Annotated in this window: 50 protein-coding genes and 2 tRNA genes (2 of these 52 only partly in view); 19 read left to right on the top strand and 33 right to left on the bottom strand. The window is 71.4% G+C overall.

The window, feature by feature from the left end; translation table 11 throughout:
* The 3 genes in view from hpaD to VC184_RS02930 are tightly spaced (at most 27 nt apart) and all read left to right on the top strand, a layout consistent with a single transcriptional unit that may run on beyond the window.
* On the top strand, positions 1 to 265 hold the 3' portion of the coding sequence (hpaD, locus tag VC184_RS02940) for a 3,4-dihydroxyphenylacetate 2,3-dioxygenase (RefSeq protein ID WP_114589187.1). 896 nt of this gene lie to the left of the window's left edge; the window shows 265 of its 1161 coding nt (coding positions 897-1161); its start codon lies beyond the left edge, outside the window; its stop codon occupies positions 263 to 265.
* Between the two features lie 27 nt (positions 266 to 292).
* A complete protein-coding gene (locus VC184_RS02935) occupies positions 293 to 1078 on the top strand; it encodes a 2-keto-4-pentenoate hydratase (protein ID WP_282502071.1) in 786 nt (261 codons plus the stop codon).
* A complete protein-coding gene (locus VC184_RS02930) occupies positions 1063 to 1866 on the top strand; it encodes an HpcH/HpaI aldolase family protein (RefSeq protein WP_282502070.1) in 804 nt (267 codons plus the stop codon). Before VC184_RS02935 ends, VC184_RS02930 begins: the two co-directional genes overlap by 16 nt.
* Positions 1867 to 1873: 7 nt before the next feature.
* Here the strand turns inward: VC184_RS02930 and VC184_RS02925 are convergent, their stop codons facing one another.
* Genes VC184_RS02925 through VC184_RS02915 form a run of 3 tightly spaced genes read right to left on the bottom strand, consistent with a single transcriptional unit; the run spans position 1874 to position 6088 of the window.
* Complete coding sequence (locus tag VC184_RS02925; protein WP_112616976.1) at positions 1874 to 2701, bottom strand: PRD domain-containing protein; 828 nt, start codon at positions 2699 to 2701, stop codon at positions 1874 to 1876.
* A 44-nt stretch (positions 2702 to 2745) separates the two neighbouring features.
* Positions 2746 to 4197, bottom strand: a complete 1452-nt coding sequence (locus VC184_RS02920; RefSeq protein WP_282502069.1) for a family 1 glycosylhydrolase — start codon at positions 4195 to 4197, stop codon at positions 2746 to 2748.
* Positions 4184 to 6088: a beta-glucoside-specific PTS transporter subunit IIABC gene (locus VC184_RS02915; protein ID WP_323987251.1), complete on the bottom strand. Its 1905-nt coding sequence runs from the start codon at positions 6086 to 6088 to the stop codon at positions 4184 to 4186. The genes VC184_RS02920 and VC184_RS02915 overlap by 14 nt, the downstream gene beginning before the upstream one ends.
* Positions 6089 to 6308: 220 nt before the next feature.
* On the opposite strand from VC184_RS02915, the gene VC184_RS02910 reads away from it, so the two are divergent.
* The 4 genes from VC184_RS02910 to VC184_RS02895 all read left to right on the top strand — a co-directional run bounded on the left by VC184_RS02910 (position 6309) and on the right by VC184_RS02895 (position 10056).
* Positions 6309 to 7001, top strand: coding sequence for an SDR family oxidoreductase (locus tag VC184_RS02910; protein WP_323987250.1), 693 nt, complete (start codon positions 6309 to 6311; stop codon positions 6999 to 7001).
* Positions 7002 to 7080: 79 nt separating this feature from the next.
* Positions 7081 to 8469, top strand: coding sequence for a glycosyltransferase (locus VC184_RS02905; RefSeq protein ID WP_323987249.1), 1389 nt, complete (start codon positions 7081 to 7083; stop codon positions 8467 to 8469).
* 85 nt (positions 8470 to 8554) lie between these two features.
* Complete coding sequence (locus tag VC184_RS02900) at positions 8555 to 8857, top strand: DUF7882 family protein (protein WP_274178380.1); 303 nt, start codon at positions 8555 to 8557, stop codon at positions 8855 to 8857.
* Positions 8854 to 10056: a glycosyltransferase family 4 protein gene (locus tag VC184_RS02895; RefSeq protein WP_274178379.1), complete on the top strand. Its 1203-nt coding sequence runs from the start codon at positions 8854 to 8856 to the stop codon at positions 10054 to 10056. The genes VC184_RS02900 and VC184_RS02895 overlap by 4 nt, the downstream gene beginning before the upstream one ends.
* On the opposite strand, the gene VC184_RS02890 is transcribed toward VC184_RS02895, so the two are convergent.
* The 4 genes from VC184_RS02890 to VC184_RS02875 are packed head-to-tail and all read right to left on the bottom strand — an operon-like array spanning position 10016 to position 14059.
* Positions 10016 to 10813, bottom strand: coding sequence for a glycosyltransferase family 2 protein (locus VC184_RS02890; RefSeq protein ID WP_274178378.1), 798 nt, complete (start codon positions 10811 to 10813; stop codon positions 10016 to 10018). The two genes, VC184_RS02895 and VC184_RS02890, sit on opposite strands and share 41 nt — an antisense overlap.
* Positions 10810 to 11820, bottom strand: a complete 1011-nt coding sequence (locus VC184_RS02885; protein ID WP_323987248.1) for a glycosyltransferase — start codon at positions 11818 to 11820, stop codon at positions 10810 to 10812. Before VC184_RS02885 ends, VC184_RS02890 begins: the two co-directional genes overlap by 4 nt.
* Entirely contained in the window at positions 11817 to 12935 is a 1119-nt protein-coding gene (locus VC184_RS02880) for a glycosyltransferase (protein ID WP_323987247.1), read from the bottom strand. The genes VC184_RS02885 and VC184_RS02880 overlap by 4 nt, the downstream gene beginning before the upstream one ends.
* A complete protein-coding gene (locus VC184_RS02875) occupies positions 12932 to 14059 on the bottom strand; it encodes a glycosyltransferase family protein (protein WP_274178375.1) in 1128 nt (375 codons plus the stop codon). The genes VC184_RS02880 and VC184_RS02875 overlap by 4 nt, the downstream gene beginning before the upstream one ends.
* A gap of 115 nt (positions 14060 to 14174) precedes the next feature.
* On the opposite strand from VC184_RS02875, the gene VC184_RS02870 reads away from it, so the two are divergent.
* Together VC184_RS02870 and VC184_RS02865 are read left to right on the top strand one after the other, a co-directional pair.
* Positions 14175 to 15233 (top strand): glycosyltransferase family protein, encoded by a 1059-nt coding sequence (locus tag VC184_RS02870; RefSeq protein ID WP_323987245.1) that lies wholly within the window; start codon positions 14175 to 14177, stop codon positions 15231 to 15233.
* Positions 15230 to 16507 (top strand): glycosyltransferase, encoded by a 1278-nt coding sequence (locus tag VC184_RS02865; RefSeq protein WP_323987243.1) that lies wholly within the window; start codon positions 15230 to 15232, stop codon positions 16505 to 16507. The genes VC184_RS02870 and VC184_RS02865 overlap by 4 nt, the downstream gene beginning before the upstream one ends.
* Before the next feature lie 7 nt (positions 16508 to 16514).
* Here the strand turns inward: VC184_RS02865 and VC184_RS02860 are convergent, their stop codons facing one another.
* The 3 genes from VC184_RS02860 to VC184_RS02850 form a co-directional block, all read right to left on the bottom strand.
* Positions 16515 to 17147: a flavodoxin family protein gene (locus VC184_RS02860; RefSeq protein ID WP_282502058.1), complete on the bottom strand. Its 633-nt coding sequence runs from the start codon at positions 17145 to 17147 to the stop codon at positions 16515 to 16517.
* 72 nt (positions 17148 to 17219) lie between these two features.
* Positions 17220 to 18194 (bottom strand): squalene cyclase, encoded by a 975-nt coding sequence (locus VC184_RS02855; protein WP_323987242.1) that lies wholly within the window; start codon positions 18192 to 18194, stop codon positions 17220 to 17222.
* Positions 18195 to 18213: 19 nt separating this feature from the next.
* Positions 18214 to 20268 (bottom strand): beta-galactosidase, encoded by a 2055-nt coding sequence (locus VC184_RS02850; protein ID WP_323987241.1) that lies wholly within the window; start codon positions 20266 to 20268, stop codon positions 18214 to 18216.
* Positions 20269 to 20330: 62 nt separating this feature from the next.
* Here VC184_RS02850 and VC184_RS02845 point away from each other — a divergent pair, with 62 nt between their 5' ends.
* Positions 20331 to 20927, top strand: a complete 597-nt coding sequence (locus VC184_RS02845) for a TetR/AcrR family transcriptional regulator (protein ID WP_323987240.1) — start codon at positions 20331 to 20333, stop codon at positions 20925 to 20927.
* Between the two features lie 108 nt (positions 20928 to 21035).
* Here VC184_RS02845 and VC184_RS02840 read toward each other — a convergent pair whose 3' ends face one another.
* The 5 genes from VC184_RS02840 to VC184_RS02820 all read right to left on the bottom strand — a co-directional run bounded on the left by VC184_RS02840 (position 21036) and on the right by VC184_RS02820 (position 26130).
* Positions 21036 to 21842 carry a sugar nucleotide-binding protein gene (locus VC184_RS02840; RefSeq protein ID WP_323987239.1) on the bottom strand — a complete coding sequence of 269 codons (807 nt, stop codon included), beginning with the start codon at positions 21840 to 21842 and terminating at the stop codon, positions 21036 to 21038.
* 119 nt (positions 21843 to 21961) lie between these two features.
* Positions 21962 to 22053 (bottom strand) — tRNA-Ser (locus VC184_RS02835).
* Between the two features lie 92 nt (positions 22054 to 22145).
* Positions 22146 to 23456: an LCP family protein gene (locus tag VC184_RS02830; protein WP_274178366.1), complete on the bottom strand. Its 1311-nt coding sequence runs from the start codon at positions 23454 to 23456 to the stop codon at positions 22146 to 22148.
* Between the two features lie 270 nt (positions 23457 to 23726).
* Entirely contained in the window at positions 23727 to 25367 is a 1641-nt protein-coding gene (locus VC184_RS02825; RefSeq protein ID WP_323987237.1) for a RecQ family ATP-dependent DNA helicase, read from the bottom strand.
* Positions 25368 to 25371: 4 nt separating this feature from the next.
* Complete coding sequence (locus tag VC184_RS02820; RefSeq protein WP_323987236.1) at positions 25372 to 26130, bottom strand: hypothetical protein; 759 nt, start codon at positions 26128 to 26130, stop codon at positions 25372 to 25374.
* A 110-nt stretch (positions 26131 to 26240) separates the two neighbouring features.
* On the opposite strand from VC184_RS02820, the gene VC184_RS02815 reads away from it, so the two are divergent.
* Together VC184_RS02815 and VC184_RS02810 are read left to right on the top strand one after the other, a co-directional pair.
* Positions 26241 to 28724: an acyltransferase family protein gene (locus VC184_RS02815; RefSeq protein ID WP_323987235.1), complete on the top strand. Its 2484-nt coding sequence runs from the start codon at positions 26241 to 26243 to the stop codon at positions 28722 to 28724.
* A 306-nt stretch (positions 28725 to 29030) separates the two neighbouring features.
* On the top strand, positions 29031 to 29888 hold the full coding sequence (locus tag VC184_RS02810) for a hypothetical protein (RefSeq protein WP_323987234.1): 858 nt from the start codon (positions 29031 to 29033) through the stop codon (positions 29886 to 29888).
* Positions 29889 to 29935: 47 nt separating this feature from the next.
* Here VC184_RS02810 and VC184_RS02805 read toward each other — a convergent pair whose 3' ends face one another.
* From VC184_RS02805 to serS, 4 genes are all read right to left on the bottom strand, one after another.
* The gene (locus VC184_RS02805; protein WP_274178361.1) at positions 29936 to 30739 is read right to left on the bottom strand and encodes a hypothetical protein; all 804 of its coding nucleotides are present in this window, start codon (positions 30737 to 30739) and stop codon (positions 29936 to 29938) included.
* Between the two features lie 709 nt (positions 30740 to 31448).
* Positions 31449 to 31536, bottom strand: a tRNA-Ser gene (locus VC184_RS02800).
* A gap of 48 nt (positions 31537 to 31584) precedes the next feature.
* Positions 31585 to 32526, bottom strand: coding sequence for an HAD family hydrolase (locus VC184_RS02795; protein WP_269267211.1), 942 nt, complete (start codon positions 32524 to 32526; stop codon positions 31585 to 31587).
* The gene (gene serS, locus VC184_RS02790) at positions 32523 to 33788 is read right to left on the bottom strand and encodes a serine--tRNA ligase (protein ID WP_103841271.1); all 1266 of its coding nucleotides are present in this window, start codon (positions 33786 to 33788) and stop codon (positions 32523 to 32525) included. Before serS ends, VC184_RS02795 begins: the two co-directional genes overlap by 4 nt.
* Before the next feature lie 115 nt (positions 33789 to 33903).
* On the opposite strand from serS, the gene VC184_RS02785 reads away from it, so the two are divergent.
* The 3 genes from VC184_RS02785 to VC184_RS02775 all read left to right on the top strand — a co-directional run bounded on the left by VC184_RS02785 (position 33904) and on the right by VC184_RS02775 (position 37617).
* Positions 33904 to 35094 (top strand): diacylglycerol/lipid kinase family protein, encoded by a 1191-nt coding sequence (locus VC184_RS02785; protein ID WP_323987231.1) that lies wholly within the window; start codon positions 33904 to 33906, stop codon positions 35092 to 35094.
* Positions 35095 to 35157: 63 nt separating this feature from the next.
* Complete coding sequence (locus VC184_RS02780; protein WP_323987230.1) at positions 35158 to 36522, top strand: cryptochrome/photolyase family protein; 1365 nt, start codon at positions 35158 to 35160, stop codon at positions 36520 to 36522.
* 48 nt (positions 36523 to 36570) lie between these two features.
* Positions 36571 to 37617 (top strand): LLM class flavin-dependent oxidoreductase, encoded by a 1047-nt coding sequence (locus VC184_RS02775; RefSeq protein WP_323987228.1) that lies wholly within the window; start codon positions 36571 to 36573, stop codon positions 37615 to 37617.
* Positions 37618 to 37671: 54 nt separating this feature from the next.
* Here the strand turns inward: VC184_RS02775 and pheA are convergent, their stop codons facing one another.
* The gene (gene pheA, locus VC184_RS02770) at positions 37672 to 38634 is read right to left on the bottom strand and encodes a prephenate dehydratase (protein WP_112616472.1); all 963 of its coding nucleotides are present in this window, start codon (positions 38632 to 38634) and stop codon (positions 37672 to 37674) included.
* Positions 38631 to 39527 (bottom strand): EamA family transporter, encoded by an 897-nt coding sequence (locus tag VC184_RS02765; protein ID WP_323987227.1) that lies wholly within the window; start codon positions 39525 to 39527, stop codon positions 38631 to 38633. The genes pheA and VC184_RS02765 overlap by 4 nt, the downstream gene beginning before the upstream one ends.
* A 73-nt stretch (positions 39528 to 39600) precedes the next feature.
* Between VC184_RS02765 and VC184_RS02760 the strand changes: the two genes are divergently transcribed.
* The gene (locus tag VC184_RS02760) at positions 39601 to 40527 is read left to right on the top strand and encodes a LysR family transcriptional regulator (RefSeq protein ID WP_323987226.1); all 927 of its coding nucleotides are present in this window, start codon (positions 39601 to 39603) and stop codon (positions 40525 to 40527) included.
* Between the two features lie 52 nt (positions 40528 to 40579).
* Positions 40580 to 42220, top strand: coding sequence for a phosphoglucomutase (alpha-D-glucose-1,6-bisphosphate-dependent) (gene pgm / locus VC184_RS02755; RefSeq protein ID WP_112616468.1), 1641 nt, complete (start codon positions 40580 to 40582; stop codon positions 42218 to 42220).
* Between the two features lie 118 nt (positions 42221 to 42338).
* On the opposite strand, the gene VC184_RS02750 is transcribed toward pgm, so the two are convergent.
* Positions 42339 to 42833: a MarR family winged helix-turn-helix transcriptional regulator gene (locus VC184_RS02750; RefSeq protein WP_282502045.1), complete on the bottom strand. Its 495-nt coding sequence runs from the start codon at positions 42831 to 42833 to the stop codon at positions 42339 to 42341.
* Between the two features lie 94 nt (positions 42834 to 42927).
* On the opposite strand from VC184_RS02750, the gene VC184_RS02745 reads away from it, so the two are divergent.
* Positions 42928 to 43857 carry an NADP-dependent oxidoreductase gene (locus VC184_RS02745; RefSeq protein WP_282502044.1) on the top strand — a complete coding sequence of 310 codons (930 nt, stop codon included), beginning with the start codon at positions 42928 to 42930 and terminating at the stop codon, positions 43855 to 43857.
* A gap of 151 nt (positions 43858 to 44008) precedes the next feature.
* Here the strand turns inward: VC184_RS02745 and VC184_RS02740 are convergent, their stop codons facing one another.
* From VC184_RS02740 to VC184_RS02690, 11 genes are all read right to left on the bottom strand, one after another.
* Positions 44009 to 44629 (bottom strand): bifunctional 4-hydroxy-2-oxoglutarate aldolase/2-dehydro-3-deoxy-phosphogluconate aldolase, encoded by a 621-nt coding sequence (locus tag VC184_RS02740; protein WP_323987224.1) that lies wholly within the window; start codon positions 44627 to 44629, stop codon positions 44009 to 44011.
* Positions 44626 to 45570 (bottom strand): sugar kinase, encoded by a 945-nt coding sequence (locus tag VC184_RS02735; RefSeq protein WP_274178353.1) that lies wholly within the window; start codon positions 45568 to 45570, stop codon positions 44626 to 44628. The genes VC184_RS02740 and VC184_RS02735 overlap by 4 nt, the downstream gene beginning before the upstream one ends.
* Positions 45571 to 45578: 8 nt before the next feature.
* On the bottom strand, positions 45579 to 46418 hold the full coding sequence (gene kduI, locus VC184_RS02730) for a 5-dehydro-4-deoxy-D-glucuronate isomerase (protein ID WP_274178352.1): 840 nt from the start codon (positions 46416 to 46418) through the stop codon (positions 45579 to 45581).
* A 65-nt stretch (positions 46419 to 46483) separates the two neighbouring features.
* On the bottom strand, positions 46484 to 47248 hold the full coding sequence (gene kduD / locus VC184_RS02725) for a 2-dehydro-3-deoxy-D-gluconate 5-dehydrogenase KduD (protein WP_269267195.1): 765 nt from the start codon (positions 47246 to 47248) through the stop codon (positions 46484 to 46486).
* A complete protein-coding gene (locus VC184_RS02720) occupies positions 47245 to 48117 on the bottom strand; it encodes a fumarylacetoacetate hydrolase family protein (protein WP_323987222.1) in 873 nt (290 codons plus the stop codon). Before VC184_RS02720 ends, kduD begins: the two co-directional genes overlap by 4 nt.
* A complete protein-coding gene (locus VC184_RS02715; RefSeq protein WP_323987220.1) occupies positions 48114 to 49340 on the bottom strand; it encodes a glycoside hydrolase family 88 protein in 1227 nt (408 codons plus the stop codon). The genes VC184_RS02720 and VC184_RS02715 overlap by 4 nt, the downstream gene beginning before the upstream one ends.
* Positions 49341 to 49361: 21 nt before the next feature.
* Positions 49362 to 50033 (bottom strand): DUF624 domain-containing protein, encoded by a 672-nt coding sequence (locus VC184_RS02710; protein ID WP_269267190.1) that lies wholly within the window; start codon positions 50031 to 50033, stop codon positions 49362 to 49364.
* Positions 50034 to 50037: 4 nt separating this feature from the next.
* On the bottom strand, positions 50038 to 50958 hold the full coding sequence (locus VC184_RS02705) for a carbohydrate ABC transporter permease (protein ID WP_269267189.1): 921 nt from the start codon (positions 50956 to 50958) through the stop codon (positions 50038 to 50040).
* Positions 50958 to 51893, bottom strand: coding sequence for a carbohydrate ABC transporter permease (locus tag VC184_RS02700; RefSeq protein ID WP_269267188.1), 936 nt, complete (start codon positions 51891 to 51893; stop codon positions 50958 to 50960). The genes VC184_RS02705 and VC184_RS02700 overlap by 1 nt, the downstream gene beginning before the upstream one ends.
* A gap of 92 nt (positions 51894 to 51985) precedes the next feature.
* Positions 51986 to 53269 carry an ABC transporter substrate-binding protein gene (locus tag VC184_RS02695; RefSeq protein WP_274178349.1) on the bottom strand — a complete coding sequence of 428 codons (1284 nt, stop codon included), beginning with the start codon at positions 53267 to 53269 and terminating at the stop codon, positions 51986 to 51988.
* Entirely contained in the window at positions 53266 to 55284 is a 2019-nt protein-coding gene (locus tag VC184_RS02690; RefSeq protein ID WP_274178348.1) for a DUF2264 domain-containing protein, read from the bottom strand. Before VC184_RS02690 ends, VC184_RS02695 begins: the two co-directional genes overlap by 4 nt.
* A gap of 166 nt (positions 55285 to 55450) precedes the next feature.
* Here VC184_RS02690 and VC184_RS02685 point away from each other — a divergent pair, with 166 nt between their 5' ends.
* Positions 55451 to 57089: the 5' portion of a heparinase II/III domain-containing protein gene (locus tag VC184_RS02685; RefSeq protein ID WP_323987217.1), read on the top strand. 245 nt of this gene lie beyond the right edge of the window; the window shows 1639 of its 1884 coding nt (coding positions 1-1639); it begins with the start codon at positions 55451 to 55453; its stop codon lies off the right edge, out of view.

The raw sequence follows: 57089 nt of genomic DNA, 5'->3' as shown, positions 1-57089 counted from the left end.
CGACCCCGACAATCCCGTCATCACGTGGGACGTGCACGACAACCAGCGCCGCGACTGGTGGGGCAACCCCGTCGTGCCCTCCTGGTACACCGAGGCCTCCCTCGTCCTCGACCTCGACGGGAAGCCCCAGCCGCTCCGCGCCCGCACCGACGACTCGGAGATGGCCGTCACGATCGGCGCCGACGGGTTCTCGTACACCCGACCGGGCGACGACGGGTTGCCCGAGTACAAACAGGGCGAGTACAAGCTCGGCAACCAGCTCTGACCTCCAACCAACTCTGAGAGGACGCTCATGCTCTCCCCCGACGACATCGCCGCCATCGCGGACGACCTGGCCGAGGCCGATCGCACCCACGGCGTCATCCCGCGCATCACGGCACGGTATCCCGGCGCCACCGTCGAGGACTCGTACGCCATCCAGGGCGTGTGGCGCGACCGGATGATCGCCTCGGGCCGCCGGCTCGTGGGACGCAAGATCGGTCTGACCTCCCGAGCGATGCAACAGGCGACCGGAATCACCGAGCCCGACTACGGCGTCATGTTCGACGACACGGTCTACGGCTCGGGCGCCGAGATCGCCACCGAGCGGTTCTCGAACGTGCGCGTCGAGGTCGAGCTCGCCTTCGCGCTCGCCCGTCCCCTCGCCGGGCCGGACTGCACGCTCGACGACGCGCTCGACGCGATCGACTATGCCGTCCCGGCCCTCGAGATCCTCAACTCGCACATCGAGCTCGAGGGGCGCACGATCGTCGACACGATCGCCGACAACGCCGCTTACGGTGCGATGGTGCTCGGCACCGAGCGGCGACGTCCCGACGAGATCGACCTGCGGTGGGTGCCGGCGCTGCTCTCGCGCAACGGCGAGATCGAGGAGACCGGGGTGGCGGCGGGTGTCCTCGGCCATCCCGCGACGGGGGTCGCCTGGCTCGCCAACAAGGTGTCGCAGCACGGCGCGCGCCTGGAGGCGGGTGAGCTGATCCTCGCCGGGTCGTTCACGCGGCCGATGTGGGTGTCGCGCGGCGACGAGGTCCGCTGCGACTATGGCCCGATGGGAGTGATCGCATGCCGTTTCGTCTGACACCGACCTTCCGCGACGCCCTCGCTCGCGCGGACCGCCCGCTCGCGGGGATGTGGGTGTGCTCCGGGTCGCCGCTGGTCGCCGAGATCTGCGCCGGCGCCGGACTCGACTGGCTGCTCATCGACATGGAGCACTCTCCCAACGGAATCGAGTCCGTGCTCGCCCAGTTGCAGGCCGCCGCCGCGACACCGGTCACGACGATGGTGCGGGTTCCGACCGCTGACCCCGTCGTGATCAAGCAGGTGCTCGACCTCGGTGCGCAGAACCTGCTCGTGCCGATGGTGTCGTCGGTCGCCGAGGCCGAGGCGGTCGTGCGCGCGGTGCACTATCCGCCCCGCGGCATCCGGGGCGTCGGTTCCGCCCTCGCCCGTTCGGCCCGCTGGAACCGCGTCGACGACTACCTGGCCGAGGCCGAGCAGCACGTGTCGCTCGTCGTGCAGATCGAGACCGCCGCGGGGGTCGACGCCGCCGCGGGCATCGCTGCGGTCGACGGGATCGACGGCGTGTTCGTCGGCCCGAGCGATCTCGCCGCCTCGATGGGGCTGCTCGGACAGCAGTCCCACCCCGACGTGGTCGCCGCCGTCCGTCGCGTCTTCGCCGACGCCCGGTCCGCCGGCACACCGGCGGGCGCGAACGCCTTCGACCCCGCGCTCGCGCGCGGCTACGCCGAGGCCGGGGCGGACTTCCTGCTCGTCGGCGCCGACGTCGCGCTGCTGGCCCGCGGCTCGGAAGCGCTCGCGGCGGCCTGGGTGCCCGAGGCCGACCGCACCACCCGCGCCGGATACTGACGCGGGATCACCCCGGCACGGCGCGTGCGATGTGGAGAGCGAGGTAGGCGACCTCCTCGTCGGTGATCTCGATGTCGTGCTGCGTCCGCACGAGCGCACGCACGCGTTCGGCCGTCGCCGTCGCCCGAGGATGCCGCCGGCTCATGCTCTCGAAGAGGAAGCCGTCGTCGCTGTCGAGCATGCGCCCCGAGAACACCCGCTCGGCGAAGAACTGCAGGTGCACGAGGAAACGCGACGAATGCAGGTCGTCGCCGAAGGCGATCCCCGTGGTGTTCGACACGATCGTGGTCGCCGCCGAGATGAGCCGTACGACATGCATCGTGTCGGCACCGGCCCGCCCGTTGGCGGCGTTCGCGAGGTGGAACGCGATGTTGGCGGCCTCTTCGTCCGGCACATCCACGCGCATGCGCGCCCGCAGCAGCTCGACACCGCGGGATCCGACGGCGTACTCGTCGGGGTAGACGGTGCGTAGTTCCCATGCGAGCCGGTTCACGACGACGAGACCGCGACGGTGACGCTCGACGGCGAAGTGAAGGTGGTCGGTGAGCGTGAGGTAGATGTGCGGATCGAGATCGAGCCCCGAGGCCACGGCGTCACGGACGATCTCCCGGGTGAGCTCGACGAACTCACCCGGGATCTGCGCGAGCAGCTCGACGAGGTTCCGCTGATCGGCGTCGTCGAGCGCGACGAACACCCGATCGGTCGCGCCCTCGTCGACGACGTCGCCGGGTTTGGCACCGAATCCGATGCCCTTGCCCAGCAGCACCCGCTCGACGCCGCGCTCGTCATCGACGAGCACGACGCTCGAGTTGAGCACCTTCTTGATGATCTGCATGCCCGTCCTCATCGACCCGGCCTCACGCTCGTGGAGCAGGAGGGTCACCCGAGATCTGCGCCGTTCGTGGCGATCACCCGCTGGTACCACCAGAACGAATCCTTGCGCCGACGCTCACCGCTGCCCTGACCGAGATCGTCGAGGTCGACGTGAATGAAACCGTATCGCTTCGAGATCTGCGACGACGACGCACTGATGATGTCGATCGGCGCCCAGCTGGTGTAGCCCATCAGCTCGACGCCCTCGTCGACGGCCCGGATCATCTCGCGGAAGTGCGCCCGGAAATAGTCGATGCGGTAGGGGTCGTGGACGCGCCCGTCGGCGGTCAGCTCATCGCGCATGCCCAGCCCGTTCTCGACGATGAACAGCGGCTTGCCGTAGCGGTCGTACAGATCGATGAGCGAGATCCGCAGCCCGACCGGGTCGATCTGCCAGCCCCACTCGCTGGACTCGAGGTAGGGGTTCTTGACCCCGAGCACCGTGTTCCCCGGGGTCCGCTCGGCATCCGGGTCGACGGACTCGGCGAGGGTCATGTAATACGACAGCGAGATGAAATCGACGGGGTGCTCGCGCAGCAGCTCGGCATCCCCCTCGGCGAACGGGATCTCGACGCCCTGTCGCGCGAGCGCGTTCAGGGCGAGGCGGGGGTAGGCGCCGCCGGCCTGGACATCCGTGCAGAGGTAGAGCAGCCGGTCCTTCGCCTGGGTCGCGGCGATGTCGTCGGGGTGGCACGTCAGCGGGTAGGTCTTCAGCATGGTCAGCATGCAGCCCATCTGCGACTCGGGCCACATCTCGTGCAGCATCCGCGTCACCGAGGCCGAGGCCACGAACTGGTGATGGAGGGCGGTGTAGCAGGCCTGCAGGATGCTGCCTTCGACGGTCTCCTCGATGATGCCGCCCGAAGTGAGCGGATGCCGCACGATGCCGTCGATTTCGTTGAACGACAGCCACAGCTTGACCAGGTGCCCGAAGCGCTCGAAGCACGTGCGGGCGAAGCGCTCGAACAGGGCGATCGTGCCGCGATCGACCCAGCAGTTGTTCTTCAGGGCGAGGGCAAGCGGCGGGTCGTAGTGCGAGAGCGTGACGAGCGGTTCGATGCCCAGCCGCCGCATCTCGGTGAACAGCCCCTCGTAGAAGGCGATGCCGTCCTCGTTGGGTTCGGTCTCCTCGCCCGTCGGGTACAGCCGCGTCCACGCGATCGACACGCGCAGCACCGTGAACCCCATCTCGGCGAACAGGGCGAGATCCTCGGGATACCGGTGGTAGAAGTCGATGCCGCGGCGCTTGGGGTAATACGTCTCGTCATCATCGGCCATGGCGGCGGTGATGCTCTCGACCGTGTGCGCGTGATGGATCGCGTATTCGCGGGGGTCGACGTTCGGACGATACTTCGCGATGTCCGAGACGGCCGGACCGCGGCCGCCCTCGCGCCACGCGCCCTCGGCTTGATTGGCGGCGAGCGCGCCGCCCCACAGGAACGAATCAGACAGTGCCACGAGCGGCCTCCTTGGTACGAGCGGTGAAGATGCCGGTGCCCGCCTCGACGGGCCCGGTGAGGGCTTCGACGACCTCGAACGCGTCGCCGTTGAGGACGACGACCGGGGTGATCGTGTCGAAGCCGGCGAGGTGGATCGCCTCGAGGTCGGCCTCGAGGATCAGCTGCCCGCGTTCGACGCGATCGCCCTGCGCGACGTGGGCGACGAAGGGAGCTCCGTCGAGCTTGACCGTGTCGAGCCCGACGTGGACGAGGATCTCGACGCCGTCGTCGCCGGTGATGCCGAAGGCGTGCTTCGAGGGCAGCAGGCTCGAGACCACTCCCGACAGCGGCGCGTACACGGCGCCCGCACTGGGGCGGATCGCGACGCCGTCGCCGAGGATGCCGCCGCCGAAGACCGGGTCGTCGACGCGGTCGAGCGGGACGACCTCGCCCGCGACGGGGGCGACGAGGCGGCCGTCGCCGACCGGGTTGGGCGCGATCCCGCCCGCCGGGCCGGTCTGAGCCTCGAGGGCGCGGATCGTGCCCGAGTCGGAGTCCTTCCAGATGACGAGCGCGACGACGAAGGCGGTCGCGAAGGCGACGAGCGCCCCGATGACGGCATGGATGAGGTTCCACGGGTTGAGCACGTCGATGAACATCGAGATGCTCGCAGCCCCCGGGCTGACGAGCGCGAAGGCGCCCACGGCGGCGATGCCCAGGTAGACGCCGCCGGTCAGCGAGCCGGCGATCACCGCGAACAGCGCACGGCGGTTCTGCAGCGTCACGCCGTAGAGCGCGGGCTCGGTGATGCCGAAGAACGCGGAGACGCCCGACGAGATGGCCGTGCCGCGCAGAGTCCTGTTGCGGGTGCGGATAGCGACGGCCAGGCTCGAGCCCGATTCGGCGATGTTGTGGGCGAGCGAGGCCACGAGGTAGAAGGGGTCACGCCCCTGCTGTGCGACGGCGGCGATCGTGGGCGGGATGAACGCCTTGTGCATGCCCACCGAGATGATGAAGGGGAGCACGGCTGCCAGCAGCGCGATAGCGACCCAGCCGAGCGTGCCGTACAGCCAGAGCATGCCGCCGGTGAGCAGCGATCCGAGGCCGTAACCGAGGGGCCCGAGGGCGAAGATCATGATCGGCGAGACCACGATGAAGCACAGCAGCGGCACGAAGAAGGTGCGGATGGGCCCGGGCGTGATCTTCGTCGCCAGCTTCTCGACGGGCCACAGCAGCAGCACCGCGAGGATCGGCGGGAAGACCTGGGCGTTGTAGGAGATCGCGGGGATGGCGAGGCCGAAGAGCGCGACACCGCCCTCCTGCGTCAGCAGACCGGAGAACGTCGGGAACACCAAGAGCCCGACGATGCCGAGAGCCAGCGGGATGTTGACGCCCAGCTTCTTCGCGGCAGTGTAAGTCACCAGCAGCGGCAGGAAGAAGAACACCGCGTCGGGGATCGCCGAGAGCACCTGGTAGCTGGGGTCGGTCGTCTGCATCCACCCGAGCGCCGAGGCGAGGATCAGGAACGACTTGAAGATGCCCGCGCCGGCGATGGCCGGGATGATCGGGGTGAACACCGCGACGACGAAGTCCATGATCGCCGAGCCCGCGCGCTTCCATGTCAGCTTCGGACGGGTCTCCCCCGCCGCACGTGCCGCCGCACGCCCGCCGCGCAGCTTCTCGATCTCGGTGAAGTAGTCGCCCACCTTCGACCCGACGATGATCTGGGTCTGCGGACCGCGCACGACGCCGATGACGCCGGGCACCGCCTTCAGAGCCGCCTCATCGGCGCGGGCGTCGTCGACGAGATTGAATCGGAGCCGCGTCGAGCAGTGCTGCAGGGCGGCGATGTTCTCGGGTCCGCCGACGTGCTCGAGGATCGCGCCCGCGGCGTCCTTCGTGGTGGTCATCTTCGTTTTCCTCCTGTGGAATCCCGGACCGTACCGCCGGAGCGGCTCCGCTCCGGCCCCGGTCGGAGGCAATAAAAAAAGGACCCGACCGCCGTGCGATGCACGTACGTTCGGATCCTGCCTGCATGACCAGTCACATGTCCGAGATGATCGTCGCACGTTCCACGGCGGCACGCAAACGAGCACGGCGGGGCCGTCGCGCGGATGCGACGATGGGTGCATGACGCAGACGCATCTCATCACGGGCGCGGGCTCGGGCATCGGACTCGCGATCGCGCGCCGGCTCGCCGACCGTGGCGACCGGCTCGTGCTCCTCGGCCGGAACGAGGCCCGCGCGGCCGAGCTCACGGAGCTCCTCCCGGACGCCGTCGGCGTCGCCGCGGACCTGCGCGAGCCCGCGGCCCTCGCCGGCGCGCTCGCGGACCGGCTGCCGGAGGCGATCGACACCGTCATCCACGGCGCGGGCGTCGTCGAGCTGGGTCCTGTTGCCGAGCTGCCCGTCGCCGCATGGACCGATCAGCTCACCGTCAACCTCATCGCCGCCGCCGAGCTCACCCGCCTCGCTCTGCCCGCGGTACGGGCCGCGCGCGGTCAGATCCTGTTCGTCAACTCCGGCGCCGGCCTCACGGCGCACCCGGCGTGGAGCGCCTACGCCGCGTCGAAGCACGGACTCAAGGCCCTCGCCGACGCGCTGCGCGGCGAGGAGGCCGCCCACGGCGTCCGCGTGACGACGGTCTACCCGGGGCGGACCGCCACGCCGATGCAGGCGGAGGTGCACCGCCAGGAGGGCCGCGACTACGACCCCGCCGCCTTCATCGATCCCGAGTCGGTCGCGACGACCGTGCTCGCCGCCCTCGACCTGCCACGAGACGCCCTGGTCCCGGACGTGTCCGTGCGTCCCGGCCCCCGGTGACGTCGACGTGGCCGGCTCCGACCTTCCTCCCGGGCGTCACCTCGCACTGACCTGGGGCATCGCCGTTCCCTACGGGGGCATGACCACCGCCCTGCTCGATCGCAGCCGCCTCTTCGCCGAGGCCGGAACTCCGGTCGACGTGCTCACCCTCGACGACCGCGCGTTCCCCCTGCCGCCGGTCACCGACCCCGACGCCACGACGCCCGTGACGATTCGCAACCTCTACGACTGGCCACGGACCGGCGGCGTGCATCCCGGCACGGGGCTCCCCGACGCACCGCCCGCGCTCGATCCCGCGGACGACGGCGTCATCATCGATGAGGCGAACGACGTCATCCTCCGCCGCCTGCGGCTCGGCGCCGACGGCAAACCGGTGGACATCGACCACCTCCGCCCCGATGGCACGATCGCGCTGTCGGAACGACGGGTCGGCGCCCGGGGCCGCCTCCTCCTGGCCCGCGACGCCGACGGCCGACCGGTCCGCGCCTGGCGCCGACGCTACGACTTCTACGCCGACTGGCTCGACCACCTCGTGGGCGACGGCGAGGCGTTCCTCATCGTCGACAGCAAAACCGTTGCGCCCTTCGCGGCGGGATACCGGCGACGCCGGGTCACGACCGTGCACGTCATCCATGGCTCGCACCGGGGGCCGAAACCGGGCTCGGTGCGAGCATCGCGCCAGGCGGTGTTCTCGCGACTGACCGATTTCGACGCCGTCGCATTCGCCACCGACGCCCAGGCCGCCGACGTGAGGGCGATCGTGGGGCCGCGCCCGTTCCTGGCGAGCGTCGCCCACCCGGTCTCGCTCATCGACGCCGCGACCCTGCCGACGGAGGCCGCGCGAACCGGCGCCGTCGTCATCGCCCGGCTCGAAGCGATCAAGCGGGTGGAGGATGCCGTCGCGGCGGTGCGCCTCGTGCACAGCGACGACGGACCGCGCGTCCCCCTCGACATCTACGGCACGGGTTCTCGCGCCGCCGAGCTCGCCGTCCTCGCCGAGGACGACGACGCGATCCGCTTCCACGGGCACACCGACGAGCCGGCAGCGGCCATGGCCACCGCCAGCGTCCTTCTGCTCACGAGCAGATCGGAGGCGTTCGGTCTGGTCCTCCTCGAGGCGATGGCCGCGGGCTGCCTCCCCATCGCCTACGACATCGCCTACGGACCGGCCGAGCTGATCCGCCACGGCGAGAACGGATGGCTCGTCGCGGACGGCGACGTCGGCGCCCTCGCGGACGCCGTGCGAGCCGCGGTCGAGCTCGACCCCGTCCGGCGGGCCGCGATGCGGGAGAACGCCCGAGCGACCGCATCCGAGTACAGCGACGCGCGCATCCGCCGCCGCTGGGCGAGCATCTTGCGCGCGGCTCGCCGCCGGGGGCGCACCCGCGGCGGACTGCGCCGGTTGTCGGCGGCGGCGCGTCGCGTCGTCGGCGACGTGCGACGACGACTGCACCGCTCCACCCGCTAGCCCGCCGTCCGCCAGCTCGTCAAGGGGCACTCGCAACAGCGGGCCCCTGGTGCACCCTGTCGTGGCACGAGGGGAGAGCGCCGCGATGGGAGAACTGCGATACGGGTCGGGCCTCATCCCCGTCGCCATGCCCGACGACATCCTCGCCCACCTCCAGCTCGTGGTCGCCGCCAAGCTCGGCGCAGGCGAAGGGTTCACGGTGAGCTGGAGACACAGCGACGGACAGGGGCGCAGCACGCTGTGGCTCGAGCGGTCGATCCCCCTCCGGTTCGACTTCGCGTCGCCTCATCCCGTCGCCACCGATCCGCGGCGGGTGCGGGCGATGCTCACCGAGGCCGCCGCGGTCACCGGGCTCTCCCTCGGCACGCTTCCGCTCGAGGCCTCATGACCGACCTGCTCACCTCGCGGGCCGAGACGCGCTGGCTCGTCGCGAGTCCCGAATACGCCGGCGTCACCGCCTACACCGGCGGAATCGGCCGTCACTACGCCGCGCTGCTCCCGGCCCTGGCCCGCCAGGGGGTCGCCGTCGACCTCGCGCTCGAGACGAGGGACGATCTCGTGTCCGACGACCCGGGCGACGGGGTCAGGCTGGTCGACGGCGGCGTGCGTCGCGCCTACCGCGCTCATCACCATGACGTCGTCTTCGCTCCCGAGTGGGGTGGCCTGGCCGCGCCGCTCCCCCGCACGGCACCCCTGCTGACGAATCTGGCGACCGGCGTCCGCCTCGCCGACCAGGTGTCCGGGCTCACGCCGGGAGACCTGCCGATCGGGCAGCGGCTCGCCCGCCTGCGGCAAGCGTCGGCGGAACGGCATCAGCTGTACCGGTCCGCCGGTCTCATCGCCATCTCGCGGGCGATGCTCGAGCGCACCAGCGACCTGTACCCGGGCCTGCCGCCGGCTCGCGTCGTCCGCAACTGCATCGACGTCGACGCGGTCGCGGCCGCAGCGACGCGCGCGGCCGCACCCGACGGCTGGCCCGACGATGACGCGCCGGTCGTGCTCTTCCTCGGCCGTTCCGAGCGACGGAAGGGCGTCGAGGACGCTTTCGCGGCGTTCCGGCTCGTGCATGACGACGTGCCGGGCGCGCGCCTCGTCCTCGCCGGCGCGGGTGGGGATGCCCGGTACGAGCCGACGCGCGCCGCACTCCTCGAGATGCTGCCGCCGACGGCGCGCGACCGCGTGATCTGGCTCGGGCACGTGCCGGGCGAGGAGCTCTACGGAGCGATCTCACGAGCGGATGTCGTCATCTGCCCCTCTCGCTGGGAAGGCTTCGGCAACGTCGCCCTCGAGGTCAAGGCGATCGGCACGCCGCTCGTGGTGACTTCCGGCAGCGGATACGACGACTTCTGCACCGACGGCCAGGACTGCCAGAGCGTGCCGGCCGCCGACCCGGGACGTCTTGCCGCCGCGATCACCGTCGCCGTGCGGCATCCCGCCTGGGCACGGACACTCGCCGAGCATGCGCGCGCGCAGGTCGCCGATTTCGCCCCCGACCCCGTGGCCCGCGACCTGCTCGCTGCCGCGGCCGAGTTGCTCGCCGGCGCGGTCAGACCGAGGCTCGACGCCAGCCGTCGTCCTCGCGGGTGATCGCTCCGGCTCGCTCGAAGGCCTCCAGCCAGCCCGTCATGGGCCACTCGCCCCACTTCTCAGCGAAGAGGGCGCCGTTGCGCAGGATGTCGTCGAGGTGCTGCCAGGGCGGCGACGAGGTCTCGTGATGCTGGTGATAGGCGTCGGCGCCGCCGACCCAGATCATCGGGACGCCGGCGCGACGCAGGGAGAACGCGAAGTCGGTGTCCTCTCCCCCGTAGCCCTCGTACCGCTCGTCGAACCCGCCGACGGACCGCCACACGGCGATCGTGGTCGCGAACGAGAGCGACCAGAACAGCGGGTACTCCGCGGGCTCGGCACGTTGCAGGGTGCCGGCGGGCGGAGCCGGGCGCGCCGCGTGGGGCGCAGTGGCCGCGCGGAGGGACGCCGCGTCGAGCGCGGCCCTCGCGGGCAGATACGTCACCGGCCCGCACAGGACCGCATCGGGGTGCTGGGTCGCCGCGTCACGGTAGCGATCGACGAGCTCGGGCCCGGGGACGCAATCGGCGTCGAGAAAGACGAGCAGGCGCGCCCCGAGCGCCTCGGCTGCACGGGCGCCGGCGTTTCGCGCCGCCGCGAGCCGCAGACCGGCCGCCCCCGGGGGAACGCGCACCACGGACTCGGCGTCGAGGAGGGGCGCATCGTCGTCGCCGATCCAGACGACGACCCGCGGCACACCCGCCGTCGCGCGCAGCTGATTGCGCAGGTGCTCGAGGCGCGGTGCCGAGCAGAGCGTCACGATCGCCATGTCGCTCATGCACCGGCTCCCGCCGCCGCTTCGGCACGGATGATCTCCGCCGCGCGCTGCGCCGCTCCGTCGGCGCGCCACGCGGTCCATCCCTCGCCGCAGGCCGAGGCCTGGTCGAGCAGATCCGGCCAGCGCGCCGGCTCGGGCCACCGGGGCACGGCGACGGCGAGGCCCGACCGCCCGAGCGCCAGGGCGGTCGCCCGCTGCTCGGAGAACGGACGTTCCTGCGGGATGACGATCGCAGGTGCGCCCGCGGCGGCGAGATCGGCGACCGCGTTCTGACCGCACCACGACACGACGACGGCTGCCGTCGTCAACGCATCCCAGGGGTCGGCGGCCCACGCTCCGGAACCGGCGCCGAGCACACGCCACGGACGCCCCGACGCGCGCTCCGCGGCCGCGATGTCGTCGGCCGAGACGTCGGCGCCACCGCCGCCGCCGAGCAGGACGACCTCGTCGCCGCGCGGCTGCGCTGGCCGACGACGACCGGCGAACCGCGAGATCCCGCCGACGAACGCGACGCGGTCACCGAGCGAGGTCAGGTGCTCGGGAGCATAGATCTCCTCCGGCCAGGGCGCGATGACCCGCCGCGCCGCGGCATAAGCCAGCCGGTGCGGCTCGTCCGTGCGGTCACCGGGCTGCGTGATGATCACCACGGGCACGCCGAGGAGCCGGACGAACAACGTCACCTCGGCCGAGACGTCGACGACGAACGCGTCGATGTCGCCCGCCCCGACCGCTGCGGCGATGACCGCGAACCGCGAACGGTGGCCGACGTGGTGCAACGGAGCCCAGTGGAGCAGGCCGCCCGCCGTCGGGTCATCGGCGGGGACGGCCGGTGCGGGCACGTCATCGCGAGCGAGCTCGACCCACGAGACGTTCGCGGGCAGCTCGGAGGGAGCCAGCATCGAGCTGAAACAGACGACGTCGACATCGAGGTGGGGCGCGATGGCGAGCATACGGGTCAGGTGGCCGCGACCATGATGGTGCACGTACCAGCCGATGCGCCCCGTCATGCCGGCAGCTCGGCTGGCGCCGCGCGCGTGCTCAGCGACGCGAAGATCTCCTCGAGCGCACTCGTTCGCGCGTCGAGCGAGAACCGCTCCACCGCCCGCCCCCGGACCGCGCGACGGAAGCGCGGATCACGGGCCTGCGGCCAGATCTCCGCCACGGCATCCGCCATCGCGGCGACGTCTCCGGCGCCCACGAGGCGCATCCCGACGGAGGCCGCCGCGATCTCGGGCACGCCGCCCACCGCGAAGCCGACGACGGGCGTCCCGCACATGAGGGCTTCCGGACCGACGAGCCCGAACGGCTCGGCCCACGCGGGAGTCGCGAGCGCGACGGCCGACCGACCGACGAGCGCGGCGAGTTCGTGAGGGGTGAGCTCACCGGCCAGCGTGACGTCGTCGCCGAGCAGCGGGCCGAGCACGTCGTCGGCGTACGCGCGGTCGCCGACACGACCGGCGATCGTGAGCCGTCGCCCGAGCGATCGGGCGACGGCCACGGCCAGGTGCGGGGCCTTCTCGGGAACGATGCGGCCGAACCAGACGAGGTCGTCGCCGCCCGGCCCTGCGGTCCAGACGCGGGGGTCGACGCCGTTGGCAAGCAGGGTCGAGGCGACACCCGCGTGCTGCCACTCCCGACGCGTGTGCTCGCTGACCGAGAGGAACGTGCTGCCCCGGCCCGCCGCGGCACGGTGGGCCCGCACGAAGTCATCGTCGACGGGCGTGTGCAGGGTCGTCACCATCGGCACGTCCAGCTGCGGTGCGAGCTGCAGCGGGAGGGCGTGCAGGCAGTGGTTCGAGATCACGTCGAAGTCCGCGGCCCGCGCGCCGATCGTCTCGAGGGCACGCCGGAGCATCGGCACGCTGAGGGTTTCGTAGGCGGGCGGATACGTCTTGTCGGTGCGCACCGCGTCGGCGTCCCAGCCCAGCTCGGGCATCTCCCAGATGCTGCCGGGCTCGACGTGGTCCGACCCGGTCACCGCGACGACGGTCACCTCGTGGCCTCGGGCGCGCAGAGCCTCGACCTCCGACCACACGGCGGCCTCGAGCCCGCCGGCGTGAGGCCTCCGGATCGGAAACCGGAGCGGCGCGATGACCGCGATGCGCAGCGGACGCCCCGTCACGAGGCACGCTCGCTGCGAAGACGGCGGTACAGCGCGGCATGCGCTTGCGCCGTCCCGGCATCCTGCTCGCGGCGACTGTCGCGACGCGCCTCGATGAGATCAGCCCGCGCGACCGAACCGGGACGGGCCGCCTCGTCGCACGACAGCAGCGTGCGCAATGAAGCGGTGAGCGTCTCCACATCGCCCGGGTGGAAGCTCGCGATCGAGTCGTCGTCATGCTGATCGGCGAAGTGGCCGACATCGGGGACGGCGACGGGGACGCCGAGGTCCCAGCAGAGCTCGAGCCAGCCGGAATGACTGCCGAAGCGGTAGGGCAGCACGCAGACGTCGAGTCCGCCGAGCGCCGTGTTCAGCGCGGCGTCGGGAAGTCGGCCCTGCTCGACGAGGACCGCGTAAGGGTGGCCGGCCACGGCCGCCCGCACCTCGTCGCGGGCGTCGTGATCGCGGACCGACCGGTGCATGCGGATCTCGGCGACAGCGTGATGGCCCTCATCGCGGAGGCGCTCGACCGCGGCGATCAGCGTTCGCGCGCTGGTCGGCCCATCGGTGCCGGGGCGGAGGTCCTTCAGGTGCATTCCGATCCGCAGCTCTTCGCTCACCGCGACGACCGACGGGGTCTCGCCCTCGCGCAGGATGGCGGGATGCGGCAGCACGACCGCCTCGCGTCCCCAGCGCTCGCGCACCTCGGCTGCGGCGCCTGCGGTGAGCGTCACGAGAGCGTCGACGCGCGGAATGAGCTCGTCGAGCTGGGCGGCGTACGGACCCTGGTCCGCGAGCTGGGGGTGAGTCAGATCGTGGACGGTGAAGACGACCGCCCAACCGGCGGCATGGGCCGCGTCGATGCACGCCGTCAGATGGCCCGCGGGGAAAGACTCGGTGCCGAAGTGCACGTGCAGGATGTCGGCACGATCGGCGTGCTGAAGAATCCAGTCGGGGTCGAGGGCGACGGGGGGCCACCACACGCCTTCGGCCGCGCCAGCCACCGGCGGGTCGGGCAGAAGCTCGATGCCCGCGGCGTGCGTGACACGCTGCACGTAGGGATGCCCGGCGGGCACCGCGACGACGCGCACGTCGGGCGCACCGGACATCTCGTCCAGGGGCGCACTGGCGGTGACGATGGTCACGGTCCTCCTTGCTGAAACCGCCGAAACGGGGGCGATCCGAGTCGGACGCTAGCCGAGCGGGACGCCCGGCGCCTCGCACTTGCGCGAACCACAGGCGACCGGTAACGATGACCGGATGCCCGTCGACACCCCTCCCCTGTGCCTCGTCTGGGGTCCTGCCGGACACGGAGTGACCGACTACGGCTCCGACGTCGCCGCCGCCGCGCACCGTCTCGACCCGGCCGTGCGCGCCGCCGCCGTGACCGACCTCAGCGCCGTGCTGACAGCGGTCGCTCCCGACGAGCCCGTGCATCTGCACGCGACCGACCGCCTGCTCGGAGCGAGCCTGGAGGATGCCGCCGACGCGGTCGAAACGCTCTCGCGCGCCTGCCGGCTGACCCTGACACTGCACGATCTGCCGCAGCCGTCAGACGGCACGAAGTACGACCGCCGGGTCGCCGCCTATCGCCGTTTCTTCGCCGCCGCCGACGCCGTGGCCGTCAACAGCGAGCACGAGCGGCTGCTCGTGTCGGAGCACCTCGGCGACGACCTGCGGCCCGAGGTGATCCCGCTCGGAACCCGGCTCGCTCGCGCTCCTGAGCCGGGTCCCGCCGACGCCCCGGACCGACCCGGCGCCTCCGCCGACCTCATCGTGCTCATCGCGGGGTTCGTGTACCCCGGAAAGGGGCACGAGCCGGCCCTGCGCGCCGCCACCACGGCAGTGAACGCGCTGCGTGCGTCGGGCCGACCGGTCGGCGAAGCGGTCGTCCGCGCTCTGGGTGCCGCCTCGCCGGGCCACGAGGGCGACGTCGCGACGCTCGAACGCTTGGCCGCCGACCTCGGCGGCCGCTTCGAGATCACCGGATTCCTCGACGACGCCGAGTTCGCCCGGCGGCTGCGCGAGCCCGGCATCCCGGTCGCCGCGCACGAGCACGTGTCGGCTTCGCGATCGATGCTCGACTGGATCGAAGCCGGACGTCGTCCGCTCGTCGTCCGGTCGCGCTACAGCGACGAGATGGACGGCCTGCGCCCCGGGACGACGGTTCTCTTCGACCCGGCGGAGCTGACCGGCCGCCTCGCGGAGGCGTGGGAGAACCCGGCCTCGACTCGTCTGGCCCCCGGGCATCCCCTGCGTCCCGACCTGGCCGACGTCGCTGGGTCGTACCTGAACTGGTGGCGCGGGATGTCGCGATGAGCTCGGGCCCACTGCCCGGCGAAGCCCTACCCGGCAACCGGTGGGACCTTCTCGACGGCCGATGGCCCGAACAGCCGCCGACCGTCTCGGTGATCGTCGCCCACTACCGCCAGCCCGAACAGCTCGCTCGGACGCTCGCCGCGCTGCGGTCGCAGGATCACCCGGCCGACCGGCTGCAGATCATCGTCGCGGACGATGGCTCGCCCGAGCCGCCCTCCGTTCCGGACGGGGTCGAGCTCGTCCGCCACGAGGACCGGGGCTTCCGGCTCGCGGCCGTCCGCAACCTCGGTGCCGCGGCGGCTCGCGGAGATGTCCTCGTGTTCCTCGATGCCGATACGGCCCCCGAGCCCGCCTTCATCCGCGAGCTGACCCGGCTGCCCGCACTCGCGCCGGACTGCGTCACGGTCGGGCGGCGCCGGCACGCAGACCTGCGCGGCGTCGACGCCGCCCGGCTCGCCGAAGAGGCGGCGCACACGGCCCTGCCCGAGCCGGAATGGCTCGCGGCGGAGTATCGCCGAACCGCGAACCTGCTCCGCGCTGACGACCGCAGCTATCGCCACGTCATCGGGGCTGTCATCGCGTGCTCGCGGGTGCTGTTCGACGCGACGGGAGGCTTCGACGAGTCGTTCACGTCGTATGGCGGGGAGGACTGGGAATGGACCTATCGCGCGTGGCTGCGCGGCGCGCTGCTCGCCCACGTGCCCGCAGCCGTGGCGTGGCACGACGGACCGGATGCCGCCGGACGCGATGAAGGCGCGGTGGCGCGCCGCAACGCGGAGACCATCCGGCTCAGCGACCTCATTCCCGTCGCCGGTTCCGCCGGCCGGGGCCTGCGGCCCACCCACCCCGACATCGCGATCACCGCGCCGCCGCGCGCGAGCGACGGGCAGCGGTTCCTCGCCATCGACAGCGTGCTCGCGGCTCTGGGGCCGGCTGCGGGGCGCGCCGCCGTGCTTCCGGAGGAATCCGAGCCGGATCCCGCGTTCGATCGCGTCCGGATCATCATCGAGCTGCTCCGCCCGGTCCGCATCGACGCCGACGACGACGTCCTCACCGCCGCACTGGCTCGCGTCGACGGCGAAGGCCTCGGCGAGCTGACCCTGTGCTCCCCCGACAGCGAGCCCCTCCTGCGGGTCATCTCGGTGCGCGCCCGCGCGCGGAGCGACCGCTGGCGCCGTGGGGATCTCTTCCCGACCGCGTCGGTGACGACGCGTGCGAGCCGCGTCGTCACCGACGAGCCCGATCTCGCCGCCTACCTGGGCGGCTGGGGCTGACCCGGGCTCACTCCGCCGGGTAGCGGGCGGCGCGCAGCACGCGCGCGAGATGCGCCGCATTGCGTGCGAGAGTGGCGGTCGTCGAGGCGACCGGGTCGGGGGTCTTCTCCAGATCCTTGAAGTCGACGGTCTGCATCGCCTCGCCGTTCCAATACGTGCCGCCCTGTGCGGGGATCGTGAACCCGACGTCGTTCAGCCCCTGGAAGAGGTCGGCGGTGGCCTTGTGCGCGCCGTCCTCGTTGCCGACCACGGCCACCACGGCGACGCGGTCGAAGAGGATCGGCCGACCGGCGTCGTCCGTCTCGGAGAGTTCGGCGTCGAGGCGCTCGAGCACGCGCTGCGCGAGGCTCGAGGCGTGTCCCATCCAGATGGGCGTCCCGACGACGAGGATGTCGGCGGCGAGGATCTGCTCTCGAACGGAGGGCCACTCGTCTCCGTCCCCCATGTCGGTCTCGACGCCCGGCGCGATGTTCAGGTCGGCGATGCGCACCTGCGTGCCCGAGGCGCCGTGCTCGGCGAGGGCGTCGAGCACCTGCTGCAGCATGAGCTGCGTGCTCGACTCCGCAGGCGCGGGCTTCAGCGTGCAGTTGAGGGCGACGACCCGGAGCGGGGCATCGGAAGCGGGCATGTCTGTCGTCATGGCGAGTCCTTTCGTCTGCCGCCATCGTCGGCGACGCCCCGCGGTGGGCGACAGGCTGTTGACAGCGCGGCGTCAGGCCGGAACAGCGGCGTCCCACCACCGCAGCACGCGCAGGGCGATCATGGTCAGCCAGGGCGACGGCTCGCCCGCGGCGACATCGATGTCGAACCAGACGCGTCCCGCCAGCGGCTCGCCCTGATGCCATGTCCCGTCGGCGGCGCGAGCGTTCCGGACCATGTCGATCGCCTCCGCCAGCCGCGGGTCGGGTGCGGCGGTTTCGAGAAGCGCGACCGCGCGGAAATGATCGAGGGCGGCGAGCGCGCTGTAGCGGTGGCGGTTGGGGTAGACGAACTCCGTCACGAAGTCGCCGACGGGCTCGCCGGTCGAGGCGCGGAAGGCCAGCCGCCGCGACAGCAGGTACTCCTCCCCGCGGTGCCGGCTCTCGCGGAGGGCCCGGTCGCCCGTGATCTGCTCCCAGGCGAGCATGCCGCGCAGTGCGTTGAGAGTCGAGTGGAATGACCCGCGCACCGATCGCCCCTCCTCCGCCTCGCAGTTCCACCCGCCGTCGGCCAGCTGATGCTCGCGGAACCACTGCGCCAAGCCGCTCATGTCGACGCCGAGCCAGGCGCCCGTCGCGAGCGTGAAGGAATTGATGCAGACGTCGATCTCGCCGTCCCAGTACGGCAGGTCGTCGTACTCCCACCGGCTGTTGCGTCGCAGCCGTTCCGCGGTGTCGCCGAGGACGGCGGCATCCAGACCCCACTCCCGCAGATCCTTCAGGGTCCAGGTGGTCGCCGTCCAGGGCTGTCCCGGCGCGCGGGCCTCCGCGCTGTCGAAGAACCCCGCCGGGAAGTACGCGCCACCCTCCCACTGACCGTCGTCGCCCTGCTCCCGCAGGAGGCGTGCGCCGTTGCCCTCTGTCGCGACGCGAGCCCGCGTGGCCTGCCACACGGACGGCGGAGCGTCGGCGAGATCACGCTCCACCTGCCAGCGCAGCGACGGGTCGGTGTCCAGAAGCCACGCCAGCGTGCCGTCCGTGTCGGTCATGCGGTCATTGTCGCGCGGCTCAGCCCTCCTGCGCGAGCACCGCGACACCGCGCGGGGCGATCGCGACGGCATCCGCGGAACCTCGCTCGGCGGCACCCGCGAGCAGGTCGCCCGCCGCGGCCACCACCACCTCGGCGTCGGTGCGGTTCGCGAGGAACACGAAGCGCCCACCCTCGTGGCGGCGGATGATCACGTCGACGTCGCCGTCGGCCGCGAGGGGGTCTGCCGCGAGCGCCGGGATGTCATCGGCCAGACGTCGGATGACATCGGCGGCGCCCGCGCGTCCGATCGCGGCGGAGACGTACGTCGCGCTGCCGCCGCTGTCGTGGCCGCTTCGGCGTCGGGTGACGGCCGGGGCGCCATCGAGGTCGCCTCCGGCGTAGGTGTCGAGCACCTCGACATCCGGTTCGACGCGCGCGATGCGCTCGCTCCAGTCGCGGACGACCGTGCCGGAGGCGAGGGATGCCGTCTCCCCCGGCAGCATCGGCACGAACTCCTCGATCGTGATGCCGAGCAGCTCGCGCAGCGCGCCCGGGTAACCGCCGAGCCACACCCGGTCGTTCTCGTCGACCACGCCCGAGAAGTACGTCGTCACGAGGTGCCCGCCACCGGCGACGAAGGCGGTCAGGCGCTCGCGCAGCGCCGCCGGCACGACGTGGAGCATCGGCGCGACGACCACCTCGTAGTCACCGAGGTCGGCCGCGACGGGCACGACGTCGACGCGCACGCCGAGGTCGAGGAGCGCTCGGTACCACAGCAGCGTCTCGTCGTCGTAGGCGGGCGACTCGGAGGGGTGCGAGTCGCGTCCGCTGACCCACCACGACTCGTAGTCGAACACGAGCGCCACGCGCGCCCGCTCGCGCCGGCTGCCGGTGACCGGCGCCAGGTCGCGCAGCTGCGAGCCGAGGTCGACCACATCGCGGAACACCCGACTCTCGGCGCCGGCGTGCGGGACCATGCCGGAGTGGTAGCGCTCACCCCCGGCGCGGGACTGCCGCCACTGGAAGTAGCAGACCGCGTCCGCCCCGTGCCCGACGTGGGTCAGGGCGTCGCGGACCAGCTCGCCGGGCCGCTTGGGCGGATTCACGGCGCGCCAGTTCACCGCGCTCGGCGCGTGCTCCATGAGGAACCACGGCCGGCCGCCGGCGATGTTGCCCGTGAGGTTCGACCAGAACGACAGGTCGTCGCGCCCGAGCTCGCCCGGGCGCAGGTAGTGGTCGTTCGACACGAAGTCGACGTCGCCGACCCACGAGGGGTAGTCGATGTCGCGGACGTTCTGGGCGACCATGAAGTTCGTCGTGCGCGGGATGCCGGGCGTCACCTCGGCGAGCACCGCGTTCTCGGCGCGCAGGTGGTCGCGCACGGCATCCGACGAGAAGCGCTCGAAGTCGAGCTGCTGTCCGGGGTTGCGCTGCGTCGGAGCGGCACGCGGGGGCAGGATCTCGTCCCACTCCTCGTAGTGCTGCGACCAGAACGCCGTGCCCCAGGCCTCGTTGAGCGCGTCGAGGGTCGTGTAGCGCGCCTGCAGCCACACCCGGAAGGCCCGGGCGGCGTCATCCGAGAAGTCGTAGAGGTTGTGGCAGCCGAGCTCGTTCGAGATGTGCCAGGCGACGAGAGCAGGGTGATCGGCGTAGCGCTCGGCGAGCGCACGCGTCAGCCGCAGCGCGTACTCGCGGAAGACCGGCGACGTCGGCCGCCAGTGCTGACGCGACCCCGGCCAGAGGGTCGTTCCGTCGATCGTCTGCGGCAGGATCTCGGGATGCCGCTTCGCGAGCCACGGCGGCGGGGACGCGGTCGCCGTGGCGAGGTCGACGTCGATGCCGTTGGCGTGCAGCAGATCGATGATCTCGTCGAGCCAGCCGAAGTCCCACTCGCCCGGGCGCGGCTCGAGCAGCGCCCAGGAGAAGATGCCGAGCGAGACGATGTTGACGCCGGCCTCGCGCATGAGCCGGACGTCCTCGTCCCACACCTCGCGCGGCCACTGCTCGGGGTTGTAGTCGGCGCCGTAGCGCATCCGTCCCGGGCCGAGCGCCCCGTCCTTCACCCAGCGGTAGGTCGTGTCATCCGTAGCCATGCGATCAGCGTAGACCGAAACACGTGCAGATGCACGGGATTGATGTGTTCTACGCTCGGGTCATGCCACCCGACGCCCCTCACCCCCGCGGGCCGTACGCGAAGAGCGCGGCCCGGCGTGCGGAGATCGTGGCGTCGGCGACCGTCGTGTTCGGCACCCACGGCTACCGCGGCGGGTCGCTCCGGCAGATCGCCAAGCAGCTCGATCTGAGCCTGACCACCGTGATGCACCACTTCCCCACGAAGGTCTCGCTGCTGGCGGCCGTCCTCGAGCAGGAGGATGCCGCCGACACCGACTTCCCCGCGCGCGCAGCCCGCGACGGGTTCATCCCGAGCGTGCTGGCGATCGTCGAGCGCAACCTCGCCCGGCGCGAGCTCGTGCGCATGTTCTCGATCGTGTCGGCCGAGGCGACGCACCCCGAGCACGAGGCGCACGCGTGGCTGCTCGAGCGCTACCGCGCGGTCACCGAGACGTACGCCGCGGCCATCGCCGACGATCGCGCCCGCGGCCGACTCGATGCGGACGACGACCCTCGAGCCCTGGCCGACCTCGTGATCAGCGGGTGGGAGGGCATCCAGATCCGCTGGCTGACCGACGACACCGACCCCGTCGCCGCGATGCGCCTGCTGCTCGTCGGCCTGCTGCGGCCCCGCGCCTGAGCCGATACATTCGTCGGACTGGCGGGGCTGATGTGGCCTCGGCGCCCGCTGCAGGCGACACCAGCATCACCGATCCGACGACTGTATCGCCGCTTCCGGGTTCGGCGATCAGCCTCGATCGGCGATCATGCGACCGTAACCCTCGACGAACGTCGGGAACGTCAAGTCGAGCATCGCCGCGAGGCGCGAGCCGTCGAGCACCTTGCCGCGGTCGGCGTCGGGGTCGACCTCCGTGCGCGGCGGAGCGTCGACCCCGAGGCGATCCGCGATGAACTCGACCACCTCGCCGAGGGTCGCGGGTCGCCGATCGACGCCGTGCAGAAGCGCGGGCGGCGCGTCCGCGTCGAGCAGCTGCGCGATCGCGCGCACGAGGTCGACCTCGTGGATGCGGTTGGTGCGACGCTCGTAGTCGACCGGCTCACCCGCAAGCACCTGCCGGATCAGCCGCTCACGTCCGGGGCCGTAGATCCCGGCGGGCCGCACGACGATCGCGTCGAACATCTCGCGGGCCGCATGCTCGCCGTCGACGAGCTGTTCGCCGCGCGTGCTCGTCGGCCGGGGCTCGTCGTCCTCGTCGAGGGGACGCTCCGGATCACACCCCTCGAAGACCCGCGTCGACGACACGAAGACGGAGCGCTCGGGCGGTTTCGGCAGCGCGCGAGCGATCCGCTCCAGCGCGGCGCGGTAGAAGCCGGGGTCATCCCCCGGCGGAAGCGTGACGACCATCGCGTCGACCGCGGGCAACGTCGTGTCGAGGGGCGCTGCCAGATCGGCGACGATCGGCGTGAACGCGGGCCGGATGCCGCCGGCGCTCCGCCGGATCGCGACGACCTCCTGCCCCGCATCGACGAGACTCTCGCCGAGGCGAGTGGCGACCTTGCCGGATCCGACCAGGAGCGTACGTCGAGCAGTCATGCCCCCATCTTCCCAGGGCGCGCCCGGGCCGGGGCCGGGGCCGGGGCCGGGGAGCCAGGAGACCTCGCCTGGAGATACAGCCGACGCGAAGAAGCCCCGGCGGACCGGGGCTTCTTTCGTGGCGGAGACGGAGGGATTTGAACCCTCGGTCCCCTTACGGGGACTCCACCTTAGCAGGGTGGTGCACTAGGCCTGACTATGCGACGTCTCCACGGCATCCGACGCGAGACGGCGCGGATGCACCCGGCAATCATAGCCCGGACTGCCTCAGGCTCCGAATCGAGGGCCGGAGAGCACCCCGGCTCACCGGGAGCTGACGGTACAGGTGACCTGCGCCGCCGTCTGGCCCGTGACCGACTCCGGCAGCACGACCGGTCCGCCCGCCTCGGGCGCGTCCGTCGCGGGCGCGTCCGGCGTCGCCGCCGGGTCGGCGGGCGCTGTGGAATCGGTCGGAGCGGGCGTGGGAGGAGCCGCCTCGCCGACGACCTCGGTGCCGTAGCCGTCACTCGTCGACCCGCTCAGCTGCACCGGCTGGTTCGCGGCGAGCGCGTCGAACAGCACCTTGGCGGCGCTCTCGACCGGCTGCACACGTGATCCGCCGTTGACGTAGGCCGTGGGGTACTGCACGAACACGATGTCCTCGTAGGGCACGCTGCGCATGGCGAGGGCGATCTGTACCATCCGCTGCGGGCTCGACAGCGACGAGCTCAGCTTGATCTGCCCGCTGGCGACCTGGTCGACGGCGGTGGTGGCGAGATTGAGCAGCGCCGTGGGGTTTCCGAGCACCCCGTCGGACTGCAGCTTGCGCACCATCGAGCTCATGAACTGCTGCTGGTTCGAGATCCGGCCGAGGTCGGATCCGTCGCCGATCGCGTACCGCGTGCGGAGGAACTGCAGCGCTTCCGTGCCCTGGAGGGTGTGGTTGCCCTTAGTCAGGCTCAGCCCCGTGTGAGAGTCGTTGACGTCATCCGACACGCAGACGTCGACGCCGCCGATCGCGTCGGACATGTTGATGACGCCGGTCCAGCGGGTCGCGGCGGCGAATTGGATGTCGATCCCGGTCAGCTCTTCGATCGTGCTGACGGAGCACGCGAGACCGCCGTACATGTACGAGACGTTGAGCATCTGCGCACTCATCGCCGAGTACTGGGTGCCGTCCTCACCGGTGCAGGCGGGGATGGGGACGATCATGTCGCGCGGGAACGAGATGACCGTCACGCGCCGCGGCTCGTCGCTGATGTGCACGAGCATCGTCACATCGTTGCGCTCACCGTCGGTGTCCTTCGCCTGGCAGGCGGACGAGAGCTCGGCGTTCGCGCCCTCGCACGAGTCGGTGCCGACCACGAGCATGTTCACGCCGCCCTCGATCTCGCCGATCGTCGGGGGGAGCTGCGAGTCGTCGTCGCCGATCGAGACGCCGGCATCGGCCACGACCTGCGTGGCGTTCCACACGTAGAAGCCGCCGACGGCGACACCGCTCACGACCACGACGGCGACCATGACGCCGAGCACCGCCAGGATCTGGGTCAGCGGGTTCGGCGACCGCAGCTGGCCGTGCCGGGCGACGGGACGACGACGGCGCCGCGACGCCTTCGCATCGGAACGTGCGCTCACGGGTGTCCTCTCGACGAGCCGGCGAGGAGTGCGTTCGGGTGCGCGCTCTTCGCGTCGCGCAGGCACTCCCGGTGACCGACTCATCATAGGGACGGATGTCTGGAAAGTCCGTGAGCGCCCCGGACATGCGAGGCGGTGACGCCCCCCATTCAGCCGCCACCGCCCGACATGTCGCCGTGCTCACCTGCACGCTAACCAGCCGCGAGCGGGCAACCGGCCGGAACGGGACGAGACTGGTAACCGCTCCCAGGGGCGAGTCGCGACCGGCGGTCAGGCGGGTTCGAGCAGACCGCGCTCGGCGACGAGCTCCGTGGCGAGCACCTTGTACCCCTGCGATTCGAAGAACACGGTGACACGGTCGTCCTCGACGGCCATCACGGTTCCCTCACCCCACTCGTGGTGGCGCACGACGTCGTCGACGCGGAAGGGACCGTCGGCGTGACCACCCCGTTCCTCCGAGGTTTCCTCGCGCGCCGCTCGGTCGTTCGCGGATGCCGCGCACGTGTCGCAGTTCTCGCACGGCTCGACGTAGTCCTGCCCGAAGTATCCGAGCAGCGTCGCCCGCCGGCACCGACGGGTCTCGGCATAGCTGCGGAGCATCTCGATACGGGAGGCGTCGATGCGTTCCCGCTCGGCCGACCTCTCCAACGCAGCGTCGACGGCGCGCTCCACGGTCATCCCCCGCCGCAGCGCGACCCCGGCGCGACTCGTCCGCATCGCGCCCGCATCGACGAGAACCGTCAGCAGCGCGGTCACGCGACGGGTCGACAGCCCGCCGGCCGCGGCGATCTCGGCGCGCGACCGCGTCGCGCCGGCGATGGCGTCGACGAGTCGCTTGAGCTCGCCCCGCTTCGGTGCCGACGCCGCGAAGAAACGTCGCAGCGACAGGTCTTCGGGCCGATAGTGAAGCGTCGCCGTCGCGGGCTCGCCGTCGCGGCCGGCGCGACCGAGCTCCTGGTAGTAGGCGTCGATGGAGTCGGGGATGTCGGCGTGGACGACGAAGCGCACGTCGGCCTTATCGATCCCCATCCCGAACGCGGAGGTGGCGACCACGACCTCGACCTCGCCGTCGTGGAACGCCTCGTGCACCCCGTGCCGCTCCTTCGCCGACAGGCCGGCGTGGTACGCGACGGCGTTGATCCCTCGTTCCTGCAGCGCCTCGGCGTACTCCTCGGTGCCGCGCCGGGTGGCGGTGTACAGCAGCCCCGGCTTGGGCAGCTCCACTACCTCGTCGATCACGGCGTCGCGCTTGCCCGACTTCTCGGAGTGACGGCGGACGTTCAGCTCGATGTTCGGCCGGTCGACGTCGCCCACGAGGATGGCCGGGTCGTCCATGCCGAGCCGCTCGATGATCTCGGTGCGGACGGGGCTGGTGGCCGTCGCCGTCATCGCGAGGATCGGCGGTCGCCCCAGACGCTCGGAGACCTCGCCGAGCATCAGGTAGTCCGGGCGGAAGTCGTGTCCCCAGGCTGCGATGCAGTGCGCCTCGTCCACGACCAGCAGCGAGACCCCGGCCTTGGCGAGCTCGGCGACGACGTCATCCTTCGCGAGCTGTTCGGGCGCGAGCAGGACGTACGAGGCCTCTCCCGACCGGATCGCCTCCCAGGCCTCGCGCTGGGCGCGCACGCCCCGGCTCGAGTTCAGGGCGACGCCGTCGGGCGCATCGGGCGCCTCCTCGATGCGCGCGAGCTGGTCCTCCTGCAGCGCGATGAGGGGCGCGACGATCGCGGTCAGGCCGGGCCGGAGAGCCGCAGCGACCTGGTAGACGGCCGACTTGCCCGCACCCGTCGCCCAGACGACCAGCACGTCTCGCCCGGCGACCGCCGCCTCGATGGCATCGAGCTGCTGCGGGCGCAGCTCCTCGATGCCGAAGGACTCTCGGGCGACACGGGCGATCTCGTCGGGCTGCACCGATTCAGTCCATCGCGCCCGCTGCCACAGCGCACGCCGGTTGCGCCGGCGCTTCCGGTGTGGAAGGCGCGTCGTCGGCGGGCAGCCCGCGCCGCTGCACACGGTCGTAGGACGGCTGGCGCAGCGCGCGCACCCAGGGGTAGACCCGCGCGCCGGGCAGCACCCGCCGTCCGGCGTCGAATCGGGGCTGCTCACCCGGCCATGCGGCGCGGGTCAGACGCACGAGCGCGAACGGACGCCACGGGCCCAGCGGTGAGGCGAACGAGAGGACGAGCCGCCAGTCCGCGGCATCCGGGCTGCCGTCCACGGTCGTCGCCGCGAGCAGCACCGGACCGCGACGACCGCGGTAGGGCAGCAGGATGCCGAAGCGTGCGCGCTCGGGCCTGCGCAGGGGCAGCAGCGCGTAGCGCAGCGGCACGCCCCGTCCTGTCGAGGCGAACTCGATGTCGCCGGCGTCGACCTCCGGTGATGCGGATTCGCCCGAGAGGCGCAGAGCGAGCCCGAAGATGTCGGGCAGGGTGTCCGGCAGCCCCACGGAACGCGACAGTCGGGCGACGACCCTCGCCTCACCCGACTGCGGTGGCTCGTCGATCCACGAGATGCCCGACCGGCGTTCGGGCCCGACCCAGCGGACGGTGCCCGTCAGCATCGTGCCGCGCACGTGAATCGGGCGCGGTCGACGCAGAACCTGCAGAGCGCCGAAGAACCCGCGGAGCAGCATTCCGGCGACGCGGGCGAGAGGTGCTCGAGGAAGAGCTGTCATAGCACCACCGAACTCGATTTCCTGCATCTTGCGCACAGGGGTTGCGCTGGGACGTCGATGCGCTATGAGATCGCTCCCACTACACTCGGGGACGCCCTTCCGGACGCCATGTGAACAGCCCCACGCTCTCCCACCCGACGCCGCGACGCGACATCCAGGGCCTCCGGGCCCTCGCCGTCCTCGCGGTCATCGGCGCGCACGCGGTCGGCTGGCCACGTGGCGGATTCGTCGGGGTCGACGTGTTCTTCGTCGTCTCCGGCTTCCTCATCACCGGCGCGCTGCTGCGCGAGGCGCAGCTGACGGGCGGCATCCGCCTCGCCGCCTTCGCCGGTCGGCGCGCCCGCCGCATCCTGCCCCTCGCGGTCGTCGTACTCATCGCCACAGCGGCGAGCGCCTTCGTCGTCTTCAATCGCCCGCGCGCCGAGCAGACGCTCCTCGACGCCCTGTGGTCGGCGGGGTTCGCCGCGAACTGGCGATTCACCGCGGTCGGCACCGATTACTTCCACGCCGACGACGCGGTCTCGCCGCTTCAGCACTTCTGGTCGCTCGCCGTCGAGGAGCAGTTCTACCTCGCCTGGCCGCTGCTGCTCCTGCTGGCCGTCTCGCTCCTGCCCGCCGCCCGTCGTCGCGGCGCCGCGGCGACCGGGGCCGTGGCCGTGCTCGCAGCGGTCGTCGTCACCGCCTCGTTCGCGTGGGCGCTGCTGCAGAGCGCGGATGCCGCCGTCCCAGCCTACTTCTCCACCTTCACCCGCGCGTGGGAGCTGGCGGCCGGGGCGCTCATCGCCGCGGCGGTGCCGCTGCTGCGCCGCATTCCGCCCGTCGTCGGCGGACTCGTGTCCTGGATCGGTGTCGGGGGCCTCATCGTGGCCTTCGCCGTCATCGATCCCGCGGCGGGCGGATTCCCGGCTCCGTGGGCCGCCCTTCCCGTCGCCGCGACGGCGCTCGTGCTCGCCGGCGGCGTGCCGGGCGACCCGCGGCATCGGCACCTCTTCCCGCTGACGAACCCGGTGAGCGTCTTCGCGGGCGACGTGTCGTACTCGCTGTACCTCTGGCACTTCCCGGTCATCGTGTTCGCCGCCGTGCTGCTGCCCGCCCGCGATGCCACGACGACGCTCGTGCTCGCGGTCACGGTCGTCCTCGCGGTCGCCTCGTACCACCTGGTCGAGCGACCGTTCCGGTTCGCGCCGTACGGCCGGCCGGTCGGCGGCGAATCGGCCGAGGCGCCGCCCGAGGATGCCGCCGCCGCGCTGGTGCCCACTGCGGTCCGCCCTGCGGCGCCGGTTCGGGATGCCACGACGGTTCGGGATGCCGCGCCGGTTCGGGATGCCGCTCCAGCACCGGCTCCACGCGCGCTCAGCACCCGCCCCGCGGGCTGGACTCCCGGGACGCGGTACTACCCCGGGGCGCCCTCGGCCACGTCCACGAGCGCGTCGAGCGGCGCTCCTGAGCTGAGCCGCGCGGACCTCGGCGACGGCCCGGGCGTTCCGGAGGTTCCAGCGCCGCGCGCCATCGCAAGCCCCGAACCCGCCCCCGCCGCTGCGCCCGAGCCGGTGCCCGCTTCCGCGCCCTGGGCCGCGTGGCGCGCCCGCTTCGGCCCGCCGGCGCTGCTCGCGGCATCCGGGCTCGGCATCGCCGCCCTGGCCGTCGTGCTCGTCGTCCAGAACGTCTTCGGCGGCCTCACGGCATCGCTCGTCGCCTTCCCGCCCGCGGGCGCCGCCGACGCCGCGAGCGACGCGGCGGACGCGGACCCCGGCGACCCGATCGCCGCCCTGCAGGCCGAGCTCGCCTCGGCCGCGACCGCGACCGAGTGGCCCCAGCTGCATCCCTCGCTCGACGAGGTCATGACCCGGTCGTCGGCGAGCAACCCGGCTCGCGACTGCTTCTCGCCCGAGGTGTCGCCGACCGCCGCGGGCTGCTCCACGGGCAGCTCCGACGCCCCGGTCCACGTCTATCTCGTCGGCGATTCGACCGCGATGGCCTACGCCCCGGCGTTCCGCAAGCTCGCCGACGACAGCGACGGCGGCATCCGCGTGACGACCGTCGGCCTCTACGGATGCCGTTTCACCGACGTCGCGGTGCAGAACGACGGCGCCGGCGTCATGACGGCATGCCCGCAGCGCAAGGCCGATGTCCGCGCCATGATCCTCGCCGACGCGCCCACCCTCGTCGTGATGTCGAACGCGTACACGCTCGGCCACACCCCCGACGGCGCCGACCTCTCGGCCGATGCGCTGCTCGCCGCCCAGGAGGCCGAAGCCGACACCTACGGGATGCCGGGCCGCATCGTGCACCTCGCGCCGCCGCCGGAGGGCGCCGATCTCGGGCGCTGTTACTCCCCCGCCGCCTCGCCGTACGGATGCGCGGCCGGCGTCTCGAGCACGTGGGGCCAGATGGAGTCGGCGGCCGAGCAGGTGGCGGCCGCATCCGGCAACCACGCGGTGAGCTCACTGCCCTTCACCTGCTGGGAGCTCGTGTGCCCCGCTTTCGCGGGCGACATCCCGACGCGGTACGACCGCACGCACCTGACGGTCGCGTACGCGGAGCACATCGTGCCCGCGCTGCGCGCCGAACTCGCCGCTCGCGGGCTGCTCTAGCCCGCGGAGCGAGACGCGGACGGGAGCCTTCATCCGTTTGGATGAACTTCGGGCCGTAATGCGCGGGGCACGTGCCACGGACGGCAGATCCTTCGCCCGACGCCGGTCGTGGTTTCGCCCGCGTTTCCGGGCGTCGGCAGCACCGGATCGTCGCGTCGGAGGCGGCCGCCAGCGACTCGCGCGTCCAGAGCAGCGCGAGCGGAGGACTAGCTTGAGGTGCCCGCTCGACGTGGCTGCTCTGGGGGCGCCACCTGACGACGCTCGTCGTGTCTGCGTGGCATCACACCGTTCAATCTGGAGATCCGCATGACCACCACTCCGCCGCCCTTCGGCGCGCCCGAAGCGCAGCCCGCCCCTTACTACCCGCCTCAGCCCGCGGGGGTGATGCCGACGAAGCAGCGCAACATCGTCGGCATCGTCGCGCTCGCGATCTCCGCCGTCGGATTCATCTTCGCGTGCGTGCCCGCTGCACTGATCCTGGGCTGGATCCTCCTGCCGGCCGGCTTCATCCTGGGCATCGTCGCCGTCTGCCTGTCGGGCCGCGTCAAGTGGCAGGCGCTGACGGCGATCATCGTCTCGGTCGTGGGAACCATCGTCGGCTTCCTCGTCTTCACCTTCGTCGTCGCCACCGCGCTCTCGGACGCTGTCGATGAGGCGACGGGCGGAAGCACGACCGTGAACGAGGCCCCGGCAGGTGCCGCGCCGCAGGACGAAACGGCCGACGAGGCCACGAGCGACGCCCCTACCGGCACGCGCGAGGACCCCCTGCCGTTCAGCGCCTCGATCAGCAACAACGACTGGGACGTGATCCTCAACTCGTTCGAGCGCAACGGAAACGACGCTGTGATGGCCGGGAACTCGTTCAACACGGAACCCGGCGAGGGCACCCAGTACGTCATCCTCGACATGACAGCCACCTACAAGGGGAGCGGCGACGGTAGTTCTGCACTTGTCCAGGTCGAGTACGTCGCGGCGGACGGCACCGTCATCTCGACCTGGGACAACTTCGTCTCCGGTGTCGAGCCCACCTTCGGCACGGCGAGCTTGCTGGCAGGCGCCTCAGACACCGGCAAGCAGGTGTACCTCGTACCGTCCTCGCTCGATGGCCTCATCCGCGTGACGCCGGGAATCCTCGCCGACGAGGTCTACTTCCAGCTTCCGTGACCGTCAGCTGTTCGGCTGGGTACGTCGCCGTGCCCGGCCGAACGGGGCTATCCGCGGGCAGAGCCCCAGCTCTCACGCGAGGGGGAATCCGGCGGCGGCCGCGTCCCGCTCAATTCACGCGTTCGTCTCGCCGTGTCGACAACGAGCGACAGCCTGTCCAGCCCCGCCGATCCGGCCTCCACATGTCGCCAGGTTCGCGGGTCGGCGCGCGCATGCCCGATAGCGTTCATCATCAGCTCGAGCTCGCGCTTGTCCAACCCGGGGTGGCCGTCAACGTCATCCGGTCCCAGCAGCGTCGCGAGGAGAGCGAAGTCGCCGAGATGTCGGGCGCGGTTCCGGTCGAGCGGGACGGTGTAGGCGGCCGCCTTCGCGATCAAGGCGCCGAGAAGAGACGGCCGCGGCGCGCTTCCCACACGGTCTCCGATTCGCACCTGCACCGTTTCTGTTCGATTTACGGCCTTCTGTGCGCCAGGCGTTTCGATCGTCCGGCCGCCACCAACGCCAGTTCTGTTTGCCGCAACCGGCCCGAGATGCCGAGGGATGAGCACGTCGACAGCCGCTGCACCCTTGCGCCACCGGTGCTGAACTCCTGAACCGGTTGTCTCTGCTTCGAAACCGCGTCGGCTCAACGCGGCGGTGAAGACGCGAAGGATTTCCGGCTCCGACCGCACATCGAGGACAGTGTCTGCGTCGTCTGTAGGTCGCGCCATCGCAACACCTCGTTCGGCGCACCAGAGGTGCACCATTTGGCCTCCGACGATGGTCCAACCCGTCGCGAGCTCCTCATAGATGTCGAGCAAGGTCAGCCACGCTTGCTCCTGCGCCACAGTCATTGTCGGCAAGTCGATCATGTCAACCGTCGCCCACCTGTTTCCTGAAAAGCACGAGAGCTTGCTGCGCTTCCCGCGCTCCGCCTTCAGATAGGTCGGCCACGACGGCGAGCCAGGGCAGAGGGCGAGGCACTGGACCATCTACTGCTCGAAGAACGACATTCTCCGGGCCGACTGCAGGCAGCAGCAGGTGCTTCCTCTTGACGCTTTCAAGATCGAGCGAGTGAACGTACCCTTCTGCGAACTGGGCCGTGGACATCCCCGCCCGCGGATCGCTCGCCCCCGTCGCGATGACACGAGGGTCACCACCCACTCGGCTGGGCTCGGGGCCGGACAACCGCGACCGAACCGCCCGTCGCGCGAGGCTGGAGCGTATGACCGGCAGCGGGTCGGGGCTGTCCCGCAACTTTCGCCATCGCGATCGCAGACGGGAGAGTTCGGAAGGCGAGACCCAGTCCGGAGTCTTGCCTTCTGCCACAGCGATGAAGGCCCACGCCACCCGTGGACTGAAAGGCTGTCCCGCGCGGCGTCCGAACGAGGGAAGGCTCGCTGATTCCACCATCCACTGCGTACCGATGCGCTCGCCGCTGATGTCCTGAGAAGCGAGCATCGCGCGGACACGCCGCGGCGAGACGCCGAGTTGTGAGGCGGCATCAGCCACGCTGATCAAGCCCATGAACAGTATTATTCCACCGCCGGAATAATACTGTCAACGCGGCCTGGTCTGGCATGGCGGAGGGTGTGGGATTCGAACCCACGGGACATTGCTGCCCACCAGTTTTCAAGACTGGATCCTTCGGCCGCTCGGACAACCCTCCCAGCGGCGTGAACCGCTGAGCTTCGATCCTAGCCGCCCGCGGCCCCGGTCAGAGCGAGCGGAGGATGGCCGCGACGCCGCCCTCCTGAACCGACACGGTGGTCTCGGATGCCTCGGCCAGCAGTTCGGTCGCGCCCTGCGCCATCGCGATCGCCCGCCCGCCGCGCTCGCGCGCCCAGCGGAACATCCCGATGTCGTTGCGGCCGTCGCCCATGACGAGGACGTCGGCCGGCTCGATGTCGAGCCACGTGCGCACCCGCTCGAGCGCCGTGGACTTGTCGACGCCCTGCGGCGCGATGTCGAGCCAGGCCGACCAGCCCACCGCGTACGACACCTTGTTCAGGCCGATGCGGTCGACCAGCTCGACGAAGTCGGAGTCGGTCTCATCAGGAGAGACCACGACGACGCGGCACACCTCCTGCTCCGACAGCTCGGCGAAAGCGACCTTGTCGGCGTCGTGCAGGTTCCAGTCGTGGAGCTCCTCGGTGTAGAGGCGGCGCCCGTCGGGCAGCTCGACCATGTAGCGGGCGTGCGGCAGGTGCTGACGCAGCAGGCCGAGCACCTCGCTCGGGTCGAACGTCTCGATGAAGAAGCGCTCGTAGGCGAGCACGTCGGCGAAGTCGTCGTCGATCCGCTTGAGGATCACGGCACCGTTCGAGCACACGACGTAGTCGGGGTTCAGCGCGAGCGAGCCGAGGATGCCATGCGTCCCCTCCCACGAGCGTCCTGTCGCGAGCATCACCTCGTGACCGGCCGCGTGCGCGTCGGCGACCGCCTCCACCACGCCGGGACTGAGCGTCTCGTCCTCGAGCAGCACGGTGCCGTCGATGTCGAGCACGATCATCAGGCGCGAGGCGCCGGCGACCGCCGGCATCACCTCGGCGACGTCCTCGACGATCTCGGCCGCATCGCGCGGCGCGACGACCTCGATGCCGCCCTCGTCGGGAAGCGCGTCGGGCGCTTCCGTCATCCCGCCGTCGGCGCCGGTCATGCGATCGGCTCCGCGACCTCGAGGCCGCCGAGATAGGGCCGCAGCACCTCGGGGATCACGACCGAGCCGTCCTCCCGCTGATGGGTCTCGAGAAGAGCGACGATCCACCGGGTCGTGGCGAGCGTGCCGTTGAGGGTCGCCACCGGCTCGGTCTTGCCGCCGTCGGGGCGGTGACGGATGTCGAGGCGACGCGCCTGGTACGTCGTGCAGTTCGAGGTCGAGGTGAGCTCGCGGTACGCGCCCTGCGTGGGCACCCACGCCTCGATGTCGTACTTGCGCGCCGCGCTCGAGCCGAGGTCGCCAGCCGCGACGTCGATGACGCGGTACGACAGCCCGAGGTCCTGCAGCATCCGCTCCTGCATCTCGACGAGGCGCAGGTGCTCGGCCGCCGCGTCGGCGGGCGTCGTGTAGACGAACATCTCCAGCTTGTTGAACTGGTGCACCCGGATGATGCCGCGCGTGTCCTTGCCGTACGAGCCCGCCTCGCGCCGGTAGCAGGTCGACCACCCGGCGTAGCGCTTGGCGCCGCGCTCGAGGTCGAGGATCTCGTCCATGTGGTATCCCGCAAGGGGGACCTCGCTCGTGCCGACGAGGTAGGCGTCGTCCTCCTCGAGGTGGTACACCTCCGCCGCGTGCTCGCCGAGGAATCCGGTGCCCCGCATGACCTCGGGACGCACGAGCGTCGGCGGGATCAGCGGCGTGAACCCGGCGGCGAGGGCACGGTCGAGGCCGAGCATCATGAGCGCGATCTCGAGGCGCGCGCCGATGCCGCTGAGGAAGTAGAAGCGGCTGCCGGCGACCTTCGTGCCGCGCTCCATGTCGATGGCGCCGAGCTTCTCGCCGAGGGCGAGGTGGTCGAGCGGCTCGAAGTCGAACGACGGCGGCTCACCGTGCGTGCGAAGCGTGACGAAGTCGGCCTCGCCGCCCGCGGGCACATCATCGATGACGATGTTCTCGATGCGGGCGAGCGCGGCGTCCGCGGCCTCCTCGGCGGCGGTGACGGCCTGCTGGGCCTGCTTGACCCGTTCGCTGAGCTGCTTGGCCTCGGCGACGAGCGCGGCCTTCTCGTCCTTCGGCGCCTGCGCGACCTTCTTGCCGTGGGCGTTCTGCTCGGCACGGAGCCGCTCGAACGTCGTGATGGCCTCGCGGCGCTCGCGATCGGCGGCAATGGCGTCATCCACGCTCTCCGACGAGTTCCCGCGCTTCACCTGCGAGAGTTTCACCAGGTCGGGCTGTTCACGGAGCAATGCGAGGTCGATCACGCGTCAAGTCTAGGGTCGCCCGCATCCGCGCAGCCGGATCAGCGCACCCCGTACCGCCGCGGCCGTCCGGCGCAAGGGGCAATCCGCCACGGGCGGCCACCCCTAGGGTGTAGCCATGGCGACCGAGTCCGACGACACCTCCTCGCGGGAGCGCTCCGACGATCCCACCTCCCAGACCCCCGACCCGGAACAGGCGGCGGCTCCCGACGACGTCATCCGCGAGCCCGAGGACGTCGCGCCCGACACGACCGACGGTGAGACCGGCGAGGCACGCCGCGTCGGCCCCGAGGGCGAGACGGAGCCGATGTCGGGCGGCTCGGAGAAGCCCAATCCCAAGGCGGCCCTCGTCTACAACCCCATCAAGGTCGACGGCGACGCTCTGCGCGAGCAGGTGCTCCGCGCCGCCGAGGCGGCCGGGTGGGAGGAGCCCCTCTTCTACGAGACGACGGTCGACGACCTCGGCGACGACGTCACGCGTCAGGCGCTCGAGTCGGGCGTCAACGTCGTGCTCGTGGCCGGCGGCGACGGTACGGTGCGTGCCGTGTCGGGAGAGATGAGCGGCAGCGGCATCCCGCTCGCCATCGTCCCCAGCGGAACGGGGAACCTGCTCGCCCGCAACCTCGGTCTGCCTCTCACCGAGCCCGAGACCATGATCGAAGCGGCCTTCAGCGGCGACCGGACCGCGATAGACGTCGGCTGGGCGCGGATCACCCGCGAGAGCGGCGAGGTCGAGAAGCACGCGTTCGTCGTCATGGGCGGCATGGGGCTCGACGCGGCCATGATCGCCAACACCAACCCGCAGCTGAAGAAGTCGGTCGGCTGGGTCGCATACGTCGACGGCGCGACGCGCTCGCTCGTCAACGCCAAGCCGTTCCGCGTCGTCTACCAGCTCGACGGGCACCGCATGCACGCGGCTCGCGTGCAGAGCGTGCTCTTCGCGAACTGCGGGTCGCTGCAGGCCGGCATCGCCCTCATTCCCGAGGCTTCGATCACCGACGGCCAGCTCGATGTCGTCATCATGCAGCCGAAGGGCTTCTGGGGCTGGCTGCTCGTGTGGCGCCGCGTCGCGTGGGATAACAGCTTCCTGCGGAAGTTCCGGGCCGGACGCCGTGTGCTCGCGCTGCGGACGAAGGACAACGCGGTCGTCTACTCGCGAGGCCGCGGCGTTGCGCTCGCCCCGCAGGAGCCGCACCCCGTGCAGCTCGACGGCGACGAGTTCGGCGAGGCGAAGCACGTGCAGACGCGCATCGACCCGCGCGGCCTCGTTGTCGCCGTGCCGGCCGGGCATAAGCTGCCCGGCGGCTGAGCCCCCGCGCGTCCGCGCTGTCAACCGCTCGCTGACGCCGGAGTGGCCCGACAGGATGACGGGATGAGCTCGCCTTCGATCGTCTGGTTCCGCGACGACCTGCGCCTGGCCGACCACCCCGCGCTGCGCGCCGCCCTCGACCGCGGGGAGCCCGTCGTCGGCCTGTACGTGCTCGACGAGGAGTCTGCGGGCATCCGCCCGCTCGGCGGCGCAGCACGATGGTGGTTGCACCACTCGCTCGCATCGCTCGCCGACGATCTGCGCGCTCGCGGGTCGCATCTCGTGCTGCGCCGCGGAGCTGCGGCATCCGTCGTCCGGTCGCTCGTCGACGACATCGGTGCCGGAGCCGTGTACTGGAACCGCCGGTACGGCGGAGCCGAGCGTGCTGTCGACACCGACCTGAAGGACGGTCTGCGCGCCGACGGCGTAGAGGTCGAATCGTTCGCGGCGAACGTGCTGTTCGAGCCGTGGACGGTCAAGACCGGGAGCGGCACTCCGTTCTCGGTGTTCACCCCGTTCTGGAACGCGGCACGCAACCTGCCCGCCCCGCGTGAGCCGCTCCCCCGGCCGGACGAGGTCCCCGGCCTGCGCTCATCGCCCGCCGGCGACGACCTCGACGATTGGGAGCTGCTGCCCACCCGGCCCGACTGGGCGGGCGGTCTGCGCGAGCGCTGGCAGCCCGGCGAGGCGGCGGCGCGCGCACGCCTGCGCGAGTTCCTCGACGACGACCTCGGCACCTACGACGCGGCCCGCGACGAACCCAGCGCGGGAGCGACCTCGCTGCTCTCGCCGCGCCTGCGATGGGGCGAGCTGAGCCCGCACACCGTCTGGCACGCAGGAGTCGAAACCGGCGGCGGCACCGGCGCCCATGCGACCTCCGCCTCGCGCTTCCTCTCCGAGCTCGGCTGGCGCGAGTTCGCGTGGCACACGCTTTACCACTTCCCCGATCTCGCGACGAAGAACTGGCGGAGAGGCTTCGACGCCTTCCCCTGGCCGGCCCTCGACCCCGCACACCTGACGGCGTGGGAGAAGGGCGAGACCGGCGTGCCGATGGTGGATGCCGGGATGCGCGAGCTCTGGCACACCGGATACATGCACAACCGGGTGCGGATGGTCACGGCATCCTTCCTCACCAAGAACCTGCTCATCGACTGGCGACTCGGTGAGCAGTGGTTCTGGGACACCCTCGTCGATGCCGACGGTGCCAGCAACGCCTTCAACTGGCAGTGGGTCGCGGGATCAGGGGCCGACGCGTCGCCCTATTTCCGTATCTTCAACCCCGAGCGGCAGGCCGAGAAGTTCGACCCGAGAGGGCTGTACATCGGGCAATGGGCGCCCGACAGCGCCGCGCGCGAGCCGATCGTCGACCTCGCCGAGACCCGGAAGGCGGCGCTGCAGGCGTACGAGGCGGTGAAGCGGGCGCGGTGACGCGGGCTCGGGAATGCCGGCGGAGGCCGCGCGGTTGACAGAGGCGATATGACTGATGCATCCCGCCCCGCCCTGTCCGTGCTCGACCTCGTGCCCGTGCGCACGGGACAGACCAGCGCGCAGGCCATCGCGGCGTCGCTGACCGTCGCGCAGCGGGCGGACGAGCTCGGCTACCGCCGCTACTGGTTCGCCGAGCACCACAACATGCCCGCCGTCGCCTCGACGACCCCGCCGGTGCTCATCGCAGCCGCGGCAGCGCGCACTTCCCGCATGCGGGTCGGCTCCGGCGGCGTCATGCTTCCCAACCACTCGCCCCTCGTCGTCGCCGAGCAGTTCGCGGCGCTCGAGGCCATCGCCCCCGGGCGCGTCGACCTGGGCATCGGGAGGGCCCCCGGCAGCGATCCCGTCATCACGCAGCTGCTGCGTCAGTCGGGCACGACGAGCGACGTCGACCGGTTCCCCGACAACGTCCGCGACATCCTGGCCCTCGTGACCGGCGACGGCGCGACGGTGCGGTTCACGTCGGGCGGGACGTACGACGTCCACGCGACGCCCGCCGCCACGACGACGCCGGATGTCTGGCTGCTCGGATCGAGCGATTACTCGGCGCAGCTCGCCGCCGCCCTCGGCCTGCCGTACGTGTTCGCGAACCACTTCTCGGGTGAAGGCCTCGACCGTGCGCTCGGGCTCTACCGCGACCAGTTCCGGCCGTCCGAGACCCTCGACGCGCCGCGGACGTTCCTCACCGCGAACGCCGTCGTCGCCGACAGCGATGCGGAGGCCGAAGCCCTCATGCTGCCGCAGGCCCGCATGATGGCGCGCCTGCGCGGAAACCGTCCGCTCATCGCCCTCGAGACCGTCGAGGAGGCCGCCGCCGCCGAGGCGACCGACCACCTCGCCGCACCGCTGCTGGACGCCCTGCGCTCGCGCTGGTTCGTCGGCACCGGTCCCGAGGCCCAGGCCGCCCTCGCCACGTTCGCCGCGCAGCACGGCGTCGACGAGGTCATGGTCTCGCCGGTGTCGGCCGCGCACGACGGCGAGCAGCCGGATGCCGCTCCCGCCCGCATCCGCACCCTCGAGCTCCTCGCCGCCTGAACCCGCCTCACCCGTCCCGGTCCCGGTCGTCTCGCCACAAACTGCGGCGGTGGGTCAGGCCTCGGGCTCGCCGGAGATCAGGGCCCGCAGCCAGTCGCGCGCCTCGACGAAGACGTCGTCGGAGTACCGCTGCGGGTAGCGGACGATCGCCCGATCGGCGCGGGGGTACGACCCGAGGAACAGCACCTTCGGGCTGAAACGCCGCACGCCCATGAGGGCGTCGGCCATGCGCTCGTCGGCGACGTGGCCGTCGGCGTCGATGACGAACCGGTACCGTCCGAGCGCATCGCCGATCGGCCGCGACTCGATCAGCGAGAGGTTGATGCCGCGGGTCGAGAACTGCTCGAGCAGCTCGAGCAGCGCACCCGGGTGGTCATCGGGCAGCTCCGCGATGAGCGAGGTCTTGTCGGCCCCCGTCGGCGACGGCGGGGCGACCGTGCGGCTCACGAGGACGAACCGGGTGACCGCGTGCTCGTTGTCGCCGATGTCGGATGCGAGCAGCTCGAGGTCGTGATGCTCGAGGATGCCGGGGGGCGCGATCGCCGCGTCGGCGTCGCTGACCCCGTCGATGAGGCCGACCGCGGCGGCGACATTGCTCGCGGCGGGCAGGTGCGCGTGCTCGGGGAGCGTCTTGAGCAGCCACTGCAGGCACTGCGCGTAGGCGACCGGGTGCGCGGCGATCAGCGACACGTCCTCGATCCGGGTGCCGGGCCGCGCCACGAGCACGAAGTTCACGGGCACGAGGTACTCGCCGACGATCCGCAGACCCGGCATCGTGGCCAGCGCGTCCTGCGCCGTCGAGACTCCGCCGTCGACGGAGTTCTCGATCGCGATCATCGCGGCATCCGAGCGTCCGTCCACGACATCCGCGAGCGCTTCGCCGACGTTGCGCACCGACCGCCAGATCTGGTCGCGCGCCTCGGGCACCTGGGCGAGGGCGGCCTCGGTGAAGGTCCCCGCCGGCCCGAGATAGCTGTAGGTGCGGCGGGCGGGCTGGTCGTCGTGCTCGGGCGTCACGCAACGAGCCTAGACCGGCGCGCCCACGGCACGCGCGCGCTGGTCACGAGCACGCCGAGCACGAGCACCGCTCCGCCGACGATCTCGGCGGGGGCGGGCATCTGTCCGAGCAGTGCCGCGGCCGCCGCCATCGCCACGACGGGTGCCAGCAGCACCCACGGCACGACGGCGGCTGACGGATTGCGCGCCAGCAGACCGTTGAAGATCGCGTAGCCGACGAGGGTGCAGAGCCCCGCGGTGTAGACCGTCGAGACGAGGGCGCGGATGCCGAACCCGGCAAGACCCGCGCCGATCGCTTCCGCCCCCTCGAACACCAGCGCCAGCACGAGCGCGGGCACCGGCACGACGAGGGCGGACCAGACGGTGAGCGAGAGCGCCCCGAGCGGACCGCGCCCGGTGACCACGCCGGCGCGGCGGGCGATCACGTTGCCGACGGCCCACGACAGGGCGGCGCCGAGCGCGAGCACGACGGCGAGCGCCGGAGCGTCTCCCCCACGGCCGGCGGCGACGGTCGCGAGCCCGGCGATCCCGAGGCCCACGCCGATCACCTGCCCCGGTGTGGGGCGCTCGCGCAGCACTCCGGCCGCGATGACGACGGTGAACACCGCCTGGGCCTGCATGAACAGCGCGGCGAGACCCGGCTGCAGCCCGAGCCCGAGAGACAGGTACAGCAGCGCGAACTGGCCGAGGCTCATGAACAGCCCGACCCCGATCACCGACCCCCAGCCGGCCCGAGGGCGCGGCACCACGAGCGCGAAGACGGCGACGGCGGCGAACCGGATCGCCACGAACAGCAGAGGCGGGATGCCGGCCATGCCCCAGTCGATGACGAGGAAGTTGAACCCCCACAGGGCCGCCACCGCAGCCGCCAGGATCATGTCGCGTCGAGTCACGAGGCTCAGTCCACCGCGCCGGACCATCAACGACAAGCGATGCTTTCTCCACTCGAATCGGTAGCATCACTTCATGATCGATCTGGATGCCGTCCACTCGCTGCGAACCGTCGCACGGGAAGGCAGCGTCGCGGCCGCGGCATCCGCTCTGGGATTCACACCCTCGGCGGTATCGCAGCAGATCAAGCGTCTCGAGCGCGAGACCGGTGTCGCGCTGCTCGAACGCGTCGGCCGCGGTGTGGCCCTCACGGCCGCCGGAACGCAGCTCGTGGTCGGGTCGACCCCGATCCTCGCCGACCTCGAGCGACTGCGCGCCGACCTGCACGCCGGCGTCGGTGCGGACGGAGACGGCCGCGTCACCGGCGAGCTGCGCCTCGCCGCGTTCTCGACCGTCGTGCGCGGGCTGCTCGCTCCCGTGCTCGTGGGTCTGGCCGCCGCCCACCCCGACCTGCGGCTGCCGGTGCGCGAGAGCGAGCCCTGGGAGACGGTGGCGCTCGTCGCCTCGGGCCAACGCGACCTCGGCATCGTCCACCAGTGGGGCGGCGTCGCCCTCGCGATCCCCGAGAACCTGGTCGTCACGCCGCTGTTCACGGATGTCGCCGACGTCATCCTCCATCGCGACCATCCGCTCGCCGGCCGCGACGTCCTGCACCCGGCCGACCTCGCGCGTGAGCAATGGGTCGCCACCTTCGACACGACCATCTGCCGGCAGTGGCTGCGGCGGCTGTTCGACGGCATCGGCGGCGCCCCCCGCGTGCTGTACGAGTCGATGGAGTTCGAGAACCACATCGAGCTCGCCCGAACCGGAGCGGTCGTCGCGCTCGTTCCGCGCCTGGGACGCGGCGATCTCGGCCCGGATCTCGTCGCGGTGCCGACCGAGGCTCCCGCGTCGACGCGCGATATCTCCGCGGTGCATCGGCGCTCGCAGGCCGACTCCCCCGCGCTCAGAGCAGTCCTCGCCGCGCTGCTCGCCGCGACGAACGCGCACGATCGGCCGTGAGTGCCGTGTCAATCCGTCACCGCCGCGCCCGGAAACGGGCAGACTAAGCACTATGAGCCGTGCAGGAGCGCCCGCAGAAGCATCCGACCTCATCGACATCGATGAGCTGATCGCCGCCTACTACGACCGGAAGCCGGATGCCGCGGTCCCCGGGCAGCGCGTCGCGTTCGGAACGAGCGGCCACCGCGGTTCGTCGCTGTCGACGAGCTTCAACGAAGACCACATCCTCGCCACAACCCAGGCGATCGTCGACTATCGGCGCGCTCAGGGCATCGAGGGCCCGCTCTTCCTCGGGCGCGACACGCACGGCCTCTCCCTTCCCGCAGAGCGCAGCGCCATCGAGGTTCTCGTGGCCAACGGAGTCGACGTACGCGTCGACTCCCGCGACTCGTGGGTGCCGACGCCCGCGCTCAGCCACGCGATCCTGACCTACAACCGGGGCCGCGCGCTCGACGACGCGGGCCGCGCCGACGGCATCGTCGTGACGCCCTCGCACAACCCGCCGCGCGACGGCGGCTTCAAGTACAACCCCCCGCACGGCGGACCCGCCGACACCGACGCGACCTCGTGGATCGCCGACCGCGCGAACGAGCTCATCGCCGCAGGTCTCGAGGGCGTGCACCGCACCCGTCACGCCGACATCGACCTCGACGCGCTCGGCCAGTACGACTTCCGCGACGCGTACGTGCGCGACCTCGCCACGATCATCGACGTCGACGCGATCAAGGCGTCGGGCGTGCGCATCGGGGCCGACCCGCTCGGCGGCGCCTCGGTCGAGTACTGGGCGCTCATCGCCGAGGTCTACGGCCTCGACCTGACCGTCGTGAACCCCGAGGTCGACCCGACCTGGAAATTCATGACGCTCGACTGGGACGAGAAGATCCGCATGGACCCGTCGTCGCCGTCGGCGATGGCCGCGCTCGTGGCGCGCCGCGACGAGTACGACATCCTCACAGGCAACGATGCCGACGCCGACCGCCACGGCATCGTGACGCCCGACGCGGGTCTGATGAACCCGAACCACTACCTCGCCGTCGCGATCGACTACCTCTTCGCGAACCGCCCCGGCTGGCCGGCGGATGCCGCGGTCGGCAAGACCCTCGTCTCGTCGATGATCATCGACCGCGTGGCCGAGTCGCTCGGCCGCGAGCTGCTCGAGGTCCCCGTGGGCTTCAAGTGGTTCGTTCCCGGCCTGCTCGACGGCTCCGTCGCCTTCGGCGGCGAGGAGTCGGCGGGGGCCTCGTTCCTCCGCAAGGACGGCAGCGTGTGGACCACCGACAAGGACGGCATCCTGCTGTGCCTGCTCGCCGCCGAGATCCTCGCGGTCACGGGCAAGACTCCGTCGCAGCGCTACGCCGAGCTCGAGGCCCAGTTCGGGTCGTCGGCCTACCAGCGCGTCGACGCCGCGGCGACGCCGGAGCAGAAGGCCGCGCTCGGCAGGCTGTCGGGCGACGCCGTGACCGCCACGGAGCTCGCTGGCGAGCCGATCACCGCGAAGCTCTCGCACGCGCCGGGCAACGGTGCAGCGATCGGCGGCCTGAAGGTGCAAACCGAGCACGCGTGGTTCGCCGCGCGCCCGTCGGGCACCGAGGACGTCTACAAGCTCTACGCCGAGAGCCTGCGCGGACCCGAGCACCTCGCCGAGGTGCAGGCCGAAGCGCGCGCCGTGGTCTCGGCCGCGCTCGGCGCCTGACCCCGCGGCATCCTCGCATCACACGCCCAATGCACGGCTGAGCGCCGGTTGCACGACCTTCGAGCGTGAGCGGGCCGTGCGCTCGCGGCGAAGCCGTGCGCTCGGGCGCGTACCGCGGTCAGGACGGGCGGCGCCGGGATGCCGAACGGGGCGGCGCCGAGCGCAGGTGCGTCGTCACGCTGCCGAGGATGCGCGCGAGGTCGGCGGCGTCCGCGTCCGACAGCCGCGCGAACAGCAGCCGATGCACGGTCTCGATGTGACCGGGGAACACGGCGGCGAGCACCTCGCGCCCCGCGTCAGTCAGCACGACCACGGTGCTGCGCTCGTCCTCCGGAGACGGTGAGCGCGTGACGTATCCGCGCTGCTCGAGCAGCGTGGCCTGATAGGTCAGCCCGCTGCGGCTGTACACCACGCCGTCGGCGAGGTCGGTCATGCGCAGCGTGCCGCCCGGGGCGTCATTCAACCGCGCCAGCAGCTGGAACTGGACGTAGCTGAGACCTCCGGCATCCTTCAGCTGCGCCTCGACGGCGGGACGCAACAGGCTGCCCACCTCTGTGAAGGCGAGGTAGGCCGCGAGCTGCGTCGACGTCAGGGAGCGTGGCGCGTTCGTCATGGTTTCGATCATACCTATTGCTTCACATTCGAAGCAGTGCTACGTTCTCCATATCGCTTCGAATTCGAAGCACTTGAGCGTAAAGGATCACATCATGAAGGCAGTGCAGTTCTCTCGGACCGGTGGCCCCGACGTCCTGGAGGTCGTCGACATCGACCGCCCCGAGCCGGCCGCGGGGCAGGTCCGCATCCGAGTAGCCGCATCCGCGTACAACGCGGCAGACGGCGGGATGCGCGCGGGCTTCCTCCCCATCCCGATCGAGTTGCCCCACGTGCCCGGGTACGACGTCTCCGGGCACGTCGACGCGGTCGGCGCGGGCGTGAGCGACCTTGCCGTGGGCGACGCCGTCATCGCGTTCCTCCCCATGGAGCACGACGGCGGAGCGGCGGAGTTCGTGCTGGCTCCCGCCGACGCCGTGGTCGCCGCGCCCACGAGCATTCCCCCCGCCGATGCCGCCGCGCTGCCCTCCGTCGCGCTGACCGCATGGCAGGCCCTCTTCGACGACGGTCGCCTCGAACCCGGCCAGCGGGTGCTGATCGTCGGCGCCGGCGGCGTCGTCGGAAAGTACGCCGTCCAGCTCGCCAAGCGCGCCGACATCCACGTCATCGCCACCGCGAGCCCCCGCAGCGTCGACGCCGTCCGCGCTGCCGGAGCCGACCAGATCATCGACCACACTACGACCGACGTGCTGGGCGCGATCGACGGACGAGTCGACGTGCTGCTGAACCTCGCCCCGATCGAACCCGAGCTGTTCGAGGCCTACGTCGGGGCCGTCGCCGACGGCGGCGCGGTCGTCAGCACGACGGCGTTCATGGCCACGCCGAGCGACGAGGCGCGCGGCGTCCGTGCCGCGACGGTGTTCGTCCGCCGCGATAGCGACCGCCTGGCCGAGCTGGTCCGCCTCGTCGACGAGGGCGCGCTCACCGTCGAGGTCACGCGGCGCATCCCCCTCGCCGAGCTCCCCGCGCTGCACGCCGAGGCGGCTGAGAGCGGCATCGCGGGCAAGGTCATCGTCCTGCCCTGAGCGACGTCATCCGAGCCCACCACGACGAGCCGAGCTCCCGCCCCGCATCGCACCCAATGCACGGCCGAGCGCCGCGTGCACGACCTTCGAGCGCGAGCAGGCCGTGCGCTCGCGGCGAAGCCGTACGCTCGGGGCCGTCCGCTCGCGCGAGTCAACGCGCGAGGAGGGCTGCGAGGCGGGGCAGCTGCGACTCGTCTTCCAGGGCCGAGCCGACGGCCACCACGCGCACGCCAGCGTCGAGGAAGAGCCCGGCGTTCGTGGCGTCCATGCCGCCGGTCGCCACGAAGCGCACGCCGGGGAACGGACCGCGGATGTGCCGGAACCAGTCCGCGCCGAGCCACTGCGCGGGGAACGCCTTCAGCCACGTCAGCCCGAGGGCGACGGCCTGCTGCACCTCGCTCGGCGTCGCGACGCCGGGCAGGATCGGGATGCCGCGCTCCTGGGCGGCCCGCACCACGTCGGCGTCGAGACCCGGCGCCACCAGATAGGCGGCTCCGGCCGCGACGGCCTGATCGACCTGGGCGACCGTCAGGATCGTGCCGGCGCCCACGGCCTTGCCCCGCTCGGCGCCCAGGCGCACGACCTCGCGGAGCGCGCGCTCATCCTCTGCGGTCTGCAGCGGCACCTCCACGGAGTCGATGCCGAGGTCCCAGGCGGCTGTCGCGAGCCGGACGGAGCGCTCGAGTCCCATGCCCCGGAGGATCGCCATCAGCGGGGCTCCGGCGAAGATGTCGTCGAGCACGGCGGTCGGATCGGTAGGGGCGATGGTCATGACGGGTTCCTTTCGGAGAACGCGGCTGGGGTGAAGGCAGCAGTGGGGGTGACGCCATCGGGGAAATCGCCGGTCGTCCCCATCGTCAGCGCGGCGCGGGAGTGACCCGAACGCAGTCGCTCGGATGCCGGCGCTCCGGCGAGAAGGGCCGCCAGGTAGCCCCCGGCGAAGGCGTCGCCGGCTCCGACTGGCTCGACGACGTCGACGAGGAGGGCGGGCTCGAACACCCGCTCGCCGCCGGCGAAGAGCGTCGCGCCCACCGCGCCGTCCTTGACCACCAGCTGCGGCACCGCCGCGAGCAGCGCTCGCGCGTCATCGGCCGTCGCGGCACCCCAGAGGGCCTCGGCCTCGTCGCGACCGACGAAGACGATGTCGGCTCGGCGTGCGAGCGCGAGGAGGGGCGCCGCTGCCGCGGCGACGGGCCACAGCGGCGCGCGGTGGTTCACGTCGACGCTCACGAGCACGCCGGCCGCCCGTGCCCGGTCGACGACTCGGCCGAGGAACGCCGGCGCCGTGCCGCCGAGTGCGGCCGTGATGCCCGAGACGTGCAGCAGCGCGACGCCGTCCCACGACAGAGCGTCGGCGTCGGTCTCCGAGAGGTGCGCGGCCGCCGACCCCGCCCGGTAGTACGCGACGCCGTGACCGGGGTCCTTCAGGTAGAGGCCGGTCGGGTAATCGGCGTCGATGACGACCCGCGAGACGTCGACTCCGCGGGCACCGACCCGCGACAGGACCCGTCGACCGAGGGCATCGTCGCCGACGCGGGAGAACCACGCGGCGGGCTGACCGAGCGCGGCCGCGTGCGCGGCGACGTTCGACTCCGCTCCCCCGGCGTCGATGCGGAACACCTCGGCGTGCTCGAGGCGCTCCGCCGCAGCGGGCGCGACCATCGCCATGGTCTCGCCCGCCGTCAGCAGCGCCCCACGCAGCTCCCCCCGCATGGCCCCGCTCACTTCAAGGTCGTGACGGGTGCGGCATCCATGTCGTCGAACGTCTGGTTCTCGCCCGCCATCGCCCAGATGAACGAGTACGCCGCAGTACCCACTCCGGAGTGCAACGACCAGCTCGGCGAGATGATCGCCTGCCGGTCGGCGACGACGAGGTGCCGGGTCTCCTCGCGCTCACCGAGCAGGTGGATGATGCGGGCGTCCTCGGGGACGTCGAAGTACAGGTAGCACTCGGTGCGACGGTCATGGGTATGGGCGGGCATCGTGTTCCACATCGAGCCCTCGTGCAGCGTCGTCACGCCCATGACGATCTGACAGCTCTGCACGCCGTTCTCGTGGATGTACTGGTTGAGCGTGCGGCGGTTGCTCGTGGCCTGGTCGCCGAGCTCGCGCACGGTGCCCTCGCCGGGCGACACGAGCGCCGCCGGGTAGGCGGTGTGCGCGGGCGCCGAGAACAGGTAGAACTGCGCGCCCCCCTGGCCATCGGCCGCGTCCGCGTCGGCGAAGACGACGTCGCGGATGCCGCGGCCGAGGTACAGGCACGCGCCCGTCACGAGCGTGTAGACCTCGCCGTCGGCGGTGACCGTGCCGGTGCCACCGACGTTGATGATGCCGACCTCGCGGTGCTCCAGGAAGTAGTCGCTGCGGATCTCGGGGTAGCCCGGAAGCACCAGCTCGCGTCCGGCCGGCACGGCGCCGCCGAGGACGATGCGGTCGTGGTGGGTGTAGACGACGGTGATCTCACCCGGCACGAACACCTCGGGCACGAGGTACTGCTCGCGCAGGTCGGCGGTGGTCATGCCGGGGATCTGCGCGGGGTTGGTCGCGTAACGCTGCTGCATGGGGGTTCCCTTCTGGGGCGGTTCGGCGGGATGCCGGTGATGGAACGGGGAGGACCGGGGCCGGCTCAGCGGACGAGCCAGCCGCCGTCGACGGGCACGATCGCGCCGGTGACGTACGCCGCGGCATCCGAGGCGAGGAAGACGAAGGCACCCTGCAGGTCGCCGGGGGTGCCCCACCGGCCGGCGGGGATGCGGGCCAGGATCGATGCCTCGCGGTCGGCGTCGGCCCGGATCGGCGCGGTGTTGTCGGTCGCCATGTACCCGGGCGCGACCGCGTTGACGGTCACCCCCGACGCGGCCCACTCGTTCGCGAGCGCCTTGGTGAGGCCGGCGACCGCGTGCTTCGACGCCGCGTAGCCGGGCACGAGGATGCCGCCCTGGAACGACAGCATCGACGCGACGTTGATGATGCGCCCCGAGCCCTGCGCGATCATGCGGCGCCCGGCGGCCTGCGACAGATGGAACACGGCGTCGAGGTTGACCGCGAGCACGTCGTCCCAGTCGGCGGCCGGGTGGTCGGCGGCCGGGGCACGACGGATGATTCCGGCGTTGTTGACGAGGATGTCGATGCCGCCGAGCTCGGCGACCGTCTCGGCGACCGCTTCGGCGAGCTGCTCCGGCGTCGCGGTACCGAGATCGAGGCGGATGCGGTGCGCGCGGCGACCGAGCGCGGTGATCGCCTCCGCCGTCTCGGCCGCGTCGCCGCGGTCGAGTAGCGCGACATCCGCGCCTGCCTCGGCGAGAGCGACGGCGGCGCCCTGGCCGAGGCCGCGAGTGGAACCGGTGACGAGGGCGACGCGGCCGTCCAGCCGGAAGGAGTCGAGGATCATGCGGGGCCTCCGATGAAGGTGGTGGTCAGTTCGCCGAGACGCTCGATGCGCACGGTGACCGTGTCGCCGGGACGCAGCGGGCGGTGGCTGGCCTGCGCGTCCGGCAGCTTCTGCGGCGTGCCGGTCGAGATGACGTCGCCGGGTTCGAGCGTCATGACGCTGCTGAGGTACGACACGACGCGCGCGACCGAGAAGATCGTGGTGGCGGTGGACTGCGAGACGGTCACGACGCCGTCGCGGACGACCTCGACGAGCATGTCCTGCGGGTCGCCCGCCTCGTCGGGTGTGACGAGCCACGGCCCGAGCGGCGCGAAGCCGTCGAAGCACTTGCCCATCGCCCACTGGCTCTGCCGCCGCTGCCACGAGCGGTCCGACACGTCGTTGAGAATCGTGTAGCCGGCGACGTGCGAGAGCGCCGTCGCCTCATCGACATCCTTGGCCCGCCGCCCGATGACGACGGCGATCTCGCCTTCGTAGTCGACGTCGTCCGCGACCGCGGGCACCACGACGGGGTCGGCCGGTCCGGCGAGGGTGTTGGGGGTCTTCACGAAGATATCGGGGAACGCGGGGTCGTCGGCGGTCGGGTCGGCGCCGTCGGGCACATGCCCCCGGTAGTTGTAGCCGAGGCACAGGATCTTCCCCGGACGCACCGGCGCCTCGAGCCGCGCTGCCGACAGCTCGAGGTCGGCGACATCCGCACGCGCTGCGGCGCGGTCGAGCGCGTCGCGGTCGGCCGCGAGCAGGTCGGTCAGCGCCGCGGGTCCGAGGTCGACGACGCGGTCGACGCCGTCGACCGTCACGACGACGCCCGACCGGACGGCCCCCTCGGCATCGGCCGCGCGGACCGCGCGGTAACGGACGAGCCTCACCAGTACGGCTTCCAGTCGGGGCGCGCCGCGCGAACCAGAGCCTCGAGGTAGAAGTAGTCGCCCCACAGCGTGCCCTCGTCGACGCCGACGGACTTCGGCAGGTCGTAGACGCTGTGCAGCAGCACCGCGTCGGCGGCTTCGGGGCTCTCGGGCGTGTAGTTCTCGATGAGCGACGCGAGGATCTCGTGAGCCGCCGCACGATAGCGCGAGGCGGCCTCGGTATCGGCATCCGTCCCCGCTTCGAGCACGCCGGCGAGTTCGAACAGCCCCGACACCGCGATCGCGGCCGACGAGCTGTCGCGCGGAGCGTCGGCGCCGTCGGTGTAGACCATGTCCCAGAAGGGCACGCGGTCGCTCGGGAGGTGCGAGAGGAAGCGTTCGGCGCAGCGACGCGACGCGTCGAGCAGCGCCGGGTCGCCGGTCGCGCGGTGGTTCATCGCGAAGCCGTAGATTCCCCACGCCTGACCGCGCGCCCAGCACGAGTCGTCGAATGCACCCTGCTCGGTCGCTCCGCGCAGCGGCTCACCGGTCTCGGGGTCCCAGTAGAAGGTGTGGAAGGTCGTGTCGTCGTCGCGCAGGATGTGCGTGCGCAGCTGCGTCGTGTGGCGCCGCACCGCGTCGGCGAAGCGCTCCTGCCCGGTCTGCTCGCCCGCCCAGGTGAGCAACGGCATGTTCATGAGGCTGTCGACGATCGTGCGTCCGCGCTGCGCGGGGTCGGAGAGATCTCCCCATGCCTGGATGATGCCGGCGGGCTCGAGGAAGCGGCGCATGAGGTGATCGGCGGCCGCCAGGGCCGTCTCACGCGCGTCCTCGTCGCCGAGCAGCCGGTAGGGCGCGACCGAGGCGAGGCTGTACAGGAACCCCAGGTCGTGCGTGTCGAGGTCGTCCTCGTCGCGGATCCGTCGCGCGAAGTCCGCGGCGTGGGCCAGCCCGGCGTCGCGGAAGAAGGCGTCGCCGGTGATCTCCCACGCGATCCACATCATCCCCGGCCAGAAGCTGGTCGTCCAGCCGCGGTTGGCGCCGGCCGGGAACCCGTTCGCCGCGGGGCGGATCGGGTACCGGTCATCGTGCGTCGTGTCGTCGGGGTAGCTCAGCCCGAAGGTCTCGATGTTGCGGCGGAGCGTGCTCAGGGCGTCGGCGATCGCCGCCTCGATGGCGCCGCTGTCGCGCGCGAGGGCCGCGTCCGCGGGTACGCCGAGGTCGGTGCCGGGGAGGGATGTCATGTCGAGGGGTTCCTTCGGGGTTCAGACGGTCTGAGGCTCGGGATCACCGAGCGCCGGACGGAGGATGTATCGGGCGTTGGCCCAGGCGAGGTAGAGCGCCGGCGCCGAGGTGAGACCGATCGCGATGGCCGGCATCGAGACGAACAGCCCCGCCTGCAGCGCGATGACGGCGAGCGAGACGAGGCTCAGCCACCACCGGCGCACGCTCAGGAGCACCGCCGCTCGGGCGATCGAGCGCAGCGAGGCGTCGGGCTCTTCGGCGAGGGCAGCGAACGCGACGAGACCCGATGCGAGCAGGAGCACGGTCAGCACGCCGAGCACGGGGACGACCGCGACCCCCGCCTGCATCGGTGCGAAGAAGCGGACGTCGACCAGCACGACGACGAGGGCCGCCACGACGATCCCGCCCAGCACGATGGCCTTGCGCCACGAGCGCTTCCAGCTGCGGACGAAGGTCCGGACGACCTGGTTCTCACCCTCGCCGTGGGCGCGGAAGGTCGCGAACGCCGCCGTGATGCCCGGTGCGCACACCGGTGCCACGACGGCGAGCATCGGCCACGACAGCGCGGGGTCGGTGATCACCAGCAGCACGACGAGCGGCAGGCACGATGCCAGCAGCAGCAGGTTCGTCATGAGCCCGAGGTAGACGACGCCGAAGACGGTTGCGTAGGTGTTGTGCGAGATGCGCTTCACGGCCTCAGCCCTTCATCCCGCTGGTCGCGATGCCCTCGACGAAGTACTTCTGCCCGACGAGGAAGATGATCGCGATCGGCACCACCGAGATGACGAGTCCGGCGAACAGCAGGGCGTAGTTGGTGTCGTAGAGGTTGCTCACGAAGCTCTTGAGTCCGAGCTGGATGGTCCACAGGTCGGGGTTGCGCAGGTAGATGAGCGGCCCCAGGTAGTCGTTCCAGGTGTTCACGAACGTGAGCAGCGTGAGGCTCGCGAGGGCGGGCACCGAGAGGGGCAGCATGATGCGGCGCCAGATGCCGTACTCGCTCAGGCCGTCGAGGCGCGCGGCCTCCGAGAGCTCCTCGGGGATGGTCTCGTAGAACTGCTTCATGAGGAACACCCCGAAGGCGCCGAACGCCTGGATGAGGATGATGGCCCACAGCGTGTTCGAGACCTTGACGTTGGAGAGCAGGATGAACTGCGGGATCATGTACGACTGCCACGGCACGGCGATCGTGCCGATGTAGGCGAGGAACAGCACGTCGCGGCCGGGGAAGCGGATGCGGGCGAAGCCGTAGGCCGCGAACGACCCGGTCAGCACCTGCAGGAAGGTGACGACGACCGCGAGCACGAGCGTGTTGCGGATCCAGGTCAGCATCCCCGACTGGTTCCAGATGTCGACGTAGTTCTGCCAGACGAACACCTCGGGGATCCACTGGATCGGCACCGAGAAGACCTCGTTCGCCGTCTTGAGCGAGCTCATGATCATCCAGAAGAACGGCAGCAGCAGTGCCGCCGCGGCGATGATGAGCGCGACGTAGCCGGCGAGGCGTCCGACGCGGCGCAGCGGCGACACGGTGTCGGGGCGGTGTCCCTCGGGCAGGCCGTCGGCTGCGATCTTGCGCAGCGCCCGGCGGTCGTCCTGGGGTACGAGAAGATTCGTCATCAGACGTTCCTCCGCTTGTTCCAGATGAACTGGAGGATGGTCACGAGGATGCAGAGGAAGAAGAGCGCCACGGCGGCCGCGGAGGCGTAGCCGAACTGGTTCTCCTCGAACCCCTTGCGGTAGATGAACTGCGAGATCACGAGCGTCGACTGACCCGGCCCGCCCTCGGTCATGACGAGGATCAGGTCGAAGATCTTGAACGAGTTGATCGTGAGCATCACGGTGACGAAGAACATCGTCGGCCGCAGGCACGGCAGGGTGACGTTCACGAAGCGCTCCCACGCGTTCGCGCCGTCCATGCGGGCAGCTTCGTAGAGCTCGCGGGGCACGGTCTGGAGCCCCGCGAGGAACAGGATCATGTAGTAGCCCATGTCTCGCCAGGTGCTGACGATGACGACGGCGGGCATCGCCCACTCCGACGAGGTGAGCCAGCCGGGCGGGTTGGCGATGCCCACGGCGCGGAGGATCTCGTTGATCGGGCCGTACTCGGGGCTGAAGAGCAGGTTCCACACGACCGCGATCGCGACGATCGAGGTGATGTAGGGGAAGAACGCGGCGGTGCGGAAGAACGCGACGCCGCGCAGCTTGTTGTTCAGCAGCAGCGCGAGACCGAGCGACGCGATGATCGTCAGCGGGATGTGCAGCGCGGCGTAGTACAGAGTGTTGACGAACGAGATGCGGAAGCTGCCGTCACCGAGCAGCCGCTCGAAGTTGGCGAGGCCCACCCAGTTCGCCGTGCCGAAGATGTTCCAGTTCGTCAGCGACATGTAGAACAGGGTGATGACCGGCACGAGGGTCAGCAGGGCGAAGCCGACGAAGTTCGGCAGGATGAAGCTCCACCCCAGCAGCGTGTTGCGCAGGGTCAGCTTCGATCGCCTGCGGCGCTGCGCCGGCTCGGGGCGGCGCGCCTTCGGTGAGGCGGCAGTGGTGGTCATGGTGTCTCCTGGGGAGGACGGCGGGGGATGCGGCCGGCGCGGGGTGCCGCGCCGGCCGCGGGGTGCCGTCGGCGAAGCGACGGCGCGCGGGATCAGTCGAGACCGACCTCGTTGGCGACACGGTCCTCGGCCTCGGTGATGGCCCGCTCGACCGGGGTCGAGCCCGACAGGATCGCGCTGTGCATGTCGTTGAGGATGTTCTGGATCGCCGCCGTCTTGTTCGACGTCGGGTTCTCGGGGTGGACGTCGCCGGTCGACCACGCGAACTTCGACAGCTCGTCGGTCGGAGCGCCCTCGACGGCGAAGTACGCCTCGGTGACGGCGTCGTTCGACGCGGCCGGGGTGATGCCGATCTTCGCCAGCTCCTCGGCGGCCTCCAGGCTCGCGGCATAGGCGAGGAAGTCCTTCGCCGCCTGCACCTTGGCGCCGTCGATGTTGGCGTTGATCGAGAAGCCGGTCGGGTCGCCGAACGTCACGGGCGTGTTGTCCATGCCGGTCGTCGACGCGTCGAGCTGCGGGATCGGCGCGATGCCCCACTCGAAGTCGTTGGCCTCACCGGAGGCCTGCTGCGAGATCAGGGTCGCGACGTACCACGTGCCCATCGGCAGCATGGCGGCCTTCTGCGTGCCGAACTCGCCCTGGTAGGTGAGCTGGTTGGCCGTCGAGGTGTTGAAGTCGACCTGCGCGCCGGCACCCTGGAGCGCGAGCACCCGGTTGTAGTAGTCGGCGAAGTAGCCGTAGTCGCCCGAAAGCACGTCGGTGTCCTCCTGTGCCGAGGCGAAGCCCTGCACGGTCGACTGCCAGCGGTGCTGGTAGGTGCCCTTCGCGACTCCCGCGGTGTTGATCGCCTCGGCGGCCGCGTCGTAGTCCTCCCACGTCCACGAGCCGTCGGGGTACTCCTGGCCCGCGGCGTCGAAGAGCGTCTTGTTGTAGAACAGCACCCAGCGGTCCTGGCGGTAGGGCACGCCGTAGGCGGTGCCGTCGACCTCGTACGACGAGGCGCCGCCGACGCCGTCGGGCAGCTCGACGTCGGAGACGTCCATGAGCTGGCCGCCCTCCTGGAACGTCGTGACGAACTTCACCTCTTTCTGGGTGATGATGTCGGGTCCGACGCCCGCGGCGAGGTCGGCGGTGACCAGCGTGTTGTACTCAGCCGCGTCGTACTGCTTGAGCTCGACCGTGACGTCGGGGTTCTTCTCGTGGAAGGCGTCGGCGAGCACCTGGAACTCGGGGGTGGTGTCGAGGCTCCACCCCGACAGGGTCAGGGTGACGGGGCCGTCGGCGGTCTGGGCGGGCTCGGATCCCCCGCCGCAGGCGGCGAGCGACAGGGTGGCGACGACCGCCATTCCTGCTGCGGCTGCGAATTTGCGCTTCATGCGTGCTGCTCCTTTGCGATTGCGTGCGAGGTCCCACGTCGGACCTCGTGATGCCGAAGCGCCGGGGCAGGCGATTCGGAGTCGATGAGACGGCTCACGGTCCGGGCCCCGTCGGGCCAGGTGACCGTGACCGAGGCGCCGTCGACGGCGACGGCCGCGTGCGGTGCGCTGCGCTCGCCACCGGCGAGATCGAGCAGGGCGACGACGGGCTCGCCGACGCGCACCGCGTGCTCGATGACGGGCACGAGCGTGCGGACGCCGAGCGGATCGGCGTCTGCACGAGACACGAGTCCCGCGACCCCGCCGGTGGTCAGGGCGCGGATGCCGCTGCTGCGGCCCCGCGATGACACCCACGCTCCGGTGTCGTCGGTACCGCCGACCACCTCGTCACCCGAGAGCGGCCAGCCGCCGAGGCGGAGTCGCAGCGATGCGGCATCCTGCCCGGGCGCGAGTGCGTCGACGACGATGACACGCACCTCCGACGATCCGCGGACGATCGAGGTGGTCGTGACGGTGCCCACGGACGTGGCATGTCCGACCAGCCCGGATCCGTGACGATGCGCGCTGGGGACCGGGTCGACGAGGTGCGCGTCCCAGCGGGATGCCGCGATCCCGACCCGCCCGTCCGCGTCATCCTGCACGCGCACGTCGCGCAGGGTCATCGCCGTGCGGTGCGTCGCACGTCCGTCCGAGTCGACGAGTGCGACCGACTGCTCGAGCGGCTCGAGCCAGCCACGCTCGTCGACGATCGGCGAGGTGGCCGTGGAGTAGCCCAGTCGCGCATAGAGCGGTGAATCGGTCGTGCGGTCGCCCGGGAACGCGTGGTCGGTGCCGTGGTTGACGATGCGGACGATTCCGTCGGCGACCGTGCCCGACACGATCCAGCCGGGCGATGCGATCGCGCGCAGGTCGTCCCCCGCCTCGATCGGCAACGGCTCGGCCGGGGCCGTCCAGGCCGGGTGGTCGGCGGGCAGCAGCAGACCGAGGAAGCCCTTGACGGCCCAGTACGGCGAACCCGGGCCGGAGTACGACTGTGCGAGCCCGCGCCAGGTGCCGTGCCAGCCCATCGTGAGCAGGCCGTCGGCATCGGGGGCGCCGTGTTCGGCGAAGTGCGTCACGATCCGGTCGGCGGCGTGGCGGAGGCGGCCGGGGCTGTGTGAGGGCACATTCGCGATGGCGCCGGCCCAGAACGGCGCGGCGGCGGCGAAGCGGTAGATGAGGCTGCGGCCCTGGATGAGGGGCGAGCCGTCGCCGCCGACGAGCGCGAAGGCGTCGTGGAGGAACGCGTCGAGTCGGGCGACGTCGGCGCCCGTCCGGCCCCCGGCGAGATCGGTGGCCCCCGTCATGCGCGCCCACAGGATCGGATAGACATGCAGAGCCCACCCCACGTAGTGGTCGTAGGAGCGCTGGGCACCGTCGGAGAGCCAGCCGCCCTCGCGGACGAACGAGTCGTGACGGGCGAGGTCGGCGGCGATGTCGTCGGCCGACCAGGGGCCGCCGACCGAGCGCAGGAAGGTCTGCACGACGATGCGGAACCAGACCCAGTTGGTCTGCGGATAGGTGTCGTCGCCGACGACGGGAGCGAGGTAGTCGACGACGCGCTGCTGCGTGAGGTTGTCGAGACGCTCCCAGATCCAGGGGCGGGTCAGATCGAGGACGAGGGCGAGGGATGCCGCCTCGACCTTGGCCTGCGCGTGCTCCTCCATCCGAACCCACCGGTCGGGTGCGTTCGGGTCGACGCCCGAGACGATTCCGCGCGAGTAGTGCGCGATGAGCTCGTCTACCCCCTCGCCTCGTGCGCCCGCGATCCGGAATCCTGCGAGCAGGAAGGTGCGCGCGAAGCCCTCGAGCCCATCGACGGCGTGACCGTAGCCACCCTCGGCGCCCGGGAAGTGGATGCGGCCCGCGCCGGGCGTCGCGTGACGGAGCGCGGCATCGAGCAGAACGTCGGCGCGGGCGACCCAGGTGTCACGCTCGGTCGCGCCGTGTGGCGGGTTCGGGTGCTCAGAAGTCACCGGTTCTCCTTCGAAGGGCTTCATGGTCGTCATCGTTGATCGCGACCGATTCGGAGATTAGCAACCCGATTCGATCATTGCAAGATCTTCTTCGTTTCCTTATGATCGATACTGATCGATTTATTCGTCTGGACTGGTGACACCGCCGTCACCCGAAGGAGCAGCCGTGCTGTGGAACACCGAGGGATTCGCCGGCCCGCTCGCGGCCGTCTGCGGCGATGTCCCGGCTCGCCTCCGCCCGCCCGCCGACGCCCTGCCCGTGCCCGACGCCGACCACTGGGCCCGACTGGTCCCGTCATCCGCCGTGCGCCCGCTCGTCGACCGGGCACGCGCGGACCTCGACGCACCGTGGCCGCAGCCCCGCGCGAGCGCGGCAGCGCGCGTGCATCGCGACGGCGACCGCGACGGCTACGAGCAGCAGGTCTTCACGCGGCAGCGGCGGCTGAGTCGGGCGGTGGTCGCAGCACTGTCGGACCCCGACCCCCGATACCTCGATGAGGTCGCGGACGGCGTCTGGCTGCTGTGCGAGCAGTCGACGTGGTGCTGGCCCGCCCACGACGACACCTTCTCGCGGCACGGGTCGGTGCTGGCGACCGTCACCGACCCGTTCCTCGATCTCGGCGCGGGCGAAGTCGTCGGACAGCTCGCGTGGATCGACCACGTGCTCGGGCGACGACTCGACGACCGGTACCCGGGACTGCGGCAGCGCATACGTCACGAAGCCCGAGCGCGCGTCATCGACCCGTTCCTCCGGCGACGCGACTGGCACTGGCTCGGACTCGACGGTCACGTCCACAACTGGAACCCGTGGATCCACGGAAACGTCCTGGTCGCCGCGCTCGTGCTCTGCGACGACGGCCGCGAACGCGACGAGCTCGTCGCCCTCGTGGCGCAGGGTCTCGACCGCTACGTCGCGGCTCTGCCCGCCGACGGCGCGATCGACGAAGGCTACGCGTACTGGTGGAACGGCGCGTGCCGGGCGCTCGAGGCCCTCGACCTGCTCGCCTACGCCACCGACGGCGCGTGGGATCCCGTGCCCGAGGTGGACTCCTTGCGTGAAACGATCGCGTTCCCGCATCGCTCGCATCTCGGCGGCCCCTGGTACGTCAATCTCGCCGATGGCCCCGCCCGTCCGCCGGCGGACCAGCCGTGGCACGCCCTGCACCGGGCGGCTCTCGCCGTCGGCGACGACGACGCCCGCCGACATGCCGCCGCGCATCGCGCCGACGACGCGCCCGCCACCGAGGACGCCGGGCTCGGTCGCCTGCTGCGCGCCCTGTCCGACGACGCGTGGCTCGCGGAGCCGCGCGAATCCAGCCCGTTGCCCCCTGGGGTCTGGCTTCCGTCCACGCAGGTCTGGCTCGCCCGCGGCCACGCGGGCAGCGCCGCCGGACTCACCATCGTGATGAAGGGCGGCCACAACGACGAGAACCACAACCACAACGACGTCGGCTCGATCATCGTCGCGTCCGACGGCGTGCCGGTGATCGTCGACGCCGGCCGGCCGACCTACACGGCGCAGACCTTCGGCCCCGGCCGATACGACATCTGGACCATGCAGAGCGACTGGCACAGCGTGCCCCGCATCTCGGGCTCGGCGCAGCCGCATGGCGCGGCGTTCGCGGCATCCGATCCGGTCATCGTCCGAACGGATGAGATGGAGGCGCTGGATCTCGAGATCGGCGGCGCCTACCCCGCCGGCTCGGTACGCTCGTGGCGACGCCGGGCTGCGCTTCACCGCTCGGGACACGTCACGATCGACGACCGCTGGGAAGCCGCCGGACCGGATACCGAGGTGCGCCTGC

The organism is Microbacterium plantarum, from assembly GCF_035231185.1.
GTDB classification, from domain to species: domain Bacteria; phylum Actinomycetota; class Actinomycetes; order Actinomycetales; family Microbacteriaceae; genus Microbacterium; species Microbacterium plantarum.
This window is presented reverse-complemented; position numbering and strand designations above follow the sequence as displayed.

Coding starts and splice junctions, on each gene's coding strand:
- VC184_RS02935 (WP_282502071.1), top strand. CDS start 293: ATGCTCTCCCCCGACGACATCGCCGCCATCGCGGACGACCTGGCCGAG.
- VC184_RS02930 (WP_282502070.1), top strand. CDS start 1,063: ATGCCGTTTCGTCTGACACCGACCTTCCGCGACGCCCTCGCTCGCGCG.
- VC184_RS02925 (WP_112616976.1), bottom strand. CDS start 2,701: ATGCAGATCATCAAGAAGGTGCTCAACTCGAGCGTCGTGCTCGTCGAT.
- VC184_RS02915 (WP_323987251.1), bottom strand. CDS start 6,088: ATGACCACCACGAAGGACGCCGCGGGCGCGATCCTCGAGCACGTCGGC.
- VC184_RS02910 (WP_323987250.1), top strand. CDS start 6,309: ATGACGCAGACGCATCTCATCACGGGCGCGGGCTCGGGCATCGGACTC.
- VC184_RS02905 (WP_323987249.1), top strand. CDS start 7,081: ATGACCACCGCCCTGCTCGATCGCAGCCGCCTCTTCGCCGAGGCCGGA.
- VC184_RS02900 (WP_274178380.1), top strand. CDS start 8,555: ATGGGAGAACTGCGATACGGGTCGGGCCTCATCCCCGTCGCCATGCCC.
- VC184_RS02895 (WP_274178379.1), top strand. CDS start 8,854: ATGACCGACCTGCTCACCTCGCGGGCCGAGACGCGCTGGCTCGTCGCG.
- VC184_RS02890 (WP_274178378.1), bottom strand. CDS start 10,813: ATGAGCGACATGGCGATCGTGACGCTCTGCTCGGCACCGCGCCTCGAG.
- VC184_RS02885 (WP_323987248.1), bottom strand. CDS start 11,820: ATGACGGGGCGCATCGGCTGGTACGTGCACCATCATGGTCGCGGCCAC.
- VC184_RS02870 (WP_323987245.1), top strand. CDS start 14,175: ATGCCCGTCGACACCCCTCCCCTGTGCCTCGTCTGGGGTCCTGCCGGA.
- VC184_RS02865 (WP_323987243.1), top strand. CDS start 15,230: ATGAGCTCGGGCCCACTGCCCGGCGAAGCCCTACCCGGCAACCGGTGG.
- VC184_RS02860 (WP_282502058.1), bottom strand. CDS start 17,147: ATGACGACAGACATGCCCGCTTCCGATGCCCCGCTCCGGGTCGTCGCC.
- VC184_RS02855 (WP_323987242.1), bottom strand. CDS start 18,194: ATGACCGACACGGACGGCACGCTGGCGTGGCTTCTGGACACCGACCCG.
- VC184_RS02850 (WP_323987241.1), bottom strand. CDS start 20,268: ATGGCTACGGATGACACGACCTACCGCTGGGTGAAGGACGGGGCGCTC.
- VC184_RS02845 (WP_323987240.1), top strand. CDS start 20,331: ATGCCACCCGACGCCCCTCACCCCCGCGGGCCGTACGCGAAGAGCGCG.
- VC184_RS02840 (WP_323987239.1), bottom strand. CDS start 21,842: ATGACTGCTCGACGTACGCTCCTGGTCGGATCCGGCAAGGTCGCCACT.
- VC184_RS02820 (WP_323987236.1), bottom strand. CDS start 26,130: ATGACAGCTCTTCCTCGAGCACCTCTCGCCCGCGTCGCCGGAATGCTG.
- VC184_RS02810 (WP_323987234.1), top strand. CDS start 29,031: ATGACCACCACTCCGCCGCCCTTCGGCGCGCCCGAAGCGCAGCCCGCC.
- VC184_RS02805 (WP_274178361.1), bottom strand. CDS start 30,739: ATGATCGACTTGCCGACAATGACTGTGGCGCAGGAGCAAGCGTGGCTG.
- VC184_RS02795 (WP_269267211.1), bottom strand. CDS start 32,526: ATGACCGGCGCCGACGGCGGGATGACGGAAGCGCCCGACGCGCTTCCC.
- VC184_RS02785 (WP_323987231.1), top strand. CDS start 33,904: ATGGCGACCGAGTCCGACGACACCTCCTCGCGGGAGCGCTCCGACGAT.
- VC184_RS02780 (WP_323987230.1), top strand. CDS start 35,158: ATGAGCTCGCCTTCGATCGTCTGGTTCCGCGACGACCTGCGCCTGGCC.
- VC184_RS02775 (WP_323987228.1), top strand. CDS start 36,571: ATGACTGATGCATCCCGCCCCGCCCTGTCCGTGCTCGACCTCGTGCCC.
- VC184_RS02760 (WP_323987226.1), top strand. CDS start 39,601: ATGATCGATCTGGATGCCGTCCACTCGCTGCGAACCGTCGCACGGGAA.
- pgm (WP_112616468.1), top strand. CDS start 40,580: ATGAGCCGTGCAGGAGCGCCCGCAGAAGCATCCGACCTCATCGACATC.
- VC184_RS02750 (WP_282502045.1), bottom strand. CDS start 42,833: ATGACGAACGCGCCACGCTCCCTGACGTCGACGCAGCTCGCGGCCTAC.
- VC184_RS02745 (WP_282502044.1), top strand. CDS start 42,928: ATGAAGGCAGTGCAGTTCTCTCGGACCGGTGGCCCCGACGTCCTGGAG.
- VC184_RS02740 (WP_323987224.1), bottom strand. CDS start 44,629: ATGACCATCGCCCCTACCGATCCGACCGCCGTGCTCGACGACATCTTC.
- VC184_RS02735 (WP_274178353.1), bottom strand. CDS start 45,570: ATGCGGGGGGAGCTGCGTGGGGCGCTGCTGACGGCGGGCGAGACCATG.
- kduI (WP_274178352.1), bottom strand. CDS start 46,418: ATGCAGCAGCGTTACGCGACCAACCCCGCGCAGATCCCCGGCATGACC.
- kduD (WP_269267195.1), bottom strand. CDS start 47,248: ATGATCCTCGACTCCTTCCGGCTGGACGGCCGCGTCGCCCTCGTCACC.
- VC184_RS02715 (WP_323987220.1), bottom strand. CDS start 49,340: ATGACATCCCTCCCCGGCACCGACCTCGGCGTACCCGCGGACGCGGCC.
- VC184_RS02705 (WP_269267189.1), bottom strand. CDS start 50,958: ATGACGAATCTTCTCGTACCCCAGGACGACCGCCGGGCGCTGCGCAAG.
- VC184_RS02700 (WP_269267188.1), bottom strand. CDS start 51,893: ATGACCACCACTGCCGCCTCACCGAAGGCGCGCCGCCCCGAGCCGGCG.
- VC184_RS02695 (WP_274178349.1), bottom strand. CDS start 53,269: ATGAAGCGCAAATTCGCAGCCGCAGCAGGAATGGCGGTCGTCGCCACC.